At 68.3% G+C, this 53683-nt stretch carries 38 protein-coding genes and 2 pseudogenes; 17 read left to right on the top strand and 23 right to left on the bottom strand.

Annotated elements, in window-relative coordinates; translation table 11 throughout:
- From FHP25_RS34505 to FHP25_RS34515, 3 genes are all read right to left on the bottom strand, one after another.
- Positions 1 to 6118: autotransporter-associated beta strand repeat-containing protein (locus tag FHP25_RS34505; protein WP_178134006.1), on the bottom strand; the 6118-nt coding region annotated here is incomplete at its 3' end.
- Between the two features lie 229 nt (positions 6119 to 6347).
- The gene (locus tag FHP25_RS34510; protein WP_147851543.1) at positions 6348 to 7271 is read right to left on the bottom strand and encodes a division plane positioning ATPase MipZ; all 924 of its coding nucleotides are present in this window, start codon (positions 7269 to 7271) and stop codon (positions 6348 to 6350) included.
- Between the two features lie 204 nt (positions 7272 to 7475).
- On the bottom strand, positions 7476 to 9563 hold the full coding sequence (locus FHP25_RS34515; RefSeq protein ID WP_147851544.1) for a molybdopterin oxidoreductase family protein: 2088 nt from the start codon (positions 9561 to 9563) through the stop codon (positions 7476 to 7478).
- Positions 9564 to 9710: 147 nt separating this feature from the next.
- Here FHP25_RS34515 and FHP25_RS34520 point away from each other — a divergent pair, with 147 nt between their 5' ends.
- Positions 9711 to 11351 (top strand): AMP-binding protein, encoded by a 1641-nt coding sequence (locus FHP25_RS34520; protein ID WP_147851545.1) that lies wholly within the window; start codon positions 9711 to 9713, stop codon positions 11349 to 11351.
- Between the two features lie 246 nt (positions 11352 to 11597).
- Here FHP25_RS34520 and FHP25_RS34525 read toward each other — a convergent pair whose 3' ends face one another.
- Positions 11598 to 12026: a DUF1489 family protein gene (locus FHP25_RS34525; protein WP_147851546.1), complete on the bottom strand. Its 429-nt coding sequence runs from the start codon at positions 12024 to 12026 to the stop codon at positions 11598 to 11600.
- Positions 12027 to 12417: 391 nt separating this feature from the next.
- Here FHP25_RS34525 and FHP25_RS34535 point away from each other — a divergent pair, with 391 nt between their 5' ends.
- Both FHP25_RS34535 and pbpC read left to right on the top strand, forming a co-directional pair.
- On the top strand, positions 12418 to 17442 hold the full coding sequence (locus FHP25_RS34535) for an alpha-2-macroglobulin family protein (protein ID WP_178134007.1): 5025 nt from the start codon (positions 12418 to 12420) through the stop codon (positions 17440 to 17442).
- A 7-nt stretch (positions 17443 to 17449) separates the two neighbouring features.
- A complete protein-coding gene (gene pbpC, locus FHP25_RS34540) occupies positions 17450 to 19699 on the top strand; it encodes a penicillin-binding protein 1C (RefSeq protein ID WP_231712585.1) in 2250 nt (749 codons plus the stop codon).
- A gap of 94 nt (positions 19700 to 19793) precedes the next feature.
- Here the strand turns inward: pbpC and FHP25_RS34545 are convergent, their stop codons facing one another.
- Positions 19794 to 20990 carry a CaiB/BaiF CoA transferase family protein gene (locus FHP25_RS34545; RefSeq protein ID WP_147851549.1) on the bottom strand — a complete coding sequence of 399 codons (1197 nt, stop codon included), beginning with the start codon at positions 20988 to 20990 and terminating at the stop codon, positions 19794 to 19796.
- 68 nt (positions 20991 to 21058) lie between these two features.
- On the opposite strand from FHP25_RS34545, the gene FHP25_RS34550 reads away from it, so the two are divergent.
- Positions 21059 to 21745: a GntR family transcriptional regulator gene (locus tag FHP25_RS34550; RefSeq protein ID WP_178134008.1), complete on the top strand. Its 687-nt coding sequence runs from the start codon at positions 21059 to 21061 to the stop codon at positions 21743 to 21745.
- 2 nt (positions 21746 to 21747) lie between these two features.
- Here the strand turns inward: FHP25_RS34550 and FHP25_RS34555 are convergent, their stop codons facing one another.
- Together FHP25_RS34555 and FHP25_RS42510 are read right to left on the bottom strand one after the other, a co-directional pair.
- Complete coding sequence (locus tag FHP25_RS34555) at positions 21748 to 22731, bottom strand: Bug family tripartite tricarboxylate transporter substrate binding protein (protein ID WP_178134009.1); 984 nt, start codon at positions 22729 to 22731, stop codon at positions 21748 to 21750.
- Between the two features lie 49 nt (positions 22732 to 22780).
- Entirely contained in the window at positions 22781 to 22975 is a 195-nt protein-coding gene (locus tag FHP25_RS42510; RefSeq protein ID WP_218578826.1) for a hypothetical protein, read from the bottom strand.
- A gap of 366 nt (positions 22976 to 23341) precedes the next feature.
- Here FHP25_RS42510 and FHP25_RS34565 point away from each other — a divergent pair, with 366 nt between their 5' ends.
- Both FHP25_RS34565 and FHP25_RS34570 read left to right on the top strand, forming a co-directional pair.
- On the top strand, positions 23342 to 23902 hold the full coding sequence (locus FHP25_RS34565; RefSeq protein ID WP_147851552.1) for a CGNR zinc finger domain-containing protein: 561 nt from the start codon (positions 23342 to 23344) through the stop codon (positions 23900 to 23902).
- A gap of 222 nt (positions 23903 to 24124) precedes the next feature.
- Positions 24125 to 25075 carry a diacylglycerol/lipid kinase family protein gene (locus tag FHP25_RS34570; RefSeq protein WP_147851553.1) on the top strand — a complete coding sequence of 317 codons (951 nt, stop codon included), beginning with the start codon at positions 24125 to 24127 and terminating at the stop codon, positions 25073 to 25075.
- Between the two features lie 273 nt (positions 25076 to 25348).
- Here FHP25_RS34570 and FHP25_RS34575 read toward each other — a convergent pair whose 3' ends face one another.
- From FHP25_RS34575 to FHP25_RS34610, 8 genes are all read right to left on the bottom strand, one after another.
- Positions 25349 to 26935: an N-acyl-D-amino-acid deacylase family protein gene (locus FHP25_RS34575; protein ID WP_147851554.1), complete on the bottom strand. Its 1587-nt coding sequence runs from the start codon at positions 26933 to 26935 to the stop codon at positions 25349 to 25351.
- Between the two features lie 163 nt (positions 26936 to 27098).
- Positions 27099 to 28133, bottom strand: coding sequence for a LacI family DNA-binding transcriptional regulator (locus tag FHP25_RS34580; protein ID WP_218578828.1), 1035 nt, complete (start codon positions 28131 to 28133; stop codon positions 27099 to 27101).
- A 139-nt stretch (positions 28134 to 28272) separates the two neighbouring features.
- Positions 28273 to 28965: an ABC transporter ATP-binding protein gene (locus FHP25_RS34585; protein WP_147851555.1), complete on the bottom strand. Its 693-nt coding sequence runs from the start codon at positions 28963 to 28965 to the stop codon at positions 28273 to 28275.
- 2 nt (positions 28966 to 28967) lie between these two features.
- Positions 28968 to 29720 (bottom strand): ABC transporter ATP-binding protein, encoded by a 753-nt coding sequence (locus FHP25_RS34590; RefSeq protein ID WP_147851580.1) that lies wholly within the window; start codon positions 29718 to 29720, stop codon positions 28968 to 28970.
- A complete protein-coding gene (locus FHP25_RS34595; protein WP_147851556.1) occupies positions 29713 to 30654 on the bottom strand; it encodes a branched-chain amino acid ABC transporter permease in 942 nt (313 codons plus the stop codon). The genes FHP25_RS34590 and FHP25_RS34595 overlap by 8 nt, the downstream gene beginning before the upstream one ends.
- 5 nt (positions 30655 to 30659) lie before the next feature.
- Positions 30660 to 31517 (bottom strand): branched-chain amino acid ABC transporter permease, encoded by an 858-nt coding sequence (locus tag FHP25_RS34600; RefSeq protein ID WP_147851557.1) that lies wholly within the window; start codon positions 31515 to 31517, stop codon positions 30660 to 30662.
- A 172-nt stretch (positions 31518 to 31689) separates the two neighbouring features.
- Positions 31690 to 32901, bottom strand: a complete 1212-nt coding sequence (locus FHP25_RS34605) for an ABC transporter substrate-binding protein (protein WP_147851558.1) — start codon at positions 32899 to 32901, stop codon at positions 31690 to 31692.
- A 12-nt stretch (positions 32902 to 32913) separates the two neighbouring features.
- Positions 32914 to 34254, bottom strand: a complete 1341-nt coding sequence (locus tag FHP25_RS34610; RefSeq protein WP_147851559.1) for an aminotransferase family protein — start codon at positions 34252 to 34254, stop codon at positions 32914 to 32916.
- Between the two features lie 361 nt (positions 34255 to 34615).
- Here FHP25_RS34610 and FHP25_RS34615 point away from each other — a divergent pair.
- Together FHP25_RS34615 and FHP25_RS34620 are read left to right on the top strand one after the other, a co-directional pair.
- Positions 34616 to 34792 (top strand): annotated as a pseudogene (locus tag FHP25_RS34615) (type II toxin-antitoxin system RelE/ParE family toxin); the annotation flags it as partial.
- Positions 34793 to 34805: 13 nt separating this feature from the next.
- On the top strand, positions 34806 to 35087 hold the full coding sequence (locus FHP25_RS34620) for a helix-turn-helix domain-containing protein (RefSeq protein WP_147851561.1): 282 nt from the start codon (positions 34806 to 34808) through the stop codon (positions 35085 to 35087).
- 421 nt (positions 35088 to 35508) lie between these two features.
- Here the strand turns inward: FHP25_RS34620 and FHP25_RS34625 are convergent, their stop codons facing one another.
- The 4 genes from FHP25_RS34625 to FHP25_RS34640 all read right to left on the bottom strand — a co-directional run bounded on the left by FHP25_RS34625 (position 35509) and on the right by FHP25_RS34640 (position 38055).
- Entirely contained in the window at positions 35509 to 35877 is a 369-nt protein-coding gene (locus FHP25_RS34625) for a hypothetical protein (protein ID WP_147851562.1), read from the bottom strand.
- 21 nt (positions 35878 to 35898) lie between these two features.
- Positions 35899 to 36387 carry a GFA family protein gene (locus FHP25_RS34630; RefSeq protein ID WP_147851563.1) on the bottom strand — a complete coding sequence of 163 codons (489 nt, stop codon included), beginning with the start codon at positions 36385 to 36387 and terminating at the stop codon, positions 35899 to 35901.
- Positions 36388 to 36660: 273 nt separating this feature from the next.
- Positions 36661 to 37614: a S1 family peptidase gene (locus FHP25_RS34635; RefSeq protein WP_147851564.1), complete on the bottom strand. Its 954-nt coding sequence runs from the start codon at positions 37612 to 37614 to the stop codon at positions 36661 to 36663.
- 24 nt (positions 37615 to 37638) lie between these two features.
- Positions 37639 to 38055 carry a DUF350 domain-containing protein gene (locus FHP25_RS34640; RefSeq protein ID WP_147851565.1) on the bottom strand — a complete coding sequence of 139 codons (417 nt, stop codon included), beginning with the start codon at positions 38053 to 38055 and terminating at the stop codon, positions 37639 to 37641.
- Positions 38056 to 38215: 160 nt separating this feature from the next.
- On the opposite strand from FHP25_RS34640, the gene FHP25_RS34645 reads away from it, so the two are divergent.
- The 9 genes from FHP25_RS34645 to FHP25_RS34685 all read left to right on the top strand — a co-directional run bounded on the left by FHP25_RS34645 (position 38216) and on the right by FHP25_RS34685 (position 48342).
- Complete coding sequence (locus FHP25_RS34645; protein WP_147851566.1) at positions 38216 to 39121, top strand: EamA family transporter; 906 nt, start codon at positions 38216 to 38218, stop codon at positions 39119 to 39121.
- A gap of 5 nt (positions 39122 to 39126) precedes the next feature.
- Positions 39127 to 40278: a CaiB/BaiF CoA transferase family protein gene (locus FHP25_RS34650; protein ID WP_147851567.1), complete on the top strand. Its 1152-nt coding sequence runs from the start codon at positions 39127 to 39129 to the stop codon at positions 40276 to 40278.
- A gap of 117 nt (positions 40279 to 40395) precedes the next feature.
- The gene (locus tag FHP25_RS34655) at positions 40396 to 41718 is read left to right on the top strand and encodes an aspartate aminotransferase family protein (protein ID WP_147851568.1); all 1323 of its coding nucleotides are present in this window, start codon (positions 40396 to 40398) and stop codon (positions 41716 to 41718) included.
- Between the two features lie 118 nt (positions 41719 to 41836).
- A complete protein-coding gene (locus FHP25_RS34660; protein ID WP_147851569.1) occupies positions 41837 to 42889 on the top strand; it encodes a phosphotriesterase family protein in 1053 nt (350 codons plus the stop codon).
- 109 nt (positions 42890 to 42998) lie between these two features.
- Entirely contained in the window at positions 42999 to 44579 is a 1581-nt protein-coding gene (locus FHP25_RS34665; protein WP_178134010.1) for an ABC transporter substrate-binding protein, read from the top strand.
- 24 nt (positions 44580 to 44603) lie between these two features.
- On the top strand, positions 44604 to 45536 hold the full coding sequence (locus FHP25_RS34670; RefSeq protein ID WP_147851570.1) for an ABC transporter permease: 933 nt from the start codon (positions 44604 to 44606) through the stop codon (positions 45534 to 45536).
- A gap of 4 nt (positions 45537 to 45540) precedes the next feature.
- Entirely contained in the window at positions 45541 to 46362 is an 822-nt protein-coding gene (locus tag FHP25_RS34675) for an ABC transporter permease (RefSeq protein WP_147851571.1), read from the top strand.
- Entirely contained in the window at positions 46359 to 47336 is a 978-nt protein-coding gene (locus tag FHP25_RS34680) for an ABC transporter ATP-binding protein (RefSeq protein ID WP_147851572.1), read from the top strand. The genes FHP25_RS34675 and FHP25_RS34680 overlap by 4 nt, the downstream gene beginning before the upstream one ends.
- Positions 47329 to 48342: an ABC transporter ATP-binding protein gene (locus tag FHP25_RS34685; protein WP_147851573.1), complete on the top strand. Its 1014-nt coding sequence runs from the start codon at positions 47329 to 47331 to the stop codon at positions 48340 to 48342. Before FHP25_RS34680 ends, FHP25_RS34685 begins: the two co-directional genes overlap by 8 nt.
- Before the next feature lie 58 nt (positions 48343 to 48400).
- Here FHP25_RS34685 and FHP25_RS34690 read toward each other — a convergent pair whose 3' ends face one another.
- The 4 genes and pseudogenes from FHP25_RS34690 to FHP25_RS34705 all read right to left on the bottom strand — a co-directional run.
- Positions 48401 to 50464, bottom strand: coding sequence for an acetyl/propionyl/methylcrotonyl-CoA carboxylase subunit alpha (locus FHP25_RS34690; protein ID WP_147851574.1), 2064 nt, complete (start codon positions 50462 to 50464; stop codon positions 48401 to 48403).
- Between the two features lie 136 nt (positions 50465 to 50600).
- A complete protein-coding gene (locus FHP25_RS34695; protein WP_178134011.1) occupies positions 50601 to 51056 on the bottom strand; it encodes a hypothetical protein in 456 nt (151 codons plus the stop codon).
- The gene (locus tag FHP25_RS34700) at positions 51053 to 51844 is read right to left on the bottom strand and encodes an enoyl-CoA hydratase-related protein (protein ID WP_178134012.1); all 792 of its coding nucleotides are present in this window, start codon (positions 51842 to 51844) and stop codon (positions 51053 to 51055) included. Before FHP25_RS34700 ends, FHP25_RS34695 begins: the two co-directional genes overlap by 4 nt.
- Positions 51845 to 52380: 536 nt before the next feature.
- Positions 52381 to 53683, bottom strand: a pseudogene (locus FHP25_RS34705) (hypothetical protein); the annotation flags it as partial.

The following is a 53683-nucleotide window of genomic DNA, read 5'->3' on the forward strand; positions in this document are numbered from 1 at the left end:
TCTCGACCAGGTAGGTCGAGCCGGCGGCGAAGGCGACATTGCCGGCGACGTTGAGCGTGTCCGGAGAATTGCCCGGAGAGACCGTGCCGCCGGCGTTGGCGGTGAAGCCGCCGATGGTGCCGCTGCCGCCCAGCAGGCCGCCGCTGTTGATCGTCACCGTGCTGGCGATCACGCCGTTCACGATCAGGCGGCCAGCATTGACGCTGGTCGGACCGCGATAGGTGCTGGTGCCGGTCAACACGGTGGTCCCGGCGCCGTCCTGCTGCATGGCACCGGTGCCTGAAATGATTCCGGCGAAGGTCACGGTGTCGGAGCGATTGAACGCCAGCGTGCCGTTGTTGAGCACGTCACCGATGATCGAGCCCGTGGTGCCGCCATTGCCCAGCTGCAGGGTGCCGGCGCTGATCGTGGTGCCGCCGCCATAGCTGTTGACACCGGTCAAGGTCAGCGTGCCCGCTCCGGTCTTCTCGACGGTGCCGCTGCCCGAGATCACGTTCGACAGGGTGCCGGCTGTCCCCTGGTCCAGGACCAGCGCGGCGTTGGTCACGATCCCGCCTGTCCCGAACGAGGCGGCGTTGCCCACCAGCGTCCCGGCGCTGATCGTGGTGCCGCCGCCATAGCTGTTGATGCCCGTCAGGATCAGCGTGCCAGCCCCGGTCTTCTCCACGGTGCCGCTGCCCGAGATCGCGTTCGACAGGGTGCCGGCTATCGCCTGGTCCAGCACCAGCGCGGCGTTGTTCACGATCCCGCCTGTCCCGAACGAGGCGGCGTTGCCCGCCAGCGTCCCGACGCTGATCGTCGTGCCGCCGCCATAGCTGTTGATGCCTGTCAACGTCAGCGTGCCGGCGCCCGCCTTCTCCACCGTGCCGCTGCCCGAGATCACGTTCGACAGGGTGCCGGCCGCAACCTGGTCCAGCACCAGCGCGGCGTTGTTCACGATCCCGCCTGTCCCGAACGAGGCGGCGTTGCCCACCAGCGTCCCGGCGCTGATCGTCGTGCCGCCGCCATAGGCGTTGATGCCTGTCAACGCCAGCGTGCCGGCGCCCGTCTTCTCCACGGTGCCGCTGCCGGAGATCACGTTCGACAAAGCGCCGGCTATCGCCTGATCCAGGACCAGCGCGGCGTTGGTCACGATCCCGCCTGTCCCGAAGGATGCGGCGCTGCCCACCAGCGTGCCGACGCTGATCGTCGTGCCGCCGCCGTAGCTGTTGACGCCGGTCAAGGTCAGCGTGCCGGCCCCGGTCTTCTCGACGGCGCCGCTGCCCGAGATCGCGTTCGACAGGGTGCCGGCTATCGCCTGGTCCAGGACCAGCGCGGCGTTGGTCACGATCCCGCCTGTCCCGAACGAGGCGGCGTTGCCCACCAGCGTCCCGGCGCTGATCGTCGTGCCGCCGCCATAGCTGTTGATGCCGGTCAAGGTCAGCGTGCCGGCGCCGGTCTTCTCGACGGTGCCGCTGCCCGAGATCGCGTTCGACAGGGTGCCGGCTATCGCCTGGTCCAGGACCAGCGCGGCGTTGGTCACGATCCCGCCTGTCCCGAACGAGGCGGCGTTGCCCACCAGCGTGCCGGCGCTGATCGTCGTGCCGCCGCCATAGCTGTTGATGCCGGTCAAGATCAGCGTGCCCGCCCCGGTCTTCTCCACGGTGCCGCTGCCGGAGATCACGTTCGACAGGGTGCCGGCTATCGCCTGGTCCAGCACCAGCGCGGCGTTGGTCACGATGCCGCCTGTCCCGAAGGACGCGGCGCTGCCCACCAGCGTGCCGGCGCTGATCGTCGTGCCGCCGCCGTAGCTGTTGATGCCGGTCAAGATCAGCGTGCCGGCGCCCGTCTTCTCCACGGTGCCGCTGCCGGAGATCACGTTCGACAGGGTGCCGACCGCCACCTGGTCCAGCACCAGCGCGGCGTTGTTCACGATCCCGCCCGTCCCGAAGGAGGCGGCGTTGCCCACCAGCGTCCCGACGCTGATCGTCGTGCCGCCGCCATAGCTGTTGATGCCGGTCAAGGTCAGCGTGCCGACGCCGGTCTTCTCGACGGTGCCGCTGCCCGAGATCGCGTTCGACAGGGTGCCGACCACCACCTGGTTCAGCACCAGCGCGGCGTTGTTCACGATGCCTCCCGTCCCGAACGAGGTGGCGCTGCCCACCAGCGTGCCGGCGCTGATCGTCGTGCCGCCGCCATAAGTGTTGATGCCGGTCAAGGTCAGCGTGCCGGCGCCGGTCTTGACCAGCGAGCCGGCGCCGCCGATGGGCGCGGCGAGCGTCAGGGTGTCGGTGAAGCTGGCGACGATCTGGCCGTCGTTGATGATCAGCGGCGCTGCGATGGCGCCGGCCAGGCCGCCATTGCCGAGGTTGAGCGTGCCGGTCGGGTCGATGATCGTGACGCCAGAGACAGTGACGGCGGCGCCATCGGCGACCGTCAGCGTGCCCGCGCCACCGACCGGATCGCCGATTCCCAGCCCGCCGGCGATCGTCCATGCCGAACCGGTGCCGGTGACGGTGATGGTGGAGCCCTGGCCAATGAACGCGTCACCCACGCTGTCGAGCCTGCCGCCGCCGCTGATCGTCGCCGTGGCCTGGTTGAACGCGCCGATCACGGTATCGCCGCTGGCGGTCGCGCTCGCGCCCGGGCCGGTGATCAGCAGCGTGCCGTTGTCGAGCAGGTCGCCGGTCTGCAATCGCCCGCCGTTGGAGAGGGTGAGCGTGCCGGCGACGACCGTGGCCCCCGCCGTGAACGAGCCGCCGCTGATGTCGAGCGTGCCGCAGCAGACGCTCAGCTCGCCGTCGATGCTGCTGGTGCCGGTCAGGGTCAGGGTGCCGGCGCCGTTCTTCTCGAACGAGCCGCTGCCGGAGATCGCGCCGGAGAACGTGGTGCTCTGATCGTTCAGCCCGACGACCAGCACCGAGCCCATGCCGATGACGACCGAGCCGTCACCGGCCAGCGACCCCGCGCCGGCGAAGATGCCGCCGTCGAGGATTTGCAGGACGCCGCCGGCGTTGACGGTGATGGCCGACAGCGGCGAGAGCGCCGTGGACGTCGCCGCCAGCAGGGTGCCGGCGGTGATGGTCGTGGGGCCCTCGTAGGTGTTGTTGCCGCTCAGGGTCAGGATCGCCGCGCCTGTCTTGGTCAGGCCGCCGCTGCCGCCGATGTCGCCGCTGACCTCGAGGTCGGCATCGGTCTGGAAGGTGCCGCCACCGGCGTTGAGCGTCACCGCCCGTGTCATCGTAATCGCGCCGGTGTTCTGCAGCGTGCCGCCGTTGAACGTGAGCCCGCCGCCGGCACCGCCGAGATTGGCATCGGCGGATACCGACAGCGTGCCGGCGCTGATGGTCGTGCCGCCGGTGTAGGCGTTGGCGCCGGTGAGGATCAGCGTGCCGCCGCCGAGCTTGTTCAGGCCGCTGGCCGTGCCGTCGGCGATGACCGAGCCGATGGTGGCGGTGATGCCGCTGTCGACCGTGATGGTGCCGGCCGTGCCGCTGGCGGGTGACAGCGCCAGCGTGCCGCCGCCCAGCACGTAGCCGTTGGTCGAGAACTGCAGCGTGTCGAATGCCTGCGTGCTGGCGACACTGACGCCGCCACCGGCCGCGCCGGCGAATATGGCGACCGACCCTTCCCAGGGTCCGTTGATGCCGGCCTGGCCGGGCTGGCCGGTCCAGTTGGTGCCGGCGGTGCTCCAGATGCCGGCGCCGCCGTCCACTGTGCCGTTACCGATGCCGTCAGAACCATCCCAGAATTGCAGGACCTGGCCGACACCTCGCACGGCGAGGTTGACCTGGCCCGGGATGCCCACCTGCACCTGATGGTCCGCAACCACGAAGCCGCCGGTGCCCGTCGCGCTGGTAAAGGCAAAGCTGCCCGACAATGTGCCGCCGTAGCTGAACAGGCGATAGTAGCCGCCAGCCGCGGCCTGCGCCTGGAGCGTGCCGCCCAGGGTGAGGCCGTTGGTGACGACGACCAGATCGTTGCTCACGCCACCGACGACACCCGGGGCGTTGAGCTCGAAGATCGATGTCGACCCCGCGTTGAGCGCCAGCGTGCCCATCGTCAGGGTGCCGGGGCTGGTGCCGGCCGAGAGGGTGCCGTCCACCGTCACCGTGCCGGTGATGGCACCGCTGCCGCCCAGCGTGCCGCCGCTGTTCACCGTCGTGAGGCCTGACGCGATCGACCCGTTGACGATGAGCCTGCCGCCGCCAGCGATCGTGGTGGGGCCGGTGTAGGTATTGTTGGCGGTCAGGATGGTCGTGCCCGCCTCGACCACCACCGCGCCCGCACCCGAGATGGCCGCGGCGAACACGTAGCTGGCGGCGGTGTGGTTGAAGACGATCCGGTCGGTGCTGGCCTGCAACGCGACGGTCGGCGCATTCAGCGTGCCCGGCGCGGCCGAAATCTCACCGGAGGCGGCGCCGATATTGAGTGTCCCGGCGGCCGCGCCGGCAATGATGGCGCTCGCGGCCGAGACGGTGCCCCCGTTGCGGATCGTCAGTGTGCCGGTGCCGGCGTTGCCGACGGAGAGCACGCCCGTATTGGCCCAGGACGAGCCTGCACCGTCCACCGTCACGGTGCCGGTCACGCCGGAAGAGTTGCCGATGGCGCCGTCGGTGTTGCTCACAGTGCCGCCATTGCGCACCGTCAGTGTGCCGCTGCCCTGCTCGCCGACGACGAGCAGACCGGTATTGGTCCACGACGATCCTGTGCCGTCCACCGTCACAGTGCCGGTCGACCCGGTAAAACCACCAATGAAGCCGCCGGTGCTGCTCACAGCGGCGCCATTGCTGACCGTCAGCACGCCCCTGCCCTGGTCGCCGACGATGAGCAGACCGGTATTGGTCCACGACGATCCTGTGCCGTCCACCGTCACAGTGCCGGTGACGTCGGGAAAATTGCCAATGTCAGCGTTGGTGTTGCTCACGGCACCGCCATTGCGGATCGTCAGCGTGCCGGTGTCGAAGTTGCCGACGACGAGACTGCCGGAATTGGCCCAGGACGATCCCGTGCCGTCCACCGTCACGGTGCCGCTCCCACGGAGAGCATCACCAATGGAGCCGTCGGTGTTGCGCACAGTGCCGCCATTGCTGATCGTCAGCGTGCCCGTGCCACTGCTGGCGCTGCCGACGCTGAGATTGCTGGCAATGGTCCAGGATGATCCGGCGCCATCGACCGTCACCGTGCCGGCCGCCGTGCTACCGACGCCAATGACGGCGGCCAGCGTGCTGCTTACAGTGCCGCCATTGCGGATCGTCAGCGCGCCGCTGCCCGCACTGCCGACGACAAATATGCCGGAATTGGCCCAGGACGATCCTGCGCCATCCACCGTCGCGTTGGCGGTCGGGCCGCCATTGCCAACGGACGCACTGGTGCTTGTGACCGTGCCGCCGTTCTGGACCGTCAACGTGGCGCCGCCGCCGTTGCCGACCAGGAGCTGGCCGGCAGCCCAGGACGAGCCTGTGCCGTCCACCGTCACGCTGCCCGTCCCAGTCGAAAAGCCGGCGCCGATCGAGCCGGAGTCGCTGATCACGGTGCCGCCGTTGCGAACCGTCAGCGTGGCGCCGCCGCCGTTGCTGACGATGAGCAGGGAATTGGTCCAGGACGATCCGGTGCCATCGACCGTCGCCGTGCCGGTCGATCCGGGGGCGAGGGCAATAGCGCCCGTACTGGCTGTGACGGTAGCCCCGTTCCGGATCACCAGCGTGCCGCTGCCCGACTGGCCGACGAAGACCCCGGCATTGGTCCACAACGATCCCGCCCCTTCGACCGTCACGGTGCCGGTCACTCCTGGGACGGCAGCAATAGTGGCCATATTGTCGGTGAGGGTGCCGCCGCCCTGGATCGTCAGCATCCCGCTGCCGTTGATGTAGCCGATGATGAGGCCGTCCGCCTGGGCACCGGCCGTGCCGACCACCGTCGCATTGGGCGTGACCGTGTCGATCCTCGTTATCGTGTCGGCCGCGTTGGTCGGAACCCCGGGGGACCAGTTGCCGGCGGTGAACCAGTCGGATGACGTCACGCCGGTCCAGGTGGTGACTTGCGCTTGCGCCGGCATCGTGGCCGCGAGCCAGCCGAACGCCGTGAGCAAGGTCGTGGCGCGGCGGCGAGCCGCGGCCGATTTTGTCCAGCTATCCAATCGCTGCCCCCGCCGAGCCATCGGACCCGAGGCCCCTGCCCTCGGTCGCTGCGCAATCTTGAAGGGCGGCAGTGCACAGCGTATGTAAAAAATTATTAAATGCCTCGGGACCGGCGCGCGATTTGTTCAAGACCGCACGGTCCGACGAGGGCGGCAGCTACTTCGCCGGCGCCGGGTACATTTCCATTGAAACGTGAAACGCTCTGGGCCGGGCGGCGGTGCCCGGCGCCTACTCGCCGGCGGCCACCGGTTCTGCCGCCTCGGCCCGCGACGGCAGGTTGAGGGCCGACAGCAGATCGCGCACCTCCTGCCGCGCCGCGACGTGCGACATGGTCATGGCGATGCCGGTCTTCTCCTCGCGCAGGTCGAGCAGGGTCAGCCCCTTGAGGAACAGCTCGCGGTAGATCACGCGCTCGCTCAGGCCGGCGGCGAGGCGGTAGCCGATGCGCTTGGCCAGCGACTCCAGGACCGCGGCCATGTCGCGCTTGTTGCGCGCCGCGATCGCCGACAGGCGGTTGCGCATCACCAGCCAGTCGACCGGCTTGCCGCCGCTCATGGCGCGCAGCTGCCGCTGCTTCCACACCGTCTCGGCGTAGATGCTGGGCCGCACCACCTTCAGGGTGTCGGGGTCGATGCGCGCCAGCAGGTCGAGGTCGACGAAGCTGTCGTTGAGCGGCGTCACCAGCGTGTCGCCATAGGTGTGCGCGTGGCGCGACAGGAATGTATCGCTGCCCGGCGTATCGGCGATGACATAGTCGCAGACCGGCAACAGGTCGGCGAAAGCCGCATCGAGCCGCTGCCGCTCGTCGGCCTCGGCGTCCGTCCGCACCGACTGGGTGCTGGGCAGGACGGCGCGATGCTCGGGGACAGGCGCTGCCATCCCCTTTGCCGTGACCCAGGTGCGCCGGTTCTCGACATAGCGGGTCAGCGTGCCCTGGCGGGCGTCGACATCGATCGTGCCTACCCGCGCGCCCTCGCGCAGCAGAGCCACGGCGATATGCATCGCCGCCGTCGACTTGCCCGAGCCGCCCTTCTCGTTGCCGAAGACGATCACGTGCGCACGCGGCGCGGCGTCGCGCGCCTGGGCCTGCACGACGCTGGGGTTGGCGGCGACGCGGAACGCGGCGAGAAAGGGCGCGGTGGTTACACTCATCGAGGGGGCCTCACCGACCGGTCTATGCCGATCTCCTGGGCCGATTGTTACACCGATCGTTCCCCGACCGCGAGTCAGGGGGTGGGGACAACTTGGATGCGGCCTTCCTAACGCCGTCATCCCGAGCGCAGCGAGGGATCTCCCGCGAATGGAGACTCGTTTCGAGGAGATCTCTCGCTGCGCTCGGGATGACGGATTGGCCGGCTATTCCTTGCGGATCCACACCGCCGTGTCATGGAACACGGCGCCGCCGTTGGGCCAGCCGGGATCGGCGCTGGTGATGGCGTTGATGCCCAGCTTGCGCTCGAAATGCTTGTTGGGCCAGATGCCCTCGACCACGACCACGCCGCGCTGCTGGCCGTCCTGCGGCATGACATGCACCAGCACGCTGCCGCGCTCGTTGCCCAGCACGACGCGGTCACCCTCGCCCACGTCCAGAGCGGCGCAATCCGTGGGGTTCATCAGCACCGTCGGCCGCTTCTCGCGCGCCAGCGAGCCTGGCGTCTCGGTGAAGGTCGAGTTCAGGAAGGTGCGTGCCGGCGCCGCCACCAGCCGGAACGGCCTGTCCTCGGTGGCATTGTCGATCACGTCGAAATGGTCGGGCAGCTTTGGCATCTGCTGCCAGCGGCCGCCGAAGCGCGACCAGTCGGGGCTGAAGTGGAACTTGCGGTCCCGGGTCGGGAAGCCGTCGAGGAAATGCGCCGTCTCGAACGGCAGCGCGAAATCCTGGCCGCCCTGGGCGTGGTTCATCTCCGCGTCCCACATGCCCGAGAGCCGCAAGGTCTCGTCCATGATCTCCCACGCCGTCATCTCGAAGCCGCGATGCTTCGCGCCCAGCCGCTTGGCGAGCGCACAGATGACATGGTGGTTCTCGCGGCTTTCGGCATAAGGCTCGATCACCTTCCTGGTGACCTGGAAATACGTGTGGCCGCTGGCGGTGTAGAAATCGTCATGCTCCAGGAACGTGGTCGCCGGCAGCACGACGTCGGCGAAGGCCGCCGTCTCGGTCAGGAACTGCTCGTGCACGCACAGGAACAGATCCTCGCGCGCCAGCCCCTTGTGCACCAGGTTCAGCTCCGGGCAGACCATGGCCGGATTGGTGTTCTGCACCAGCATCGCCGTCACCGGCGGGCCGCCGTTGAGCGCCGCCGGATCGTTGGTCAGGATCGGTCCCAGCCGTGACTGGTCGAGATCACGAAGCGAGTGGTCGACGCAGTCCAGCCCTTCGATCAGGACGCGGTTCAGCGGATACATGCCGGTGTGGCCGTAGAGCGCGCCGCCGCCGGGATATTTCCAGGCGCCGGTGATAGCCGGGAGGCAGGTCACGGCATGCATGTTGGCGGCGCCGTTGCGCGAGCGGCTGAAGCCGTGATGGCAGCGGATGAACGACTTCTTGCTGCGGCCATAGAGCCGCGCGAAAGCCGTGATCTGCTCGACGCTGAGCCCCGTGATCGCCGCCGCCCACGCAGGCGTCCGCGTCTTGACATGCACGGCGAGCGCATCGGGGCAGTCGGTGTATTGGCGCAGGTAGTCCCAGTCGGCGAAGCCCTCGGCGAACAGCACATGCATCACCGCGCAGGCGAGCGCGCCGTCGGTGCCCGGGCGCACGGCCAGGTGCATGTCGGCCTTCTCGGCGGTGCCGGTGCGGTAGGGATCGACCACCACCAGCGTGGCGCCGCGCTTGCGGGCCGCCATGGCGTGATGCATCACGTTGACCTGGGTGTTCACCGGGTTGCCGCCCCAGATCACCACCAGGTCCGAATGCGCGTCGACCTCGCGCATGTCGGCGCCGCGCTTGGCGCCGACGCCGGCGATCCAGCCGGTGTCCGCCAGGGTGACGCAGATGGTCGAGAACCAGCGCGAGTACTTCATCGCATGCCGCAGGCGCTGGATGCCGTCGCGCTGCACCAGGCCCATCGTGCCGGCGTAGAAGTAGGGCCACACCGTCTCGCTGCCCAGCTTCTCGGCGCGTTCCGTGAACTCGTGCGCCACGATGTCCAGCGCCTCGTCCCAGCCGATGCGGCGGAACTGGCCCGAGCCCTTCGGCCCGACCCGCTTCATCGGATATTGCAGGCGGTCGGGATGGTGCACACGCTCGCTGTAGCGCGCCACCTTCTCGCAGATCACGCCTGATGTGTAGGTGTTGCGCTTGGAGCCGCGCACGCGGCCGATCGTATGCGTGTCCAGCCGCTCGACATCCAGCGCGCAGGTGCTGGTGCAGTCATGCGGGCAGACCGACGCCACGATCTCGGTATTGGACTTGGCGCGCGCGGCGCCGCCATCGGGGGCCATGGTCGTGAACGCTCCTCTCGTGCAGCGGGCAGGATAGCGTCAGACCGCGCACTGCGAAAGCGCCTGCCGGACAATTGCATTGTCTCGATCGATCCGCCCGGTGCTAGTCTTGCGGCCATAATGGTGGAAACGCACAGAGGCCGACCGATGTTTCCGTTGGGCGTATCGTATGAGGAAGCGCAGCGCCGGTTCGCATGGCGGATACCGGAGCGCTACAACATCCGTCATTTCGTCTGCGAACGGCACCCGCCGCAGGCGCTGGCGATGATCGTCGAGGATGCCGACGGCACGGTCCGCACCTGGACCTACGGCGACATGGTGCGCGCCAGCGCCCGGGCGGCCAATGTGCTCACCGGCCTGGGCGTGACCAAGGGCGATCGCGTCGGCGTCTTCCTGTCGCAGAGCGTCGAGCTCGCCGTGTCGCATGTCGCCTGCTACGGCATGGGCGTCGTGGCGCTGCCGCTGTTCCCTCTGTTCGGCGAGGAGGCGGTCGAATACCGCCTGGCCAATGCCGGCGCCATCGCCGTGATCACCGACATGGCGCAGCTGCCCAAGGTGCTGGCCGCCCGCCCGCGCCTGCCGGACCTCAAGCATGTCATCGTGGTCGGCGCCGGCAGGCATGCCGGCGATTTCCTCGATTACGACACCCTGCTCGCGGCGGCGTCGGACAGCTTCACCACCGTGGCGACACACCGCGAGGACCCGGCCCTGCTGATCTACACCTCGGGCACCACGGGCCAGCCCAAGGGTGCGCTGCACGCGCATCGCATGCTCGAGGGCGTGATCCCGGCCATGCAGCAATGGGCCGATTTCTGGCCGCGCGGCAACGAGGTGCTGTGGACGCCGGCCGAATGGGCCTGGATCGCCGGCCTCTACGACGCACTGTTCCCGGCCTGGTATTTCGGCACGCCGGTGCTGGCGCACCGCTTCGCCAAGTTCGACCCCGAGAAGGCTTTCCATCTGCTGGAAAAGCACCATGTCGGGGCCAGCTTCATACCGCCCACGGCGCTCAAGATGATGCGCCAGGTGCAGGCGCCGCGGCAGCGCTGGGACTACGCCGTGCGCACCGTCTACACCGGCGGCGAGGCCATGGGCGAGGAGCTGCTGCAGTGGGGCCGCGAGACCTTCGGCTGCACCATCTCGGAAGGCTACGGCCAGACCGAGATGAACCTGATGACGCTCAACGCCCCGAACTGGTTCGAGGTGCGCCCCGCCTCATGCGGCCGCGCCTGCGTCGGCCGCCGCGTCGGCATCGTGGACAGCGACGGCAACCTCCTGCCGCCGGGCGAGGAAGGCCAGGTGGCGGGCTGGCGCCACGACCCGGTGGTGATGCTGGAATACTGGCGCAACCCCGAGGCGACGCAGAAGAAGTTCGCCGGCGACTGGCTGCTGACCGGCGACCTCGGCCGCCTCGACGCCGACGGCTACCTCTTCTTCAAGAGCCGCGACGACGACGTCATCACCTCGGGCGGCTACCGCATCGGCCCGGGCGAGATCGAGGAATGCCTGATGGGGCACCCCTCGGTGGCCATGGCCGGCGTCGTGGGCGTGCCCGACCCGGTGCGCACCGAGATCGTGAAGGCGTTCGTGCAGCTGCGGTCCGAGGTGGCGCCCAGCGAAGCCCTGAAAGCGGAGATCGCCGGCTACGTGAAGACCCGCCTGGCGGCGCACGAGTATCCGCGCGAGGTCGAGTTCGTCACCGAGTTCCCGCTGACCACCACCGGCAAGATCATGCGCCGCGAGCTCAAGCGCATGGACGCCGAGCGCAAGACGGCGGCGAAGGGGTGATCGACGAGAGAAGGCAGAAAGCAGCGAGGATCTCCTGGAGATCGAGAACTTCGGTGCGGCTGGTGACGGGTCGGACCGCGTCGCTCCAGCGACGCACCGGCCCGAAGGGCCGGCTCATGAGCGCCGCTGGAGCGGCGCGGTCCCAGCCGTCGCCAGCACCGCTCTTCGCTGACCGAACCGCCGCGGAGTCCTTCGCACCTGTCTTGTGAGCGAAGCCGAAGGGTCAACCAGGACAATAGAGCGACCTCACAGCAACCCCAGCCGCTTCAGCTCGGCGGCCATGTCGGGCGGCACATCCGTGGAATCGCCGCTGCGCAGATCGGATGGCGCGTGCTCGTCCTCGTAGTAGCGCCAGCCCTGGAAGGCCCGCATCGCCTTGGGCGCCGTCGCCACCACCGTGCGCCTGACCTTGATGCGGCAATACTTGTCGCCATCGGCATCACGGTCCTCATCGAGGCCGACCAGCTCCTGCCGGCAGCGCACCACGCCGCGGATCACCCAGTATAGCGAGCCGCCCTCCAGCAATTCCTCGGCGCGGCGCGGCGTGTTGCGCGTGAAGACCCAATGCGGTGTGCCCGGCTTCTGCCGCCGCTCCTTGCGGCGCTTGTCCTGAAGCTGCTTCAGATGCGCGATGTCGTCGACGCCGACGGCGAGCTTGATGAGATGCAGGGTCATGCTGGCCGATGCTTAGCAAAGCGCCGCGCGTGATGCGACGTCGCCCGGCATGCTCATCCACAGGCGATTTCCCAATGCACAAAGTCGGCATGTGCCGAATTCGTGCCGGCGCCGCGGAAATTCCGTGCGTCACGGCAAGGACGTCGTACCGACACAATCCGGCCACGGTCTGGCGATATCTTGTGGATTGTTGCCCATGTGTATCGTGTTGCCTCATAAAATTGCGATTTTCGCGTTGGCGAGCGATCACTTTTCATCTACAGTCCAACGGGTTAGGGTGCGTATCGCAGGCTGCGATGCAACGCCCCGGCACCGCCTGCTCCTGACGACGTCGCCCCGCGCCGCTGCGGGCACGGCGCCGCCACGATTTCGCGCCCCCTAGGTGATGGCCATGAAGAAAACCACCCTCGCCCTCCTCGTCACCGTCGCCGTGCTCTCGGGCCTCGGTGGCTATGTCATCGGCCACCGCGCTGATCCGTTCGACGTGTCCAACGCCACCGCGCCGGTGCCGGCGGCCAAGCCGGCGCCGGCACCGGCGGCGCCGAAGCAGGCGGACGCCGCGCCCAAGCCGGCACCGACCCCGGCCGCGGCGCCGACACCAGCGGCGCCTACGCCGGTGCCGTTCCGCTTCGGGCGCGTCACGCTCAGCGCCGACGCCACGCCCGAGGCCTGCCTGCACTTTTCCGAGCTGCTCGACGACAGCGGCCGCGTGAAGTACGGCGACTACCTGGCCATCCAGCCGCAGGCCCAGCCCGCCATCGTCGTGCGCCAGGAGCGCATCTGCCTGGGCGGGCTGGCCTACGGCGCCAACTACCAGGTCGAGCTGAAGGCCGGCCTGCCGGCGAAATCGGGGGCCAAGCTGGCGGCGGCCGAGACCGTGGACGTGGCGCTGGGCGAGCGTCCGGCGTCGGTCAACTTCCAGAGCAAGGGCTACATCCTGCCACGCGAGACCGCCGGCGGCGTGCCGCTGACCACGGTCAACGTCTCCAAGGTCTACGTCCAGATCTATCGCATCAGCGACCGCATGGTCTCGCAGGTCGGCCGCAGCGCCTCGATCTTCTATTCCGACGATGACGAGGCCTTCGGCGAGAGCCGCCGCGAGCTGCAGTCCTACGCCATGGATGCCTTCCGCAAGAAGACCGGCGCGCTCCTGTGGTCGGGCACCATGGAGGTGCGCAACGACCAGAACAAGGTGGTGACGACGTCGATCCCGGTGCGCGAGGTGGTGAAGGACTGGAAGCCCGGCGCCTACGTCGTCGTGGCCTGGAACGCCGCCGACGGCACCATCGACGAGCTGCTCGGCAAGGAGAACGAGAACTTCGACTACGACAAGTACTACGAGCGCCGCTTCGCCACGCAGTGGCTGATCGACACCGATATCGGCCTCACCACCTTCACCGGCAGCGACGGGCTGACCGTCTTCGCCCGCTCGCTGAACACCGCCCAGCCCGCTGCCGGCATCGAGCTGACGCTGATCACGCGCAACAACGAGGACATCGCCCGGCTGACCACCGATGCCCAGGGCCGCGCCCAGTTCCCCGCCAACCTGCTGGCCACCAAGGGCGCCGGCGAGCCCATCATGGTGATGGCGCGGGACAAGGGCGGCAGCAATTTCAGCTATATCGACGTCCAGAAGGGCGCCTTCGACCTCTCCGACCGCGGCGTCGAAGGCCGCAGCGTGCCCGGGCCGGTCGATGCCTTCCTCTACACCGACCGCGGCGTCTTCCGTCCCGGCGAGACCGTCAACATCGTGGCGCTGATCCGCGACCGCGCCGCCAACGCCATCGAGGGCGTGCCGGTGACCATGGTCGCCAAGCGTCCGGACGGCGTCGAGTACCGGCGCGCCGCGCTGCAGATGCAGGGCGCCGGCGGCCTGCACTGGCCGCTGGAGCTGACCCGCACCGCGCGGCGCGGCAAATGGTCGGTCGAGACCTATCTCGACCCCAAGGGCGCGCCCGTCGGCCGTGTCGAGTTCGCGGTCGAGGACTTCATCCCGCAGAAGATCAAGGTCGAGCTGTCCGGCCCCAAGGCGCCGGTGGGACGCAATGCCGAGCTCGCGGTCGATGTCGGCGCCGACTTCCTCTATGGCGCGCCGGCCGCCGGCCTGGACGGCGAGGGCGAGCTGACCGTGAAGGTCGACCCGGCGCCCTTCCCCGCCCTGCCCGGCTATCTCTTCGGCGACCCTGACGCAAAGTTCGGCCCCGAGGTCGTGCGGCTCGACCTGCCGACCTTGGACGACAAGGGCAAGAGCCAGGCCACGACCCAGCTCGACGAGAAGATCGACCATATCGCGCCGCTGCTGGCCGAGGCCCGCATCTCGGTGTTCGAGCCCGGCGGCCGCCCCACGGCCGAGACGCTCACGGTGCCGATCCGCACCCGCAACGGCTATGTCGGCGTGCGCCCGGCGCTGGGCGACCGCGAGCTGCCGCCGTGGTACGGCCAGAAGGACTTCTCGTTCTTCGTGCCCGAGGGCCATGAGGCCGCCTTCGAGATCGCGGCCGTCGATGCGGCGGGCAAGCGCATCGCGCGCAGCGGCCTGCAGTGGCGCATCGAGCGCATCCATCGCACCTACCAGTGGTTCCAGGACCAGGACGGCCGCTGGCGCTGGCAGGACAACGATCGCGCCGTGGTCGTGACCGAGGGCACGATCGATGTCGCCGCCGACCGGTCGACCCGCGTCGCCGGCACCTTCGAATGGGGCCGCCACCGGCTGGTCGTGGTCGATGCCGAGAACGACACCCGCACGGTCGTGAAATTCTATGTCGGCTGGGGCGCTTCGTCCGACGAGCGCGACTCGCCCGACACTGCCGGCGTGGTCGCCGACAAGAAGGCCTATGCGGTGGGCGAGACGGCCAGGCTGCGCATCGAGGCGCCGTTCGCCGGCGAGGCGATGGTGGTGCTGGCCAGCGACCGCATCTTCGAGACCCGCATGGTCAAGGTCGCCGCCGGCGGCAGCACCGTCGACATCCCGGTGTCGGCCGACTGGGGCGCCGGCGCCTATGCGCTGGTCACGGCCTATCGCCCGCTGCAGCAGAAGGCCGATCGCGTGCCGGTGCGCACCGTCGGGCTGGCGTGGCTGGCGATCGATCCCGGCGCGCGGCGGCTCGACGTGCAGATCGGCACGCCCGAGAGCATCGTGCCGCGCCAGCGCGTCGTGATGCCGGTGAAGGTGGCCAACGCCGGCAGCGGCGAGGTGTTCGTCACGCTGGCCGCCGTCGACGAGGGCATCCTGCAGATCACCAGGCACAAGACGCCGGCGCCGGTCGACTACTACTTCGGCAAGCGCATGCTGGGCGTCGCCATGCGCGACGACTACGGCAAGCTGCTCGACCCGCGCGCCGACTTCATGGGCCAGCTGCGCAGCGGCGGCGATGGCGCCGGCGGCGCCGGGCTCGATGCCGTGCCGATCAAGATCGCCTCGCTGTTCTCCGGCGTGGTGAAGCTCGACGCCAACGGCGAGGCGCGCATCGCGCTCGACGTGCCCGACTTCAGCGGCCAGCTGCGGCTGATGGTGGTGGCCTACGACAAGGCCCGCGTCGGCGCCGCCGAGAAGCGGCTGTTCGTGCGCGATGCCGTCACCAGCGACCTCGTGCTGCCGCGCTTCCTGGCGCCCGGCGACGACAGCCGCGCCACCATCTCGGTGCAGAACGTCACCGGCGCGCCCGGCGACTACAAGGTGCGCCTGACCGCCGTCGGCCCGGTGAACGTCACCGCCGGCGAGAAGACCGTGTCGCTGCCCGCCAACAAGCGCGAGCAGCTCAGCGTGCCGATCGTGGCGCGCGAGACGGGCATCAGCACCCTGACCCTGGCCATGGAGGGTCCCGGCGGCTTCAAGGTCACGCGCGACTGGCAGATCGAGGTGCGGCCGACCCAGGCGCCTGTCACCAAGCAGTTTGCCGTGTCGCTGACCGCGGGCAAGGAGCTGACCGTCGACCGCGAGGCGGCGGCCGACTTCCTGCCCGGCACCGCCAGCGTCGCGGTGGCCGTCTCGGCCCTGCGCGGCTTCGACGTCGCCTCGATCCTGCGCTCGCTCGACCGCTACCCGTATGGCTGCCTGGAGCAGACGACCAGCCGCGCGCTGCCGCTGCTCTACTTCAACGACGTGGCGCTGCTGGGCGCCCAGCACGAGGACCGCGCCATCGCGCGCCGCGTGCAGGATGCCGTGTTCAGCGTGCTCGACCGGCAGGCCTCGGACGGTGGCTTCGGCATGTGGACGGCCCAGGGCTCGATCGCCGATCCCTGGCTGCAGGTCTATGCGCTCGACTTCCTGATGCGCGCCCGCGAGAAGGGCTTCGTGGTGCCCGAGACGCCCTACCGCCGCGGTCTTCTGTGGCTGCAGCGCTCGGCCGAGAAGATGGCGCCCAACGCCCAGGCCTATGCCTGGTACGTGCTGGCGCGCGCCGGCCTGGCCGATGCCGGCCGCGTCCGCTACTTCCAGGACACGGACGGCGACAAGATCGTCGGTGCCCTGGGCCGCGGCCAGCTGGCGGCGGCGCTGACCCTGGTCGGCGAGCGTGGCCGCTCGCAGGGCCAGTTCCAGCTCGCGGTTGCCAGCGTCGGCCAGAAGCCGAAGGACGACTACTACGGCACGGCGGTGCGTGACCTCGCCGGCCTCATCGCGCTGGTGCCCGACGCCGACCAGCGCCCGGCGCTGGCGCGCCTCACCACCCTGCTGCTGGAGCAGAAGCGGCTGGAGGACCGCTACACCACCACGCAGGAGAAAGCGTGGATGCTGATGGCCGCCTACGCCACCCTGCAGGGCGCTGGCGGCAAGCTCGACCTCGTGGTTGACGGCAAGCCCGTCAAGCCGGAGCGCGATCCGGCCGCGTTCGATGTCGACGTCAAGGCCGGCAAGAAGCTCTCGGTCAAGAACGCCGCCGCGGGCGAGGTCTGGGCCACGGTCTCGGTGCGCGGCGTGCCGACCCAGGTCCTGCCGCCGGAGCAGCACAAGGGCCTGCAGCTCAGCCGGCAGTTCCTGACGCTCGACGGCAAGCCGGCCGATCTCTCGAAGGTGCGCCAGAACGATCGGCTGATCGCCCTGGTCTCGGTCGGCAATGTGAACCAGGTCTACCGCGAGATCGCGCTGCTGGACCTGCTGCCCGCCGGGCTGGAGATCGAGGGCGTCCTGCCCGAGGAGAACGCCTACAAGTTCCTCCCGGCGCTGTCGAAGGTCTCGACTACGGAGGCGCGGGACGACCGCTTCTTCGCCTCCTTCACGCTGGGCAAGCGCCCGGTCGGCTCGGCCTACCGCTTCTGGTACAACGAGGACGACCGTTCGGCCGTGCAGCTGGCCTACATCGTGCGCGCCGTGACGCCGGGCACCTATGCCCTGCCCGCGGTGCAGGCCGAGGACATGTACGACCCCGAGACCGTCGCCCGCGGCGCCCCGGGCAAGCTCACCGTCCTGCCGCGGTGAGGCGCGGATGATGTTCTTTCGGACCGCGGGCGTCCACGCCCGCACTCGCTCGCAGCGAAGCGAAGAGCGAACGGCGGTCGGCGCTCGCGCGCCGAGGCGCGCGTGGACGCGCGCGGTCCGAAACGTCGCCCGCACCCTCGCCCTCGCCGCCGTCGCCGCCGCCGGCACGCTGCTGGCGCTGGACCGGATCTTCCCGCCCGACCTGTCGCGCTACGAGGCGCGCTCGGTCGAGGTGCTCGACGCCGACTCTCGCCTGCTGCGCGCCTTCACCGCGCCTGACAGCCGCTGGCGGCTGAAGGCCACCCCCGCCGATGTCGATCCACTCTATCTGAGCTTGCTGAAAGCCTACGAGGACCAGCGCTTCGACTCGCACCTGGGCGTCGATCCCTTGGCCGCCGCGCGCGCCGCCTTTCAGTACGCCACGCGCGGTCGCATCGTGTCGGGCGCCTCGACGCTGTCGATGCAGGCGGCGCGCCTGCTGCAGCCGCACCAGCGCCGCACGTTCACCGGCAAGCTGCTGCAGTCGGCGCGTGCCCTGCAGCTCGAATGGCGCTACTCCAAGGACGAGATCCTCTCGATCTACCTCACCCTGGCACCGTTCGGCGGCAACATCGAAGGTGTGCGCGCCGCCGCGCTTGCCTATTTCGGCAAGGAGCCCAGGCGGCTGACGCCGGCCGAGGCGGCGCTGCTGGTGGCGCTGCCGCAATCGCCCGAGCGGCGCCGGCCCGACCGCTTTCCCGACCGCGCCCACGCCGCCCGCGACATGGTGCTGCAGCGCGTCCATGAGCGCGGCGCGATCGACGATCAGACCCTGCGCGAGGCGATGGCGCAGCCGTCGCCCGACCAGCGGCTGGCGCTGCCGCGCATCGCGCCGCATGTCAGCCAGATGCTGGCTGCCCGCCCCCCGGCCGACGGCATCATCCGCACCACGATCCGCCGCGAGCTCCAGGCCACCGCCGCACGGCTGGCGGCGGAGGAGCGCAGCCGCGACGCCAGCAAGGGCGACATCGCCGTCGTCATCGTCGACAACCGCAAGGGTGCGATCGTCGCCTGGCATGGCGGCGACCTCACCGGCCGGCAGGGCTATGTCGACCTGGTGCGTGCCAAGCGTTCGCCGGGCTCGACCTTGAAGCCGTTCATCTACGGCATCGCGTTCGATGACGGCGTGGCCCATCCCGAGACCTTCGTCGATGACGCGCCGATCCGCTTCGGCGACTGGATGCCGCGCAATTTCGACGGCGAGCACCAGGGCACGCTGACCATCCGCCGGGCGCTGCAGCAGTCGCTGAACGTGCCGGCCGTGGCGGCGCTGGAGCGCATCGGCGCGGCGCGCTTCCTGGCCCTGCTGCGTCAATCGGGCGTGGCGCCGGCGCTGCCGCGCGGGCCGGGCGAGCCGGCGTCGCTGGCCCTGGCGCTGGGCGGCGTCGGCCTCTCGCCGCTCGACCTCGCCACGCTCTATGCCGGGCTGGCGCGCGACGGCACCGTCCGGCCGCTGCGCCTGCGCGCCGAGGATCCGGTTGCCGACGGCTTCCGCCTGATGGGGCCGGGCGCGGCCTGGCATGTGCGCGACATCCTCGCCAACGGCCCCCTGCCGGACGGCTGGACCGCGCCGACGCGCCCGCTCGACGGGCGCCGCGGCGGCGATCGCGTGATCGCGTTCAAGACCGGAACATCCTACGGCTTCCGCGACGCCTGGGCCGCGGGCGTGTCCGGCGCCTACACCATCGTGGTGTGGACCGGCCGCGCCGACGGCGCGCCGCTGCCCGGCCGCTACGGCCGCGACACCGCGCTGCCGATCCTGCTGAAGCTGTTCGAGCAGATGCCGGGCGAGGCGGCCCCGCATGCCGCGCCGCCGCCGGATGCCCTGATCGTGGCGCGCAACAGCGATCTGCCGCCAGCCATGCGCGTGCTGATCCCGCAAGCCGCGCGCCTGCAGGCGGCGACGGCGACGCTCGCCCCTGCCCCCGCGTCGTCGGGCATGCGCGCGGCGGCGATCACGCCGCCGAAGCCGCCGCGCATCCTCTATCCCGTCGCCAACAGCACGCTGGAGGTCACGTCGGATGCGGTGCCGCTGAAGGCCGAAGGCGGCAGCGGCGCCCTGCGATGGCTGGTCGACGGCAAGCCGGTGCCCGACGACCGCTTCCGCGCCTTCCCGCTGTGGCACCCCGGCGGCGCCGGCCGCACCCGCCTCACCGTGATCGATGCCTCGGGCCGCAGCGCCACCATCGAGGTCCAGATCCGTATGGCCGGGCGCTGACGTCGGGCGCACGAGCGGATAGCCAACCCCGCGCTCAAGATGACAGAAGTGTGCTTCGCGTCCACTTACGGCGCAGCGGATGGCCGCAACGAGATCATATCGGCAGCTCGGCCGCGGCCAGCTCTTCGGCGCTGAAGCCCAGCTCCTCCATCAGCACCTGGCGATTATGCGCGCCCAGCGGCGGGCCGGCATGCGCGATGCGGCCCGGCGTGCGCGAGAAGCGGCCGGCGACGTTCTGCATGTGCACCGGCCCGCCCAGCTCCTCGTCGTCCACGGCTACGATGCTCTCGCGCGCCTGGATGTGGGGATCGGCGGCGATGTCGGCGATGCTGTTGACCGGCGCGACCACGGCTTCGGCAGCTTCCAGGGTCGCGATCAGGGCGTCGCGGTCGAAGCGGCCGATCGCATCCTGCAGAAGCCGGTCCAGCGCCTCGACATTGCCGATGCGGTCGCGATTCTCTGCAAAGCGCGGATCTGCGGCGAGCTCGGGGATCGCGAGCGCCCGGCACAGGCGCGCAAAGGTCTGGTTCGAGCTTGCCGACAGCGACACCCAGCGCCCGTCGCGCGTGCGATAGGTGTTGCGCGGCGCCACCCACGGAACGCGGCTTCCCATGCGTTCCTGCACGATGCCGTGCTGGTCGTGGTCGACCACGAACGGGCCGAGCAAGCCGAACATGGCCTCGTAAAGAGCGAGGTCGACCACCTGGCCGCGCCCGCCATTGGCATCGCGCTCGCGCAGCGCCGCCAGGGCCAGAAAAGCCCCCATGATGCCGGCGCTGCCGTCGGCCAGCCCGAAGCCGGGCAGGAGCGGCGGCCGCCCGGGCTCGCCCGAGATGTAGACGGCGCCGGCGAAGCCCTCGAGCGCGGTGCCGAAGCCCGGCTTGCGCGCGGCGGGGCCCGTCTGGCCGTAGCCGGTCAGCCGCATCATCACCAGGCCGGGATTGATGGCCGACAGCACGTCATAGCCCAGGCCCCATTTCTCCATCGTTCCCGGACGGTAGTTCTCCACCAGGATGTCGGCCGTCCGCGCCAGGCGCTTCACGATGTCCTGGCCCAGCGGGGTGCGAAGGTCGGCCGTGACCGAGCGCTTGTTGCGGTTGATGACCTTGAAGTAGAGCGCCACGCCGTTCTTGCTGAGCCCCCATTTGCGGAACTCGTCGCCGCTGCCGGGACGCTCGACCTTGACCACGTCGGCGCCGTAGTCGGCGAGGTGCATGCCCATCGAAGGCGCGGCAAGGAAGTTCGCCACTTCGATCACCCTGACACCTTGCAACGCTTTTGCTGTCGTCATCTCTCGTCGATCCTTGTTAGGGTCGCGCCATGCGACGCGTGGTTCGAACCGTTCCCTTCCCGGAGCAAGTGGCCGAGGAGATCGCTGCCGCCATCAGCGAAGGCCGCTTCGCGCCCGGCGAGCGGCTGGTGGAATCGTGGCTGGCCGACACGTTGAAAGTCAGCCGCGGCCCGGTGCGCGAGGCCCTGAAGTCGTTGGCTGCGCGTGGCCTGGTCGAGATTCGCCCCAACCTGGGCGCATGTGTCGCCTCGCCGTCCGAGGAGTCGCTCGGCCAGGCCATCGTGATGCGCGGCTTGCTGGAAGGCGCGGCCGCACGCGTCGCCGCCGTCAGCCGCGATGCAGCGCAACGCGCTTTGCTGGAACAGGCGGTGGCGCGCATGCGCGCAGCCGCCGACAAGGACGACCTCGAACGGCTGCTTGACGAGCACTGGGCGTTCCATCGCGCCCTGGTGGAGGGCTCGGGCAACGCGCATCTTGTCTCGGCATGGCAGGCGTTGCGGACGTTGATCCTGCTCTATCGGCGCCGGATCGGCTTGCACGGCATCGACAAGGCGCACGTGCTGCGCGTGCACGGCATCTTCCTCGAGCTCTTCGCTGCCGGCGATCCCGAAGAGGCAGAGGCCGCGGTGCGCAGCCTGATCATCAGCTCCGGCTTCAGGCTGATCGACAGACCTGTCGATGCGGCTGCGCTGGGCTACATCACACGCGAGATGGCGCCGGACGGCCGCCTCGTATCCCGGCCGGTCGCACACTGACCTCAGTCCTCGATGCGCACATTGGCGGCGCGGATGATCTCCGCCCAGAACGGCCGTTCGGCCCGCACGCGCGCCATCAAGGCCGCGCCCGTCAGCGGCAACGGATCCAGCGAGAGCGGCGCGAGCCGCGAGACGGTTGCGGAATCCCCCAGCGCCCTCAGGGCGGCGGCCTGAAGCGCCTCGAGCGTCGCCGGCGGCGATCCGGCTGGTGCGAACACGCCGGCCCAGCCGGTCACGACCAGCGCGTCGCCCAGCACCTCGCTGAGGGTTGGCACGTCGGGCATCGACGGCACGCGCTTTTCCGACGTCACCGCCAGCACGCGCACCTGCTTGGACTGCACCGCTGACCGTGAGCCTGCGATCGAGTCGACGCCGAACAGGAGATCGCCCTGCACCAGCGACGTGATCAGCGGCGAGGAACCGCGATAGGGCACGTGGGTCGCCTTGTGCCTGGTCTTCTCCAGCAGCGACTCGCCGATCAGGTGCTGAAAGGTGCCGACACCGAGTGAGCCGTAGTTGGCGTCCGACTCGGCGAGCGCGCCGAGCAGGTCCGTCATGTCGTGTGGCGCATCCTCGCGCTCGCCGGTCAGGATGACGAACGGAGTCTCGATCAGGCCGCTCACGCCCGCGAAGTCGCGCTCGGCGTTGAAGGTCACGCTGCGGTTCAGGATCGGATGGATGATCAGGGTGGTCGCCGTGCCGACCACCAGCACGCTGCCGTCCTTCGGTGCCTGCGCCGCCGCCTGGACCGCGACGATGCCGCCGCCGCCGGTCCGATTGTCGACCACGACGGGCAGGCCCAGCACGTCGCCCATCTTCTGTGCCAGGATGCGGGTGGCAAGATCGCTCCCCGACCCTGGCGCCGTGCCGACCAGGATGCGGATGGGACCGCGCGGCAACTGCGCCACGGCGGGTCGGGCCACCAGGCTCGTCATTCCCGCCAGGGCGCATCCTGTCAGCACGCTGCGCCGGGTCGTTCTCCCCATCGTCCGCTCCCGCATGTTTCGCTGATTAATTCATGATCCCCCTTAATTGTCAACGGTCGACAATTAGTCCTAATATGGTCATATAAATACGTCGCGCGTCATACAGGGTCGCCGCCGACCTGGCCAGGCTCGCCGTGATATCGAGAATCTGGACCTCGCTCGGCAGCTCGATCAGAAACTCGGCATCGCGCTCCAGATGGATGCGCCGCGGATCGTCGCCGGCGAAGCGCGACATCGCCTCCACGCTCTTTCCCAGTACGAGATCGTCACGAACTCGCTTTCGGTCGCGCGATCCTCGCGCAACGTCTGCACGCCCAGCGCCTTTTGCGCCAGCGGCGCGACGCCGTGCTCATAGAGGTAGCGGGCATCGGCATCGGCTTTCGACGCGGTCGTGCGGCCACGCCAGATGCGATGGTCGGACGGAGTTTCTCATGAGGTATCGTCATGCGACTGCTCCTCCTCTGGGCAGCGCATCCGGCCGCCGTGGACTTGCTCGACACCGTCGTAACCACTATGCGGCGTTTAGGTAGTTAGTATAACGTCCAACAACTTGGAGGTTCCGTTGCTGGACTCCCGCGCCGGCAGCCTGGCGCTTGTCGGCGGCAGCTGGGTGCTCGATTTCGCCAACACCGCCGCCGGCCGCGAAACGGCCGCGCCGGTCGAGCATTTGCTGAGCCCGGCCAACCTCGTGGCTTGGGCTGCGCACGCCGGCGTCCTCGACGCAACGGCGAAACGACAGGCGGACGCGGCCGTCAGCGCCGATGCCGCAACGGCCCGGAAGCTGCTGCGCGACGCACGGCAGCTTCGCGGCGCGATCTACGCGGTCGGCGCGGCGATCGCGCACGGTGGGGCCCCTTCGGAGGCCGATCTGCGCATGCTGAAGGCTTTTGCGGAATGGACATTGGGCGCGGCAGCGCTCGCATCGGCTGCCGACGGCGGTTTCAAGTTCGACTTCACACATGCGCCGCCCGGCATCGCCCTGCTCGGCCGCCTTGCTTGGTCCGCTGTCGACCTTCTCGCCACGGCGCCGCCCGAGCGCATCAAGCAATGCCCCGGGCATGGCTGCGGCTGGTTGTTCCTGGACGTCAGCAAGAACAACTCACGCCGGTGGTGCGACATGGCGACCTGCGGCAACCGCACCAAGGCCACCCGCTTCCGCCAGCGACATTGAGTTGCGCGATCCGGAGCTATGGCCGCATCGCTTCACGTGAAATGCATAATCCATCGGCGGCACACTGCCCGAATTGCGGCTGCCTTGATTCCATGCATGCTGCCGCCGGGTGGTGACGTTTGGAGAACACGATGTCGGTAGTGCAGTTGGAGATTGTTGGCGTGGCAGGACTTGGCCTTGGTGCGCTGGCGTCGCCGGGATGTTGATCGCACCTGAACGCCCATGCGCATTCTCGCCATCATCAATCCGGGTGCCGGGACGGCCGCGACGTCAGCCGACCTGAAGCGGCAGCTCGAGGCGCTGTTCGCGGCACATGATATCGAAGCCGAGCTGCGGCTGATCGCGGGCCCGGCGCTGCCGCAGGCGGCGCAGGAGGCACGCCGGCGTGCCGAGCGCGGGGAGCTCGATGCGGTGGTGGCTGGCGGCGGTGATGGCAGCCTGAGCGCCGTGGCATCAGCGCTCGTCGGCACCGATGTTCCGATGGGCGTGCTGGCGCTCGGCACCCGCAATCACTTCGCCAAGGACCTCGGACTGCCGCTGGGGCTCGAGGCCGCCGTCGCCGTCATCGCCCGCACCCAGGCCACCGCCATCGATGTCGCCGAGGTCAACGGCCGGGTGTTCATCAACAACTCGTCCATCGGCGCCTATCCGTTCATGGTCCTCGACCGCGACCGTCGGCGCAGCATGCACGGCCTCGCCAAATGGAGCGCGATGGCGCTGGCCGCCGTTCGCACGCTCTGGAAGTTTCCGCGGCGGCGGCTTGCCATCGTGGTCGAGGGCCGCAGCATGCCGCACAAGACGCCATGCGTCTTCATCGGCAACAACGAGTACAGCCTCAGCCTGCCCGATCTCGGCGGACGGGCGCGCCTGGACTGCGGCGAGCTGTGGCTCTCCGTGGTGAAGCCGAAGAACAGGCTGGCGCTTCTGTGGCTGGGCCTGTGCGCCGTGATCGGACGCACGGACCTGACGGATGATCTGACGACGCAGTGCGCGACCGAGGTGGAAATCCGCTCGCGCGCCAGCCGCCTGCCGGTCGCCCTGGATGGCGAGGTGGCGATCATGCGGCCGCCGCTGCGCTATCGCTCCCGGCCGAAAGCGCTGCGCGTGCTCCTCGACAGTGACCGCCGTGCCGCATCCACCCCACAGGCGCGCAAGGAACCGGCCGGAATCTAGTACTCGCAATCACTGGTTGGTGACACACCTGTCATCCCTCGCGGCGCCCGGGATGACAATCGCGACCCACTTTCCACGGATAGAGAGTACTAGACTTGGCCCAAGACTAGAGCGCATTCCGATCGAACGGCATCAGCCACTCGGCACCTCACCTCTGAGGAATCGGTCGAAGGCCGGCGTCTCGAAGGTGGGCTACCGCACCGGTGGTCCGAAGAGCGCTTGAACGCACGAGGGCCGTTGATCCTCCGGTCCGCCGCGTCATCGCGACGCGCCTCACTGGCGGCGCAGCACCTGCCCCGCCCGCGCCGCCGTGCGCTTGCCCTCGCGCACGGCCGCCTCGCCGTTGACGAAGACATGCAGCAGTCCGGCGGGCGTCACGTTCATGTCCTGCAGGGTCGACTGGTCGGCGATGGTCCTGGCGTCGAACACCACGAGGTCCGCATGATAGCCGACCTTGACCGCGCCACGCCGCTTCAACCCCATGCGCTGCGCCGGCAAGGTCGTGAGCCGCCGGATCCCTTCGCCCAGAGACAGCAGCTTCTCGTCGCGAGCATAGTGGCCCAGGAACCGCGCCGTCCAGCCGAAGCCCGTGGGCGTGAACCTCAGCTCGCCCAGCGGTCCTTTGTTGTTGAGCGTGATGGCATCGGAGATGACGCCGCAGTCCTTCTCGCGCAGCATGGTCCTGATGTCGGCGTCGCGCGATATGCGGCCCACCCATAGCAGGTTGGCCATGTTCTCACCCTCCTCCAGCAGCAGGTCGAGCGTGGCGTCGTGCGGGTCCTTGCCGCGGATGCGACCGATCTCGGCAAAATCCAGCCCCACCAGCGACGGGTTGGCAGCCGACTGGGTCAGTACCATGTCGTGCCAGCGCTTCTCCGCCACCATCTTCCATTGCGGCCAGGGATTGTGCATCAGCATCGGCCGCAGCTCGGGATCGCCGAGCCGCTCGATGATCTTCGGCACGCCACCCTCGTAGGCCCATTTCGGCAGGACACTGTAGACGAAGGTCGGACCCCATTCGTGCGGGATGATGTCGAAGCCGACATCGGCGTCCGTGCGCCGGGTCCAGTCCATCATCTCCATGATGTGCTCGGCCGCATGCGTGGGCGCGCCGTATTTCGGAACGAGGTGCGACAATTGCAGGCGTGCCCCGGAGAGGCGCGCGGTCGACAGCGCCTCGCCGACGCCCATCTCGTAGTTCCAGTCGCGATTGCGCACGTGGCTGGCATACACCGCATCGAAGTCGGCGGCGACCTTGGCCACGGCCACCAGCTCGGGGAGATCGGAATGAAAGCCCGGATTGTACTCCAGTCCCGAGCTCACGCCGATGGCCCCCTGCTCCAGCGACTCGCGCACCAGCGTGGTCATGGCATCGATCTCGTGGTCTTCGGCCGGACGCGGGTCGGTGCCGATGACGTTCAGGCGCACATTGTTGTGCCCGACATAGGCCGCCACGTTCAGGCCCGGACGCCGCGCCTCCAGCACATCCAGGTAGTCGCCGAAGCTGCGCCATGTGAAATCCAGGTCCGGCTGCTTGCCGACCATGAACCGCTCGATCAGGCTGCGGTTGCAGCAAGGCGCGCTGGAAAATCCGCAATTGCCGATCACCTCCGTCGTGACGCCCTGCATCAGGAGGCTGAAGCCGTCGGGATCCGTCAGCAAGGTTGCATCGGAGTGGGTGTGGATGTCGATGAAGCCCGGGGAGACGACGAGGCCGGTGCAGTCGATCGCCTCGCCTGTGGCGCCGTCGAGCGTGCCGACCGCCTGGATCATCCGATCCCTGACGCCGATATCGGCTTCCTGCGGCTCGGCGCCGGTACCGTCATAGACCAGCCCACCGCGCAGGATATAGTCGAACATGCCGAACTCCTTGGTTGATGATTCAGGCCGTCATCCCGAGCGCAGCGTGGGATCTTGCGGAGGTGGTTTCAATGGATGACGGTGCCGGAGACCACCGTTGCCGCCATCCTTGAACGACGACCGCAAAGTCCTTCGCCTCACTCAGGGCGACATTGTGCGCCCCCTACACAGAGGCGCGCTTGATTAGCTCGCCCTTCAGCAGGCGCAGTGACGGCGAGGCCATGTCGCCCTTCAGCAGCATGTCGAGCGCATTCTCAATCATTTCGTCGACGGGCTGGCGGATGGTGGTGAGCTGATAGGCGGCGTTCGACGCCACGGGATGGTCGTCGAAGCCGATCACCTTCACCATGTCGGGGATCGACTTCTTCAGCTTGTAGCGCAGGGCATCGACAGCGCCGGACGCAATCTCGTCATCGGCGCAGAACAGCCCGTCGATCTGCGGATGCCGCGAGAACAGCTCCAGCGTCGCCTCGAAGCCCCAGTTGTAGGTGAACTCGCGGTCGGTGGCGGCGACCAGCTCGATGCCCCACTCCGCCAGCTGCTCGGTGAAGCCACGCTGCCGATCGGCGCTCGTCGAGGCCTCGTGCTGCCCGCCGATGAAACCCAGCCTGCGGGCGCCGGCCCGCACCAGGACGTCAGCCGCCATCCGCCCGCCATCGGCATTGTCGCACGACACCGAGTGCACCCCGCCGGCTCGAGTGCTGCGGTTGAACAGCACCACGGGCACGCCCTGGTCGGCGCACATCAGCGCCGCCCTGGACGACAGCGCCGCCGTGGTGATGATCACCCCCTTGACCCGGTACCGCAACACGCTGGGCAGCACGTCGTCGACCGACTGGGGCGGCGCGGCGTTGAACAGCAGCACCTGCAACCGCAGATCCTGCAGCACATGGGTGATGCGGTCGAGCACGATCGGGTACCAGGGATTGGTGATGTTCGACAGCACGATGGCGATGATATCGGACGTGCCGCTGCTGAGCCCGCGCGCCAGCGGGTGCGGCTCATAGTTCAGGTCGGCCACGGCCTTGACGATGCGTTCGCGCACGTCGCTGGCCACATAGCCATGCCCGGATATCCAGCGCGACACGGCAGCCTGGGAGACCCCGGCCGCCCTTGCCACATCGCGCTGCGTCGGCGCCCTGTGCTTGGTGCTCATCGCGCGCCCAACCTCGTAGATCGAGCCAGCAGACACGGGCATGCCGACCCGCAACCACAGAGGCACAGAGGCGCAGGGCTATGAGGGTTGCGCACCTCACGCGCGCAGAACGTGTTCATCTGTCTTGCCTCTGTGTTTCCGGGCCTCTGTGGTTGTCTTCTCGAAAAATCTCGTCACGGCGTCAGTGGACGGCCAGGTGCTTCTCGACCCGCGCCGGATCGGCGAGTGCCGCCGCCCGCGACAGCGCATCGACCGCCACGCCGTCCTCCAGGATAACGACACGGTCGGCGACGTCGAGGGCCATGCGCAGATTCTGCTCCACCAGGATCACCGTCAGGCGGTCGCGCCTGAGCGCGGACAGCACCTCGGCGACGGCGTTCACCATGATCGGCGCCAGGCCCTGCGAGGGCTCGTCCAACAGCAGCAGCTTGGGGCCCATCGCCAGGCCACGCGCCATCACCATCAACTGCTGCTGGCCGCCCGACAGCTCGCCGCCCTTCTTCAGGCGGAACTCGCGGATGATCGGGAACATCTCCAGCAGCCGCTCCACGGTGTAGGGCGATCCCGTGCGGTAGCCGAGCCGGATATTCTCCTCGACACTGAGCAGGGAAAACGCATCGCGGGTCTCGGGCACCAGTGTCACCCCCGCCCGCGCGATCTTGTGCGTCGGCAGGCCCGAGATCACGCGCCCATCGAAGCGCACGACCCCACGCGCCACCCGGTTCAGTCCCATGATCGCGCGCAGGGTCGTGGTCTTGCCGGCACCGTTGCGCCCCAGTAGCGCCAGGATCTCACCTTCCGCAACGTCGAAGGATACGCCATGCAGGGCCTGGCTCTGGCCGTAGTAGGCGTCGATGGAAGAGAGCGTCAGCATGGTCACAGTCCGAAATAGGCGCTGCGCACGGCCGCGTCGGTCGAGATCTGCGCCGGCGAGCCCGAGGCGATCACCTTGCCGCGGTTCATCACTGTGACGTCGTCCGAAATGTCCATGACCACGTTCATCTTGTGCTCGATCATGATGATCGTGAACTTGCCCTTGATCGACAGGATGAGCTGCTTGACGCGTTCGCTCTCGCGTTGCGACAGCCCGGATGTCGGCTCGTCAAGCAGAAGAATCTCCGGTCGGGTCGCCAGCGTCACGGCGATCTCCAGCAGACGCTGGTCGCCATACGACACGTCGGCGGCCTTGCGGTCGGTGAACGGCTCCAGCCCGAGCTCCGCCAGCACCTGCCGCGTCTTCTCTGCCGTCGCCCAGTGAGCGCGGAAATCGCGCCACAGCCCGGGGGCGCCAGCGTGATCCGCCCGGTAGCTCGCCAGCCATACATTCTCGAAGAACGTGAGCTCCCGCAGCACACTGGTGATCTGGTACGACCGTCCCACGCCGCGGCGGGAAATCTGGTGCGGTCGCAGGCGCGTCACGCGCTCGCCGCGCAGCAGGATCTCCCCGCCATCCACCGGATAATCCTTGGTCAGCAGGTTGAACAGCGTCGTCTTGCCGGCGCCGTTGGGTCCGAGGATGGCGTGCAGTCGGCCTTCCGGGAACTTCAGTGAGACGCCGTCGACGACGGTGTTCTTTCCGAAGCGCTTTGTCAGCTCGATCGCCTCGAGCACCGTCACGGGCTCAGCCATGATGCGCCTCCCCGGCGCGGCGGATGCGCGCCACCCGCTTGAACAGCTCGATCAGGCCGCCGCGCAAGGTGAAGACGACGAAGATGATGAACAGGCCGAACAGCAGCGCCCATTGCGCCCACAGCAGACTGAACAGTCCCTGAAGCCACACGAACACCGCCGCCCCCATGATCGGACCGACCATTGAGGACATGCCGCCGATGACGACCATGAAGACGACGTTGCCCGACATGATCCAACTGATCGAATCGATGGGCACAAAGCGATAGAGCAGCACATACAGGGAGCCGGCCAATCCAGCGAAGGCGCCGGAGATCATGAACGCCGCCAACTGGGCGCCGTGGACAGAATAGCCGAGCGAGGCCATGCGTCTGGGATTCTCCTTCGCCGCTTCCAGAACCAGGCCCAGCGGGCTCTTCTTGATCTGGCGCAGGATGACGTAGCTGGCCACGAACAGCACGGCGCAGAAGGCGTAGAACACACTGCGGTCGTTGAGGTCCAGGCCGCCGACCGGGGCGCGCTTGATCCCGGCCATGCCATCCTCGCCGCCGGTGACGCCGCTCCACACCAGCACGACATAGAATGCCATCTGGTTGAAGGCGAAGGTCAGCATCATGAAGTAGAAGCCGCTCCGGCGGATGATGACGGCGCCCACGATCCCGGCCAGGGCGGCGGCGCCGGCGATCGCGATCAGAATGCTGGGCACCAGCGACAGGCCGCCGGCCGTGAGGCTGTAGCCGGTCAGGTAGGCCCCGGCGCCGAAAAACATCGCCTGGCCGAACGAGTACAGCCCCGCCACCCCGATCACCAGGTTGGTGGCCATCGCAAAGATGGCGATCACGATGATCTCGTTGGCGATGCTGATCGGGATCACCATCGGCGCGACGACGGCAAGCAGGACGACCGCTGCGAGGGCGAGCAGGTTCTTGTTCATTGTCACTAGCGTTCCCCGAACAGCCCCTTGGGGCCGATGAGCAGGACGACGGTCATGATGACATAGATGAGGAGCGTGCTGGCCGAGGGCGCCACCAGGGTGGTGAGGCTCTGCGCCACGCCGATCAGGATGCCGGCGGCAACGGCGCCGTAGAGCGAGCCCAGACCGCCCAGCACCAGCACCACGAACGCGATCGCCATCATGTCGTTGCCGGAGGTGGCGTTTGCGCCCAGCAGCGGCAGCGCGATGCCGCCAGCCAGGCCCGCCATACCGGCGCCCAGCGCGAACCCCAGCGTCAGCAGGGTGCCGATGTCGATGCCCAGGCACTGGACCATCTCGCGCCGCTCGATGCCGGCGCGGATGCTCGAGCCGATCCTGGTCTTTTCGATCAGCAGCCAGACGGCGACGATGCTGAATGCCCCGACCAGGGCGCAGAAGACCAGGTAGCGCGGCAGGAACATGAACCCGAGATCCATGGCGCCGCCCAACATGGCGGGCGGCACCAGGCTGACGCCGGTGGTGCCGTAGATCAGGACCAGGATCTGCTCGATGACCAGCGCCGTACCGAACAGGAACAGCACCTGCAGCAGGTATGAGCCGCCGGTCAGGTTGGCGATCCCGAACCGCTCGATCAGAAAGCCGAGGAGCGCCGCGCCAGAGAAGGCGCCGATCAGCGCCACCGCAAACGGCGCACCGATGGTGCTCAACGTGTAGCAGACATACGCCCCCACCGCGAACAGCGCGCCGTGGGCGAAATTGGGCACGTTGAGCAGCCCCTTGATGATGGAAAGCCCCAGCGCCATCACGGCATAGAGCATCCCGATCGCCAGGCCGTTGACGATCTGTGCCGCTACCAGGTTCATGTCGTGACTCCCGGCGCTGCGTGGCCTTCATGTCGAGCACAGGCAAATGCTTCGCATTCACCAGGTCGAACGATGAAGGCCATCGCACGGCCGTTGGCGCGACGAGCTTCATGGGTCGACGATCTCATCGTGAAGCTCTCCGGCGGGGTGCCTTGTGCCGCGCGACCATGACCTACGTGCGCGAGCACTGGTTCAGGGCGGCCGGTTGAGGCTTGTCGCCCTGGAACACCAGGTCGGCGATGTCCTGGTCGTTCTTCTGCGCATCCGGCTGCTTGCACAGGCACACGTAGTATGGCCGGTTGGTCTGGTGCGTCCTGGCGTCGATCGACGTCGGGCCATGGACGCTATCGAGCTGCATCCCTTCCATCACCCTGGCGACAGCCGTGGAATCGACGCTCTTGGCCTTCTCCATGGCGAGGAAGATGGTACGGAACGTATCATAGGCGTAGGCCATGGCGTAGGTCGGCAGCATCTGGTAGCGCTTGGCCGCCGCCGCCACGAAGGCCTTGTTCACCGGCGTGTTGATCGAGGAGTGGTAGTTGAGGCCCAGGATCAGGCCGGCACGCATCTGCGGCGTGAGCTCCTTCAGCTCATCCAGCTCGGCGGCCCAGGGCGCCGCGACAATGACCTTCTTGAGGCCGTAGCTGCTGAGCTGGCGCACGGCGGCGAGGAAGTCGCTGCCGGCCGTCAGCAGCAGGATCACGTCAGGCTTCACGGCCAGCGCCTTGTTGAAATACTGGGTGTACTGGCGCTCGCCCAACGGATGCATGTCATTGCCGGCCAGCTCGAACCCCAGTTCCGGCGCCGCCTCCCGTGTGTATTTCAGCAGCGAGTGCCCGAAGGCGTAGTCGACGGTGAGCGTGTAGACCCGCTTGGCGTTGGGATGGGCCTTGCGCACATACTCCAGGGTGGTGCTGGACGCGGTATAGGGCGATGCCGACCATTGGAACGTATAGGGGTTGCAGCGCGCGCCGGTGAATTCGTCCGAGCCGCCGCCGGCGTATTGCACGATCTTCTCGCGAGCCGCGATTTCCGACTCGGCGAGCCCGACGGCGCTGGACGCGTTGCCGATGAAGAACTTCACCTGGCTGGTCTCCACCAGCTCGGTGAGACGCCGCACGCCAATCGCCGGCTTGCCCTCGTCATCGCGCCGCAGCAGGTTGATCTTGCGACCCAGGATCGTGTGCCCGCGCTCCTCCAGCGCGATCGTCGCGCCTTTGAAGACGACCTCGCCATGCGTCGCGAAGTTGCCGCTGTTCTGCGACAGCAGGGCGATGTTGAGGTCGCCGGCGGCGGCCTGCGCCCAGGCGAAGCCGGGCGCCACGCAGCCCGATGCCGCCAGGGCCTGAAGAACGGAACGTCGTGAGAAACCGGAAGGTGTCATGGCCTGGCCTTTTCAGTGGGAAGTGGCTGCCGTCGGCGGCATTCGTGTGTCCGATGGGATAGCGCGCGCCGTGAACCGGCGCAGGCCCGCCTCCAGCCGCCGCAGAAGATCGTTCATGTCGTTGGCCGTGATGGTGAGCGGCGGCGACACGATGGCCGCGTGGTCGCGCGGGGCGATGCCGGCCGGATAGACGATGAGGCCTTCGGCGAAGCAGTCGGCGGCGAACAGCGCGCCGGTGCTCGCCGTGGCGGCCGGGTCCGGCTTGCGTAAGTCAAAGCCCCAGAGCAGGCCGCGGCCGCGTACCCACTGCAGCGCTGTGTACCGGCGCTGCAGGTCATGCAGCCCCGCCTGGAGTTGCGCCGCGCGTGCCTTCACATTCGCCAGCACGTCGTTGTCGCGGATGTAACGGAGCACGGCCAGCGAGGCCGCGGCACTCAGCGGATTGCCGCTGAACGTGTGGCCGAACGGCGCCATGCCCGAACCCTGTCGCATCGCCTCCACGATCCGATCGTGGAAGAGCACGGCGCCCATCGGCGTGTAGCCCGACGTCATGCCTTTGCCGACGGCGATCAGGTCCGGCACGACGCCATCGTGCTCGCTGGCGAACCACGTGCCTGTGCGCCCGATGCCGGTGATCACCTCATCGGTGATCAGCAGGATGCCGTTGCGGTCGAAGACGTTGCGCAGCATGCGCAGGTGGCCAATGGGTGGCACGAGTGCGCCCCCGGCGGCACCGATGACGGGCTCGACGATCAGCGCGGCAACGGTGTCGGCGCCGGCCTGCGCGATCGCCTTGTCCCATGCATCGGAGCTCTCGAGCTCGTTCGGCCGTTCACCAGCCGTGCGGCCCCAATTGTCGGCCACCGGCCCGACCGCGAACGGATGCAGCAAGTCGCCATAGTCCTTGCGGCGCGCCGGATGTCCTGACATCGACAGCGCGCCCATTGTCATGCCGTGGTAGCTGATCTGCCGGCCCAGGATGCGCGTCTTGCCGGGCTGCCCCACTTCGCGCCAGTACTGGATCGCGGCACGCATCGCGAGTTCGGTGGCTTCCGAACCGCTGTTGACGAAGAACGCGGCATTGATCCCCTCGGGTGCCAGCGCCGTCAGCTCCGACGCAAGCTGCTCGGCCGGCTCGGTTGTGAACTGCGTGCGATAGGTAAAACAGACCGCTTCGGCTTGGCGCTGGATGGCGGCGAGCACCGTGGACACCCCATGGCCGATCGACACGGTCATGGCACCACCCGAACCATCGATATAGTCCCGCCCCTGCGAGTCGAAGATGCGGACCCCCGCCGCCTTCGCGGCCACAGTCAGCCCTGATCCAATCCGCTGCTTCAAAAGAGCCGACATATCAGCCGCTTGAGCCGTACCGACGCCGGCAGGGCGTCAGTGGTTCTGGTTTCGCTCTCATATTTAAACCCAAAATATGTGAATTCGTATTCATACAAATTGCAGAAGTTTCGCCTTTTTGCAATATATTTTCTTGTTGATTGTGACGATTGAACGCCAAGAAACGTCATAAAAGGTCGATCATAGTAAATTCGTATTCCTAAATCCCGTGAGCGAGACCAGCGATTCTCCTGTACAGGCCCAGTCCCGCAATTCCTGGATGCCGATGTGATAGAGCGGCTCGCAGCCGGTGCGAGTCTGGATCAGCGCCCGCGGGACGTTCACCCTGTGTGGCGAGGCGCCCGCTCGTAGAACAGCGCCCACGGTTGGTCAGGGCGTGCAGGAAATTCGAATCAGGGACGCGGTCGGGGCATTCCGGGTCATCTACGTAGCCAAGTTCGCCGCGGCGGTTTACGTGCTGCATTGCTTCCAAAAGAAGACGCAGAAGACCAGCAAGGCGGACCTGGACGTGGCCGCGAAACGCTCCGCGACTTGGTGAAGGAGCCAGGTCGATGAGCAATGAACGGTTCAACAGCGTGTGGGACGCTCTTGAAGATACCCCGGCGATGGCTGAAAGCATGAAGCTGCGTTCGGTGCTGATAATTGCGCTGAAAGATCACATTGCCCGCGAGCGCCTAAGCCAATCTCAGGCGGCCGAGGTATTCGGTGTAACGCAACCGCGTGTCTCCGATCTGGTGCGTGGCAAGATCGACCTGTTCGGGTTGGATGCTCTCGTCAATATGGCGGCCACCGCGGGCCTGCATGTTGAGATGCGCGTGCTGAAAGCTGCGTAAGGAGCCCGGCGCTTCCACAGATGACAACAGCCCTCCACCCGGGGCGCATGCCGACACCCTGGCCGACGCGCTGCGCCGCGGCGGCGACAGTGGCCAGCCGCTGATCGAGACTGAGGGCTTCGCCACCGCCGCCACCTGCAAGGCCCCGGGCTGGGGCTGTGTCGTCGTCGCCTTCCAGGCTTATGGGTAAAGTTCAGCGCTTCGCTTGGGATGACACGCGGGACGCGTGAATGCGATGGCGGAACACGAGCATGTGCAGGTGCTTTCGGCGCTGGGGGGGGCCGGCTCGCGCAGCGCACCCAGGGCGTCGCCTGTTTTCGTTCCGGCTTGTCGGACAGCCCGCCATGCGCTTTCACGGAGCCGAAACGCCGGCATGCGCCGTTCGTGACTCTATTTGTACCTTATTGAAATTACTTGAATTTTACTCATCATCATGATATAAGAACATCTCCCAGACCACAATTGGAAGCGGCGATGAGCCAGATGGAGGCTCCACGGCACAAGCCATCTCTTGCGCGTTGGCCTGACAGCTGTCGCGGCCGGCGGGCCTGCAGAAGCTACAAGCGATGCGCCTCCCAAGGCGAGCGGCGCCGGTCGGCGCATGCCATGCCTGATCGGTCGCGTCGGGCGGACGCTTCATGCGACCGTGCCAGCGCTTCAAGACAAGTTTCCGGTATTTCCGGTTGTTTTCCGGTATCGAGACATCGCCTTGCAAATCATTGAAGAACGTATCAAAATAATATCCGGTATTCCCGGTACGATGTTCTTCAGAATTCTGTTTCCAGATCATCGCACGGCGGCCCGCCGGCCCTCAGAACATGGGCTCGTGCTCGCGCAGGCGCTTGCGGCGCCCGGGGCGTTCCCACACCACGCCGGGAAAGCCCTTGAGCGGCACCAGCGGCACGCCTGTGTAGGCCCAGTCGCGCAGCTCCTGGATGCCGATATGATAGAGCGGCTCGCGGCCGGTGCGGGTCTGGAACAGCGCCCGCGGGATGTTCACCATGTGTGGCGAGCGCGCCCGCTCGTAGAACAGCGGCGTGCCGCATCGCCGGCAGAAGCTGCGCGTGGCGCCTGTGGCGGCGTCCTCGTAGCGGGTGATGTCGGCTTCCCCCGCCGTCACCCGGAAGCGCTTGCGCCAGCTGCCGACATAGGTGGCGTAGGCCGCGCCATGCGCCAGCCGGCTGGCCTGCGTATGGTCGTGCCACGCCCATCGCGCCGGAAAGTCGATCTCCAGGCACACGGCGCCGCAGCGGCACTGGCCAGCGACAGGCTCAGCCGTCGTCAACGTCTTGGACTTCATCGATACGCATGCTCCAACGGTATGCATGTGAAGCAAAGCACACTTTTGCTCCATCATCGGCTCTATGTGGAAAAGGCCGCCGCCGGCTCGGGCGCCCGCCTTCGCGCCAATGGCGCCGTCTCCGCCGGCCCCAGCGGCATGGCGCCAAGCCGTTGTCATGACTGCAGGAAGAAACTCCCCGCTCTTGGCGCAAATCGCGCAGGCCGGTCCGGCCACACCTGTCCCCGATTTCGGCGCGAAATTCGGGACGACGCGTCGTCCCTGCCGCGAGGGCTAGCGCCGCCGCGGCACCGTGTTGCCCCTCCACGAGCAGAACACGTGCGTCACGGTGCCGGCCGCCCGCAGGGTGTCGCCTTCCGCCCCGAACGAGGTCGGGGTGAATCCGGGAACACCCGGCCCGGGCCGGGACTCGACCCCACCTCGCGCCAGCAGGTCGCGGATCCGCTCGACCGGCGCCGTGGTGACGCGGCCGCGGCGTGGCGACTCCAGGATCGTGACACCGATCACGCGGCCGGCGCTATCGAAGGCCGGACCGCCGCTCAGCCCGCCCAGCGAGCCCGCGAACTCGGGCGCCCGCGCGACCTCGACCCAGACATGGCCGGGCTCGGGCGGCATGCCGCGTTCCGGCCGCTCGATGCGGGCACGGCCGATATAGCGCGTATGCACCTGTGCCGGCCGCGATTGGGGATAGCCGACGTGATAGGCGTCGGCCCCCAGGGCCGGCGTCGTGGTCGCGGCCAGGGCAATAGCCGGCCCGGTGGTGGCGGCGCGGATCAGCGCCACGTCGGCGCTGGGATGCATGCGCACGGCGCTGGCGGCACGCCAGTCGCGGCCGTGCAGCACGAACACGGCCTTGCAGTCGTCGACGACATGCGCCGCCGTCAGCCAGAGGCCGGCCGGGTCGAGCGCGAAGGCGGTGCCCAGGCCGTCGGTGGCGCGCGGCCCGTCGCTGTTCACGGTCAGCACGAAGTCCTGGCCGCGCAGCGGCGGCGCAGGCGTCTCCGCCGACGGATTGCGTCTAACGGGTGGCGGCAGGGGCCGCTCGGGTGTCACAGCCGGTGGTGCCGACGGCATGGGCGGCCCCGGCCGCTTCCAGTCGGGTGGCAGCGGCTTGGTCAGCTCCGGCGGCAGCGGCCGGCGGCCCTGCTCTCGCACGTGCTGCGGGATGACGGCGTAGATCGCGGCCAGGACGCCGACGATGACCAGCCAGACCAGGAAGGCGCGCATCGCCGCCGTATCCCTGCCGCGACGTCAGCCGGCGATCGCGGCGGCGTTGATGGCCGCCACGCCCAGCATGGTGGAGCCCAGCGCCACGGCCGCCGCCATGTCGCCGTTCTCGATGCGCCGCCCGAGGTCCTTGAAGACGAATTCCATGACGAAGAAGGTGGCGAGCTGCACGACCAGCGCCACGATGCCCCAGACCACGATATCGGCGACGTTCACGCTGCGCGCCAGGCAGATCGCCAGCGGCAGCGCCAGGCCCAGGACGGCGGCGCCGAACGTGGTCGCGGCCGCGACATTGCCCTGGCGCATCAGGCGGGCCTCATGATGGGGCGTGACCCACATGTAGACCAGGACACCCAGCACCAGGATCGCCAGCGTCACCCCCAGATGCAGCAGGAAGACCGGCAGCGCCTTGATGGCGCTGGCGAAGATCGCCTCGAACATAGACGCAGCCCCTCGACATCGACCGCAAGGCTCCCTTGCGTCCCCACCGGCATGACTCTGCCGTCACGCCTGGGTACAGTCCAGCCCTGCCGGCACGGCGGTCATACCTCGCCCTGGGCGCGGACCGACAGGTGCAAGTCATCTCGCCTGGGGGCGTCTCGTGGAGTTGTGGATTCCGATCACGGTCGTGGCGGCCTTCCTTCAGTGCACGCGCACGGCGCTGCAGCAGAAGCTGAAGGCGCTGCTGACCACCAACGGCGCCAACTTCGTGCGCTACTTCTACGGCGCGCCGGTCTCGATCCTGATGCTGGTGCTGCTGGTCACGGTCGGCGGCCGCGCGCTGCCCGCCTGGGACTGGACCTTCGTCGCCTGGTCGACCCTGGGCGGGGTAGCCCAGATCATCGCCACGTCGCTGCTGATCTACGCCTTCGAGCTGCGCAACTTCGCCGTCGGCACCGCCTACGCCAAGAGCGAGACCGTGCAGCTGGCGCTGGTCTCGGTGCTGATCCTGGGCGAGCCCCTGGGCGCGCTGGCCTGGATCGGCATCGTGATCAGCCTGTTCGGCGTCATCGTGCTGTCGGTCAGGGGCGACACGCGCAGCCTGCGCGAGATCGCGCTGGGCTGGATGCACAAGGCGGCGCTGGTGGGCATCGCCGCCGGCAGCCTGTTCGGCGTCGCGGCGCTGTCGATCCGGCAAGGGGCGATCCACCTGCCCAGCGGCGACTTCATGATCCGGGCCATCTTCACCCTGGCGGTGATGAACACCCTGCAGACGCTGATCATGGGCGCGTGGCTGCTGCTGCGCGAGCCGCAGCAGATCGTCAAGGTCGCCGTGACCTGGCGCTCCTCGTCGGTGGTCGGCGTGCTGAGCGTGCTGGGCTCGGCGTGCTGGGCCATGGGCTTCGCCCTGCAGAGCGCCGCCTATATTCGCGCGCTGGGGCAGATCGAACTGGTCTTCACCTTCATCGCCAGCCGATACATGCTGCACGAGAAGCCGACCCTGGGCGAGCTGATCGGCAGCGTGCTCGTGGTCGGCGGCGTGGTTCTCGTCTTGCTGGGACACTGATGAACATGACGGACGCTCTGGACGGTATTCGCGTGCTCGATTTCACCACCACCATCGCCGGGCCGCATTGCACGCGGTTGATGGCCGATCTGGGGGCCGACGTGATCAAGATCGAGGCGCCGGAGGGTGACCTGATGCGCACCCGTCCGCCGCTGCGCGACGGCGCCAGCGCGACGTTCGCCCACCTCAATGCCGGCAAGAAGAGCGTCGCGCTCGACCTCAAGAAGCCGGCGGCGATCGCCGCGGTGAAGCGCCTGGTGGCCGGCGCCGACGTCGTGGTGGAGAACTACCGCCCCGGTGTCATGCGCCGGCTGGGCCTCGACTACGACACGCTCAAGGCGATCAAGCCGGACCTGATCTTCTGCGCCATCTCCGGCTACGGCCAGGACGGCCCCGGCGCCGACCGGCCGGCCTACGCCCCGGTGGTGCATGCGGCGACCGGCTACGACCTCGCCCACCTCACCTACCAGCTCGACCACCGCGACCGGCCCGACTTCAACGGCATCTTCGTGGCCGATTTCATGGCCGGCGCCTATGCTTTCGGCGGCATCATGACGGCGCTGGTGCAGAAGCGCGCCACCGGCCTGGGCCAGATGGTGGACCTGGCCATGTACGACGCCATGCTGGCCCTGCTGATGTCAGAGTTCCAGCGCGCGCAGTTCCCGATGGAGCTGCCGTCGCGGCCGATGTACGGGCCGGTGAAGGCCAAGGACGGCTACATCATCATCGCCACCGCCAGCGAGCGCACCTTCGTCGACCTCGCCAAGGCTGCCGGCCACCCCGAATGGCTCGAGGACCCGCGCTTCGCGAAATACGCTGACCGGCGCAAGAACTGGGGCGCCTTCATGGACGCGTTCGAGTCCTGGTCCGGCACGGTGCCGATCGCCGAGCTGGTGCCGATCCTGGAGAAGCACAGCGTGCCGTGCTCGCCCTACCGCACCGTGAAGGAGGCGCTGGACGACCCGCAGGCCAAGCACCGCGGCATCATGGAGATGGTGCGCGACAAGGGCGGACTTTGCGGCGTGCCCAACCCGCCGTTCCGCCTGTCACAGGCCACCACGCGCGCCCGCGGCTTCACCGCCGAGCTGGGCGAGCACACCGAGGCGGTGCTGCGCGCCGCCGGGCTGAGCGATGAGGAGGTTGCCGCGGTGAAGTAGTCCGTCATCCCGAGCGCAGCGAGGGATCTCCCGCGGAAGTCGCACCATGCGTCATTTACAGGAGATCCTCGCTACGCTCGGGATGACAGCCACGGTCGATAGGAGACGGAGGAAGCCATGAACGTCCAGGCGCGGATCAACGTGTCGCTGCAGGAGGCCCTGCGCGAGACCGAGGAGCGCTACATCGCGGCCAATCCCCTGAGCCGGGCACGGCAGGACGCGGCAGCCCGGTCGATGCCCGGCGGCAACACGCGCTCGGTGCTCTACTACAGCCCGTTCCCGGTCGCGATCGCGCAGGCTCAGGCACAGACCCTGATCGATATCGACGGCCATCGCTATGTCGACTTCCTCGGCGAGTACACCGCCGGCCTCTACGGCCACTCGCATCCGGTGATCATGGAGGCGATCGCGCAGGCGGCGAAGGGCGGCATCGTGTTCGGCGGCCCCAACCGCGACGAGGTCGAGCTGGCGCGCCTGATGTGCGAGCGCTTCCCGTCGCTGGATCTCGTGCGCTTCACCAATTCCGGCACCGAGTCGAATCTGATGGCGCTGGTGACGGCCCGCGCCCATACCGGCCGCAGCCATATCATGGTGATGGAAGGCGCCTACCACGGCGGCGTGCTGACGTACTTCTACGGCGCCGATTTCCCGATCAACGCCCCCTTCCCTGTGGTGATGGCGAAGATCAACGACGTCGAGGGCACGCGCGCGCTGATCGGCGACAACGCCGACAAGCTCGCCGCCATCCTGATCGAGCCGATGATCGGATCGGGCGGCGGCATCGCCGCCACGCGCGACTACCTTGCGATGCTGCGCGAGGCAGCGACGCGGCACGGCATCGTGCTGATCTTCGACGAGGTGATGACCTCGCGCATGTCCTCGGGCGGCCTGCAGAAGAAGCTGGGCATCACGCCCGACATGACCACCTTCGGCAAGTATCTCGGCGGCGGCATGACCTTCGGCGCCTTCGGCGGCAAGCATGCGCTGATGCGGCGCTACGATCCTGCGCAGCCCGACGCCTGGCCGCATGCCGGCACCTTCAACAACAACGTGCTGACCATGGCCGCCGGCGTCGCCGGATTGAGCAAGGTGTTCACGCCGGAAGCGGCCGACCGGCTCTACGATGACGGCGAGCGGCTGCGCGCACGCCTCAACGAGACCGGGCGCAAGCACGGCGTGCCGCTGCAGGCGACCGGCGTCGGCTCGATCGTGGTGGTCCACTGGCAGTCGACGCCGGTGGCGCAGCCGCATGACACGCAGAAGACGCCCGTCGAGGCGCGCGCCCTGTTCCATCTCAACATGCTGCAGCGCGGCTACTACATCGCCCGCCGCGGCTTCATGGCCCTGTCGCTGGCGCTCACGCAGTCCGATCACGACGGCCTCGTCGCCGCCGTGGACGACTACTGCGGCGCCTACCGCAGCGTGCTGAGGGACCTGTGATGTCTCTTTTCGGACCGCGCGCGTCCACGCGCGCACTCGCCCGCAGCGACAGCGGAGGGCTACTTTGCCGGCGGTTGACGCTGCAGACCGAGGCGCGCGTGGACGCGCGCGGTCCCAGATGACCCGCCTCACCCGCGACGACCTGCGCGGCAAGGCGCAGACGGTGCTCGGGCCGGTCAATCCGGCGGGGCTGGGCCGCACCCTGATGCACGAGCACGTGCTGTGTGATATCCGCCCGCCCGCGACGCGCACCGAGAACGATCTCGGCCCGGAGATCACGCTGGAGAATGTCTGGCAGCTGAACTACGGCCACGGCATCGCGCGTGCCGGCCGCAAGTACCTGCTGAACCTCGAGGATATCGCGGTCCGCGAGCTCGATCTCATGAAGCAGGATGGTGGCGACACGGTCGTCGAGCTGACCTGCGGCGGCCTCTCGCCCGACCCGGCGGGCTTGAAGCGCATTTCCGAAGGCACCGGCGTGCAGCTGGTGATGGGCTGCGGCCACTACGTCAACGACTACCAGGAGCCGCGCAACCACGCGCGCACCGTCCACGACCTCGCGGCCGAGATGATCGACCAGGTCCAGGTCGGCGCCTGGGGCACCGATGTGCGCGCCGGCATGATCGGCGAGATCGGCTGCCAGGCGCCGTGGACCGATCTCGAGAAGCGGGTGATGCGCGCAGCGCTGCTGGCCATGAAGGAGACCGGCGCCGCGCTCAACGTCCATCCCGGCCGTCACGAGGACCAGCCGCAGGAGGTCGCCGACTTCATCATGGCCGCCGGCGCGCCCACCGAGCGCGTCGTGATCAGCCATATCGACCGCACCATCTTCGACGTCGAGCGCCTGTTGCGGCTGGCCGACACCGGCATCACGCTCGAGTTCGACCTGTTCGGGCAGGAGAGCGCCTATTACGGCCTCTCCGACATCGACATGCCCAACGACGCGACCCGGCTGAAGCTGATCCGGGCGCTGATCGACCATGGCCACCTCGAACGGGTCGTGATCAGCCATGACATCTGCTACCGCACGCGGCTGTCGGTGTTCGGCGGCCATGGCTATGGCCACATCTTCCGCAACGTGGTGCCCATGATGCGCCGCCGCGGCTACAGCGAGGACGAGCTCGACGCCATCCTGGTGCGCAACCCGCGCCGCCTGCTGACCTTCGTGTGAGGTGCCGGGCACAGATTGGCTCACATCTTGCACTGGTTGCGTTGTCGTTCGGTTTCAAGCTACCGTCGCGGCAAGCTGTCATCACGTACGGCGCATTCGGAGGGAGAAGATGAGGAAGCTTGCTTGGATGGCGGCCGCGCTGGCGGTCCTTGCGCTGGGACAGGCCCAGGCGCAGACGCCGCGAAAAGGTGGCACCATCCGCTTTTCGGCGCCCTATTCCGCCAGCCTCAACAGCCTGGACATCCACACCACGCCGCGCGCCCAGGACGACATCGTCGGCAAGGCGCTCAACCGCTCGCTCTACAGCTGGGACTCGGCGGCGGGCAAGGTCGTGTTGGAGCTGGCCAAGTCGGTCAGCGTTTCTGCCGACGGCCTCGTCTACACCTACAAGCTGCGTGACGACGCCTACTTCCACAACGGCCGCAAGATGACGGCCGACGACATCATCTGGTCCTACAGCCGTATCCTCGACAGCAGCCGGGGATTTCCCGGCGTGCGCTACATCCGGATCATCAAGGGCGCCGCCGAGGTCGAGAAGGGTCAGACCAAGGAGATCAGCGGCTTGCGCAAGATCGACGACTTCACGCTGGAGATGACGCTCGCCGACCGGGTCGAGCCGGGCTACTACCTGTTCAACGGCACCACCGCCATCCTGCCGAAGGAAGAGGAAAGCCGCCTCAACAGCCACCCGATCGGCCTGGGGCCGTTCAAGTTCGTCGAGCATATCCCCGGCTCGCGCGTCGTGGCCGAGCGCTGGGAGAAGTTCTACAAGCCCGGCAAGCCTTACGCTGACCGCTTCGTGCTGCTGATGATGCCCGAGGCGGCCGCCCGCGACCTGGCGTTCCGCTCCAAGGAGATCGACACCTCGATCCTGGGCCCGGCGCAGTACGTCGTCTATCGCAACGATCCGGAGCTGTCGAAGGGCATCCTCGAAGTCGCCGAGATGTTCACCCGCTCGATGCAGTTCAACCCGGCGTACAAGCCGTTCAGCGACAAGCGCGTGCGGCAGGCGATCAACTACGCCGTCGACACCGACCTGATCATCAAGCGGCTGGTCAAGGACAAGGCCTATCGCGCCACCAGCTGGCTGCCGTCGGCATCGCCGGCCTTCGACAAGTCGATCAAGCCCTACCCGTACGATCCCGAGAAGGCGAAGAAGCTGCTGGCCGAGGCCGGCTACCCCAACGGCTTCGAGTTCGAGATCACCACCAGCGCCAACGAGAGCTGGGGCCTGCCGATCGTCGAGGCGATGATCCCGATGCTGGCCAAGGTCGGCATCAAGATGAAGCCTAAGATGGTCGAGGTCACCGTGCTGACCGAGGTCGCCATGAAGGGTGAGCACCAGGCCTTCATCGGCTCGAGCCTGACCGGGCCGGATTCGCTGGCGACCCTGCTGTGCTTCTACTCCAAGACGCCGCGCACGGCCTGCAACTACACCGGCTTCAACGACCCGGCGTTCGACAAGCTGATCGACGAGGCGGGCCAGGCCGTCGATCAGGCCAAGCGCAATGACCTGCTGCGCCAGGCCAACAACCTCATCTTCGAGGCTGCCCCGGTCTGGTTCTTCAACTACAACAAGGCGGTCATGGCCTATCAGCCGTGGATCCACGGGCTGCAGGCCAACCCGACGGAGCTGACGCACCAGTACGTCGAGGATGTCTGGGTCGACGAGCGCTCGCCGGCCAAGTAGTTCCGCCGTAGCGGGTCGCGCCCGATGCTGGCCGTCCTCCTGCGCCGACTGTTGAACATCATCCCGACAGTCGGCGCCGTCATCCTCGTCATCTTCCTGCTCTTCAGCGTCATCCCCGGCAGCTTCACGTCGACCGGCGCCGAGGATGGTCGCATGCTCGACCCCCAGGTGATGGAGCGCATGCGCAAGGAGATGGGGCTGGACGACCCCATACTCGAGCGCTTTGGCCGCTATGTCGGCCACACCCTGGTCGGCGATCTCGGCAAGTCCTTCCGCACCCGCGAGCCGGTCACCAAGCTGATCGGCGACCGGCTGTGGCCGTCGCTGAAGCTGGCGATCGCCGCCATGTGCTTCGCCATCCTGGTCGGCGTGCCGCTGGGGTTCATCGCCGCGCTGCGGCCCGGCAGCATCGTCGATTCGGTGTCGATGGTGGGCGCCGTATCGGGCCTGTCGCTGCCGCAGTTCTGGCTCGGCCTGATGCTGATGTACCTGTTCGGCCTGCTGCTGGGCTGGCTGCCCAGCTTCGGCTACGGCGACGGCGGGCCGCGCTACCTGATCCTGCCGGCGCTGGCGCTGGGCTTCAATCCCATGGCCCTGCTGGCGCGCACCACGCGCGCCGCCGTGCTCGACGTGCTCAACGCCGACTTCGTGCGCACCGCCCGCTCCAAGGGCATGGCCGAGACGCGGGTCGTGACCTGGCATGTGATGCGCAACGCCCTGGTGCTGGTGATCACCACCATCGGCCTGCAGTTCGGCTCTCTGATGGGCGCCGCGGTGGTGGTCGAGAAGCTGTTCTCGTGGCCCGGCCTGGGATCGCTGCTGGTCGACTCGGTGTTCCAGCGCGACATCCCTGCCGTCCAGGGCTGCATCCTGGTGATCGTGCTCTTCTTCCTCGTCATCAACACGCTGGTCGATCTCGCCTACGCCGTGATCGATCCGCGCATCCGCTACGCGTGATGTCATGAAGTTCCGGGCCAACCTCTATATCGGCGGCGCCTTCTTCGCGACCGCGGTCATCGTCGGCGTGCTGGCGCCGGTGATCGCCACGCACGATCCCGTCTTCGACGCCAACCTGATGAACGCCGAGCTCCCGCCGGGCTGGGAGTACCCGTTCGGCACCGACGCGCAGGGCCGCGACATCTACTCGCGCGTCGTGCATGGCGCCCGCATCTCGCTGACCGTCGGCCTGGTCGCGCAATGCATCAACAGCATCATCGGCGTCTCCCTGGGCCTGACCGCCGGCTACTGGGGCGGCTGGTGGGACGACCTGGTGAGCGGGCTCACCAACCTGATGCTGGCGATCCCGTCGCTGATCTTCGCGCTGGCCATCATGGCGATCCTCGGCCCGGGCCTGGTCAGCCTGCTGATCGCTCTGGGCCTCACCAGCTGGTCGTACTCCTGCCGGCTGGCGCGCGCCCAGGTGCTGTCGCTGAAGTCGCAGGGATACGTGCAGGCCGCGAAGATCCTGGGCTACAGCGACCTGCGCATCATGTTCACGCAGCTGCTGCCCAACATCCTGGGGCCGCTGATCGTGATCGCGACCCTGGGCGCCGGCGGCTCGATCCTCGCCGAGGCGGCCCTGTCGTTCCTCGGGCTGGGCATCCGTCCACCCTATCCGAGCTGGGGCAGCATGCTCTCGGATGCGCGCGAGCAGATCACGACGGCGCCGTGGCTGTCGATCTTCCCGGGCCTGGCGATCTTCATCACCGTGCTGGGCCTGAACCTGCTGGGCGACGGGCTGCGCGACATCCTCGACCCGCAGTCGCGCGAGCGCACGTCATGAGCGCGCCCCTGCTGGAGGTCGAGAACCTCAGCATCGCGCTGAGCCAGGGCGGCAAGTCGTACAAGGCCGTCGAGGACGTCTCCTTCGCCATCGCCTCGGGCGAGACGCTGGGCCTGGTGGGCGAGTCGGGCTGCGGCAAGAGCATCACGGCGCTGGCGGTGATGGGCCTGCTGCGCCAGCCGCTGTCGCTGGGCGGCGGGCGCATCACGCTCGACGGCGGCGACATCCACAACCTGCCGCCGGCCAAGCTGCGGCAGCTGCGCGGCAAACGCATCGCGATGATCTTCCAGGAGCCGATGACGGCGCTCAACCCGCTCTCGACGGTCGGCCGCCAGATCGCCGAGATGTTCGTGCTGCACGCCGGCGCCGGCTGGAGCGAGGCCACCGACCGCACCGTCGACGCGCTGCGCCAGGTCCACGTGCCGTCGCCCGAGCGCCGCGTGAAGGATTTCCCGCACCAGCTGTCGGGCGGCATGCGCCAGCGTGTGATGATCGCCATCGCGCTCGCCTGCAGCCCCGACCTGCTGATCGCCGACGAGCCCACCACCGCGCTCGACGTCACGGTGCAGGCCGAGATCGTCGACCTGATGCAGGAGCTGTGCGCCGCCAAGGGCACGGCGATCCTGATGATCTCGCACGACCTGGGCCTGGTCGCCAACATGTGCCGGCGCGTGGCGGTGATGTATGCCGGCCGCATCGTCGAGCAGCAGGCAGCCGACGAGATCTTTGAGCGGCCGCAGCATCCCTACACGCGTGGCCTGATCGCCTCCCTGCCGCGCCTGGGCGCACGTATCGTCCATGGACGCCAGCGGCTGCAGGAGATCAGCGGCGTCGTGCCGGCGATCACCGCCTTCCCGGCCGGCTGCCGCTTCCGGCCGCGCTGCCAGCGCGCCACCGACATCTGCCAGTCGAACGACCCGCCGCCCACGCCGCTGCCCGAGGACGGGCTCGTCCGGTGCCACCATCATGGCTGAAGCCGATCAGACGCCCCTGCTGGCGATCGACAACCTTGCCGTGCACTACCCGATCGGCGGCACCTTCCGCGGCCCCAGACGCGTGCTGAAAGCCGTCGACGGCATCGCGCTCACCGTCGCGCCGGGCGAGTGCCTGGGGCTGGTGGGTGAATCGGGCTGCGGCAAGTCCACGCTGGCCATGACCATCATGGGCCTGGTCCCGCCAACCCATGGCCGCATCCGCATCGCCGACCAGGAGATCAGCGCCGCGAAGAAGGCCGACCATATGCACCTGGCGCGGACGGTGCAGATGGTGTTCCAGGATCCCTACGCCTCGCTCAACCCGCGCCAGACCGTGCGCCGCACGCTGGCCGATCCGCTGCGCCTGCACGGCATCGGCAACAAGACCGAGGTCGAGCATCGCGTCGCCGATATCATGGCCAAGGTCGGGCTGCGTCCCGAGCAGGCCGACCGCTACCCGCACGAATTCTCGGGCGGCCAGCGCCAGCGCATCGGCATCGCCCGCGCGCTGATCCTGCGGCCACGCCTGGTGCTGTGCGACGAGCCGGTGTCGGCGCTCGACGTGTCGATCAGGGCCCAGATCATCAACCTGCTGCTGGAGCTGAAGGACGACCTGGGCCTGTCCTACGTCATGATCTCGCACGACCTGGGCGTGGTCGAGCATGTCAGCGACCGCGTCGCGGTGATGTATCTGGGCCGCATCGTCGAGCGCGGCGGCTGGCGCGAGATCTTCGAGGATCCGCGCCACCCCTACACGCGCGCGCTGATCGCCGCGATCCCCGATGCCTTCCGCCGCCGCGCCGTCGCCGGCCAGAAAGCCCGGGGCGAGATCCCCAGCGCGCTGGCCCCGCCGCCGGGCTGCCATTTCCACACCCGCTGCCCGCTCGCCGCCGACCAGTGCCGCTCGGACGTGCCGCTGCTGGAGCCCGTCGCGCCCGGCCACCTCGCCGCCTGCCACTTCCGCGACAGAGCCACTAGCCTTCATGGTGAGCTTGTCGAACCATGAAGGCCTCGCACAAGCGGCCGTGCATCGCTTCATGGTTCGACAAGCTCACCATGAAGCCTTACTCGTCCGCCTCGAACTCGACCAGGTCGGCGCCGTCGGGGACCTGGTCGCCCGGCCCGTAGAGCAGGCGCTTGATGGTGCCGTCGGCCGGCGCCACCAGGGTGTGCTCCATCTTCATCGCCTCCAGCACGATCACCGGCTGGCCGCGTGAGACCGTCTCGCCCTCCTTCACCTTCACGTCGATAATCTTGCCCGGCATCGGCGCCTTCAGGCCGCCGCCGTGCAGGCTGTCGGCATCGGCCGCGGACACGTCGCGCGGGTCGACCAGCCGCAGCGCGCGGCCGCCGACGCTGCCGTCGGCGAACACGACGTAGTCGACGCCGCCGTCATTGGCGACCTGGCGCACCACGCGCGCCGATGCCACGGCCTCGCCCAGGGTGGCGCGGAAGCTGCCGTCACGCGCCAGCACGGCGCTGGCGTCGAGGGCGGTGCCGCCGACCTGCAGCCGGCAGTCGATGGCACCCACCGCCGCTGACGGGCTGGCGCCCGCCGCACGCCGATAGTAGGCCATCACGGCGATGTCGCGGTCGGCATCCTTCCAGCGCACCTCGTCGTGGCCGGCGCCGTTGAGCCGCCAGCCGTCGACGCGGTGCCACGGCGATGTCGGCTCGGCCGACGCAGCGGCACGGTCGGCCGCCTCGCGACGCCACTCCAGCAGGCGTGCCAGCGTCGCCAGGGCCACCACGCGATCGTCGGCCGGCTCGGCCTTGGGCAGCACCACCGCCTTGTGGCGCTCGATGAAGCCGGTATCGACCTCGCCGGCGGCGAATGCCGGATGAGCCGCGATGCGCGCCAGCAGCGCGGTGTTGGTGCGCACCCCCACCACCTCGGTCTCGGCCAGCGCCCGCTGCAGGCGCAGCAGCGCCGCGTCGCGGTCGCGGCCGTGCACGATGATCTTGGCGATCATCGGATCGTAGTACGGCGTCACCGCATCGCCGGCGCGCACGCCCGTGTCGACCCGCACGCCGGCGCCGCGGCGCGGCAGCGCCAGATGCTTCAGCGTGCCCACCGACGGCAGGAAATTGCGCGACGGATCCTCGGCATAGAGCCGGACCTCGAAGGCGTGACCATCGATCGCCAGCGCGTCTTGCGTCAGCGGCATGGGCTCGCCGCAAGCCACACGCAGCTGCCACTCCACCAGATCCTGGCCGGTGATCATCTCGGTGACGGGATGCTCGACCTGCAGGCGGGTGTTCATCTCCATGAAGTAGAAGTCGCCCGACTCGTCGGCGATGAACTCCACGGTGCCGGCCCCGACATAGCCGATGGCGCGCGCCGCCGCGACGGCCGCCTCGCCCATCGCCTTGCGGCGCTCGGCCGTCATGCCCGGCGCCGGCGCCTCCTCGATCACCTTCTGGTGGCGGCGCTGGATCGAGCAGTCGCGCTCGAAGAGGTAGAGGCAGTTGCCGTGCGTGTCGCCGAAGACCTGCACCTCGATATGCCGCGGTCGCGTCAGGTACTTCTCGACCAGCACATGGTCGTCGGCGAACGCGGCCTTGGCCTCGCGCTTGGCGCCGGCCAGCGCCTCGGCGAACTTGGCGGCGCTCTCGACCACGCGCATGCCCTTGCCGCCGCCGCCGGCCGAGGCCTTGATCAGCACCGGGTAGCCGATGCGCGCCGCCTCATGCGCCAGCAGCTCGGGCGACTGGTCGTCGCCATGGTAGCCCGGCACCAGCGGCACCTTGGCCGCCTCCATCAGCTTCTTGGCCTCGCTCTTGGAGCCCATGGCGCGGATCGCCGATGCCGGCGGGCCGATGAAGACAATGCCGGCCGCCGCGCAGGCATCGGCGAAACCGGCATTCTCCGACAGGAAGCCGTAGCCGGGATGCACGCCCTGGGCGCCCGTCGCCTTGGCGGCCGCAATCAGCCTGTCGGCGACAAGGTAGCTCTCGCGCGCCGCCGACGGCCCGATATGGATCGCTTCATCGGCCATCGCGACATGCCGGGCGCTGTGGTCGGCGTCGGAATAGACCGCCACCGTGCGCACACCCATGCGCCGCGCCGTCTTGATCACGCGGCAGGCAATCTCGCCCCGGTTGGCGATGAGGATCTTGGTGAACATGCGCTCTCGTCTCTCTTGCCTTGTGGTGGTTCGGCTCGTCCGTCATCCCGAGCGTAGCGAGGGATCTCCCCGGAATGGAGTCTCCTGTCGCAGGAGATCCCTCGCTGCGCTCGGAATGACGGGGGATGACACGCTCTCAATCCTTGGCCGGGCATGGCAGCTGGCCGATGCGCTCGCGGCCGGCGTCCGTGGCGAGCTGCGTGCCCATCTGCAGCGCCGTCGCCACCTCGACCTGCAAGTCAGGACTGCGGTAGAGCGCGCAGATGGCCTGCTTGCCGCGCCGCTCGATGGTGGCATCGGCGTTCCTGAGCATGCTGTCGAAGGCGCTGTCCATATGGTCGACAACCTCCTTCAACCGCGGGTCCGCAGCGGCGCACTGGCGTGCCCGGGTGGCGACGAACCTTCGCACCTCGTGCCCGACCTTCTCGTCGCCCCCGCAGACGCGCGCCTGGATCACCAGCTGTCCGGCCGCGAAGGTCATGGCGCTGATGTTCTCGTCGAACTCCTCGACCGCCGGGCTGGGCGGCGTCGACTGTGCCCCGGCGACGACCGGCACCGCCAATGCAGCTGTCAGCACGGCGGCAAGCCTCACGTCGCCCACCGGGGCTTGCGCTTGGCGAGAAAGGCCGACATGCCCTCGCGGGCTTCGTCGGTGACGCATTGGGCAGCGACGTGGCCTGCGATCAGGTCGACCACGGCACCGTCGGTCGGCATCGCATCGATGCGCGTCACGAGGCGCTTGACCAAAGCCTGCACGTCAGGCGCGCCCAAGGTCAGCTCACGGGCCAGGGCCGCGACCGCCTCGTCGAGGCGGTCGGCCGGCACGACCCGGTCGACCAGTCCCATGGCCAGCGCCTCGGCGGCGGGAAAGAGGCCGCCATGCATCAGCAGCTGCCGTGCCCGGCGCGGCCCCACGGCCTGGATCAGCGCCGGGATCGCGATGCCCGCCAGCAAGCCGTTGCGCACCGACGTCAGCCCGAAGCGGGCCGTCTCGGCCGCGACCGCATAGTCGCAGGCCAGCATCACGCCGACGCCGCCGCCGACCGCCGCACCCTGCACCCGCGCGATCGTCGGCTTGGGCAGGTCATAGATCGCCTGCACCACCTCGGTCATGACCTGGGCGCCCTGCTGCCGCTCGGCCGCGCTGAGGCCGGGCCAGCTCAGCACCCAGTTGAAGTCGCCCCCCGCCGAGAAGGCGGGCCCGTTGGCTGCGATCACGACCACCCGCACGGCGGCATCGCCGGCGACCCGGGCGACGGTCTCGAGGATGGCCTGCGCGGTGACGCCGTCGAAGGAATTCATCTCCTTCGGGCGGTTCAGGGTCACGGTCGCGATGCCTTCGGCGATCAACAGCTGAACTGGCGCGGTGGCAGTCGTCATGTCGTTCAATCCGCGCCCTTTTCTTGCTCCGTGGCCGGCGATCTTAGGGGGCATCGGAAGGAGTGGCGAGATGCGATTGCGCAGTCCAGCTCCCCGCCAGAAATACCAGAAATTCTTTTTCGGCCTGATTCCAAAGGCTTGGGTGCAAACCTCCCGTTTCCAGAATTGACCAGGAATGCCCAGAAAATCGCGTCGGTCATCGGGGCCTCGTAGGCATGCTGGAGCGTTGCGCCGTCGCGCAGGCGATGACGGCGCGCCCCGTGTCGTGGAGCGGACGAAGCGCCCGATATCGACCCGGCGGCGGCCTTGCCCCTTGCGACGGGGCCCACGAAAACGCCCGTTAGCCCCGGCGACGGGAACGCAAGCTCTGACAGTTGCTTATAGTATATTCTCACCAAAAGAACAAGAGCCAATGCTGGATTTGGGTGACACACCTGTCATCCCGAGCGCAGCGAGGGATCTCCCGCGAATGGCGCACCATGCGTCTTTCGCAGGAGATCCCTCGCTGCGCTCGGGATGACCGTCATGACTCACTTTCAACCCAGCGTGCGGATATAGGCTTCCAGGGCGGCGCGGGCGGTGTCGACGGCCTTCTCGGCGTCGGCCCGCTGCTTGGCCAGCGTCTCCAGCTCGGTCTCCTGCCGGTCGAGCGTCGCCAGGTAGCGGCGCTGCAGGTCGGAGTTCGCCGGCACGCTCTTGAGGTTGTCGCGGATGCGCTGCTGCTCCTGCGCGATGCGCGTGCGCTGCGCCTCGCCCTGCTCCGCCTTCTTTTCCGCCGCCTTCACCGCGCCCTGCAGCTGCACGATCCGCGACAGCGCATCGCGGGTCTTCTGGTCGAACTGCCGGGCCTTGGCGAAGTAGGCGATGCGGTCCTCGTCGCCGTCGAGCAGCTCCAGCTCCTCGACGACGGTCTGCTCCTGCATCACCTCGAACGTGTGCGACTCGCCACCCTTCAGGTCGAACGGAATGCGGTACTTGCCTTCGATCTGGCCGACATCCTTGCCCTCGACCTTCATCAGCTTCCAGCCGTCGAGCCTGGGCGTCTCGACCAGCAGCTGGCGGTCCTCCTTGGCCGGTGCCTTCACCCGATAGGTCATCGTCTGGCGCTGCAGCATCTCGTAGCGCAGCACGCCTTGCACGATGCTGCCCTTGAGCAGCGTCTCGGTGGTGCCTGTCTCGGCCTCGACGGTCACCTTCTGGTCCAGGGCATAGCTCAGCAGCCGGTTCTCACCGGCCGGCAACGCCGACAACCGGGCGTCACCGACATAGGCCACCATGCCGGCGGCATCGCGCTCGTAGAGCGTGATCACGCCCGGCGGCAGGCCGGTGCTGCCATTGTTCTCCAGCCGCACCGAGGCCAGCGGGTGGCGCGGATGCGTCTCGGGCTGGAACAGCGCCTGGCGCTTCACCGGCACCTCGCCGTTGATGATCGGCACCGACAGCGTGCGGCCATTGGCGACCGAGACCGCGCTGGGGAAGCGGAAGACGACCTGGGTCAGGGCCTCCTGGGCGGCAACCTGCTCGACCGGCGGCGCCACCACAGCCGGCGCCGACGCGCCCGCGGCCTGCTTGGGCATCCCGCGGCTGTCGCGGCCTGGGGCCATCTCCATGCGGGGCGCCATCGCGGGCGCTGGCGCCGGTGGGGGCGGCGGCGGCGCGCCGGCAACCGGCACCGAGCCCTGATCCGTGCGCGGCATCAGCCGCCCCATGACGTCGACCGGCACGTAGGGGCGGTCGACGTAGTAGGATTGATACAGCGCCTGCCGGAACGCCACCGGATGCCCCGACACCAGCGTCAGGTCCACATCCTTCCAGTCCTGGCCGCTCATGTTCTCCACA

The sequence above is a fragment of the Vineibacter terrae genome, assembly GCF_008039615.1.
Classification (GTDB): domain Bacteria; phylum Pseudomonadota; class Alphaproteobacteria; order Reyranellales; family Reyranellaceae; genus Vineibacter; species Vineibacter terrae.

Bases quoted from the DNA above. Each gene is read 5' to 3' on its own strand.
- FHP25_RS34510 (WP_147851543.1), bottom strand. From the start codon at position 7,271: ATGAGTGTAACCACCGCGCCCTTTCTCGCCGCGTTCCGCGTCGCCGCC.
- FHP25_RS34515 (WP_147851544.1), bottom strand. From the start codon at position 9,563: ATGGCCCCCGATGGCGGCGCCGCGCGCGCCAAGTCCAATACCGAGATC.
- FHP25_RS34520 (WP_147851545.1), top strand. From the start codon at position 9,711: ATGTTTCCGTTGGGCGTATCGTATGAGGAAGCGCAGCGCCGGTTCGCA.
- FHP25_RS34525 (WP_147851546.1), bottom strand. From the start codon at position 12,026: ATGACCCTGCATCTCATCAAGCTCGCCGTCGGCGTCGACGACATCGCG.
- FHP25_RS34535 (WP_178134007.1), top strand. From the start codon at position 12,418: ATGAAGAAAACCACCCTCGCCCTCCTCGTCACCGTCGCCGTGCTCTCG.
- pbpC (WP_231712585.1), top strand. From the start codon at position 17,450: ATGATGTTCTTTCGGACCGCGGGCGTCCACGCCCGCACTCGCTCGCAG.
- FHP25_RS34545 (WP_147851549.1), bottom strand. From the start codon at position 20,990: ATGACGACAGCAAAAGCGTTGCAAGGTGTCAGGGTGATCGAAGTGGCG.
- FHP25_RS34555 (WP_178134009.1), bottom strand. From the start codon at position 22,731: ATGGGGAGAACGACCCGGCGCAGCGTGCTGACAGGATGCGCCCTGGCG.
- FHP25_RS34570 (WP_147851553.1), top strand. From the start codon at position 24,125: ATGCGCATTCTCGCCATCATCAATCCGGGTGCCGGGACGGCCGCGACG.
- FHP25_RS34575 (WP_147851554.1), bottom strand. From the start codon at position 26,935: ATGTTCGACTATATCCTGCGCGGTGGGCTGGTCTATGACGGTACCGGC.
- FHP25_RS34580 (WP_218578828.1), bottom strand. From the start codon at position 28,133: ATGCCCGTGTCTGCTGGCTCGATCTACGAGGTTGGGCGCGCGATGAGC.
- FHP25_RS34585 (WP_147851555.1), bottom strand. From the start codon at position 28,965: ATGCTGACGCTCTCTTCCATCGACGCCTACTACGGCCAGAGCCAGGCC.
- FHP25_RS34590 (WP_147851580.1), bottom strand. From the start codon at position 29,720: ATGGCTGAGCCCGTGACGGTGCTCGAGGCGATCGAGCTGACAAAGCGC.
- FHP25_RS34595 (WP_147851556.1), bottom strand. From the start codon at position 30,654: ATGAACAAGAACCTGCTCGCCCTCGCAGCGGTCGTCCTGCTTGCCGTC.
- FHP25_RS34600 (WP_147851557.1), bottom strand. From the start codon at position 31,517: ATGAACCTGGTAGCGGCACAGATCGTCAACGGCCTGGCGATCGGGATG.
- FHP25_RS34605 (WP_147851558.1), bottom strand. From the start codon at position 32,901: ATGACACCTTCCGGTTTCTCACGACGTTCCGTTCTTCAGGCCCTGGCG.
- FHP25_RS34610 (WP_147851559.1), bottom strand. From the start codon at position 34,254: ATGTCGGCTCTTTTGAAGCAGCGGATTGGATCAGGGCTGACTGTGGCC.
- FHP25_RS34620 (WP_147851561.1), top strand. From the start codon at position 34,806: ATGAGCAATGAACGGTTCAACAGCGTGTGGGACGCTCTTGAAGATACC.
- FHP25_RS34625 (WP_147851562.1), bottom strand. From the start codon at position 35,877: ATGATCTGGAAACAGAATTCTGAAGAACATCGTACCGGGAATACCGGA.
- FHP25_RS34630 (WP_147851563.1), bottom strand. From the start codon at position 36,387: ATGAAGTCCAAGACGTTGACGACGGCTGAGCCTGTCGCTGGCCAGTGC.
- FHP25_RS34635 (WP_147851564.1), bottom strand. From the start codon at position 37,614: ATGCGCGCCTTCCTGGTCTGGCTGGTCATCGTCGGCGTCCTGGCCGCG.
- FHP25_RS34640 (WP_147851565.1), bottom strand. From the start codon at position 38,055: ATGTTCGAGGCGATCTTCGCCAGCGCCATCAAGGCGCTGCCGGTCTTC.
- FHP25_RS34650 (WP_147851567.1), top strand. From the start codon at position 39,127: ATGACGGACGCTCTGGACGGTATTCGCGTGCTCGATTTCACCACCACC.
- FHP25_RS34655 (WP_147851568.1), top strand. From the start codon at position 40,396: ATGAACGTCCAGGCGCGGATCAACGTGTCGCTGCAGGAGGCCCTGCGC.
- FHP25_RS34660 (WP_147851569.1), top strand. From the start codon at position 41,837: ATGACCCGCCTCACCCGCGACGACCTGCGCGGCAAGGCGCAGACGGTG.
- FHP25_RS34665 (WP_178134010.1), top strand. From the start codon at position 42,999: ATGAGGAAGCTTGCTTGGATGGCGGCCGCGCTGGCGGTCCTTGCGCTG.
- FHP25_RS34670 (WP_147851570.1), top strand. From the start codon at position 44,604: ATGCTGGCCGTCCTCCTGCGCCGACTGTTGAACATCATCCCGACAGTC.
- FHP25_RS34675 (WP_147851571.1), top strand. From the start codon at position 45,541: ATGAAGTTCCGGGCCAACCTCTATATCGGCGGCGCCTTCTTCGCGACC.
- FHP25_RS34680 (WP_147851572.1), top strand. From the start codon at position 46,359: ATGAGCGCGCCCCTGCTGGAGGTCGAGAACCTCAGCATCGCGCTGAGC.
- FHP25_RS34685 (WP_147851573.1), top strand. From the start codon at position 47,329: ATGGCTGAAGCCGATCAGACGCCCCTGCTGGCGATCGACAACCTTGCC.
- FHP25_RS34690 (WP_147851574.1), bottom strand. From the start codon at position 50,464: ATGTTCACCAAGATCCTCATCGCCAACCGGGGCGAGATTGCCTGCCGC.
- FHP25_RS34700 (WP_178134012.1), bottom strand. From the start codon at position 51,844: ATGACGACTGCCACCGCGCCAGTTCAGCTGTTGATCGCCGAAGGCATC.